Here is a 45678-nt window from a genome sequence, read left to right as displayed (position 1 = left end):
GCCTTGTGTCGCGAAAGGGCTGCAAAGCAGCCCCAGGTTTTCAGCGCAGATGCACAAATTGCTGGGGCTGCTACGCAGCCCTTTCGCGACACAAGGCCGCTCCTACAACGTTTGAGCTGCGTCAGCGGGTTACCCGCGAAGCAGGCCACGCCGTAGCCGAAGCCGGTCGATCCAGATGAGCATGGCACTGGCATACACCGACACCGCCACAAACAGCGCCATGCGCACGGCAAAGGCGCGGTAGACATCCTGCCCACCGGCACTGTCCTGCACCGACTGCCCCAGCAAGATCAGCATGGTCATCAGGCAGCTCAGCCAATAGGCCGGGCCCTGCCGGTTCGGCACGGCCTGGTACATCCGCCGCCCCTGCCAAAGTGTGAACAGCAGCACCCACAGGAAGAACATCCACAGGTGCACGAACAGGCTCAGCGCCCCCCATATCAGGATCGCCAGCAAGCCGGCCAGCAAGGTCGAGCCGATCAGCTCCCGGCTGGCATGTCGGGCGCGAGTCTCGCCAGCCTGTTGCCCCAGGCTTACCGCCTTCATGATCAGTGGCATGTACTGGTCCGGGGCGATCAACGCCAGCAGGAACGCCGGCATCACGATCAGCGTGGCACGCAGCGCCACCCAGCTGACCTGCTCACTGTCCAGCAACGGCGGCGCTGGTTGCGCCGGTGCATCGGCAGGTTCGGGAAACAGCACATGGGCCAAGGCCGTGCCCAGTACTGCCAGCAGCATGCCCTTGGCCAACGCTTCGACCACCGAGAGTGCCAGGGTGAAGTCGCTGGTACCGGCGGCAGCGATCATGGTCAGGCCGACCACCAGCAAGTTCGCCAGCAAGCCATTGCCGCCCTTCAGGGCGTAGCGCAAGGTCAGGAAAACCCCCACGCCCACCAGCAACACCCCGCTCACCGGCGCATGACGCAGCAGCGGAATCAGCAACAGCCCGCTGCCGCAACTGAGCAGCACCAGCAGCGCCAGGGCCGGCGCCGCACGCAGCGGCAGGGGCTGGCTGCGCATGGCCAGCAACAGTACCGCGAACACCGGCGCCAGGATCGGCACCGGCAGGCCGACGCCAAAACTCACCACCAGGCACAGTGCCACGCCCCAGGCCAGGCGCAGGGCGCGAAGGCGGCGCAGTTCAATAGGCATACGACAGCCAGCTCATCAGCCACATGAACAGCCGGCCCAGCAGGTTCAACGGGTTACCTTCGCTGGGCAGGGCCATGACCTCGGCCTGCCCGCCAACCCGCAGCCCGCTCTTGTCCTGCAACTGGTCACGCTCGAGTTCGACAATAACCGGGAAGCGTTGCGCCGAACGCAGCCACTCGCGGCTGTTCTGCACGGTCGGCAGCGTGCCCGGCGGGGTGCTCTGGCCCACGCTCACACCGTAGCCGATGCTGCGAACGTGCTCCTTCAACACCGTGCCGGGCAGTGCGTCGAGCACCACCAGCACCGGGGTACCGGGGCGCAGGCGGCCGAGGTTGTTCTCGGTCATGTCGGCACTTATCCACACGTCATGGATGGCGATCAGGGTCATCATCGGGCTGCCGGCGCCGACATAGTGGCCGACGTCGGTACGCAGGTCGGTGATCAGGCCGTTCGCATCGGCACGCACCACCGTGCGTGCCAGGTCCAGGCGGGCCTTTTCCACATTGGCGGCGGCACTGCGCAACTGGGCGTTGTCGTCCTGCGCCCCACCCTGCTGCTCCCGCGCCCGCTCCACTTCGGCACGGGCTGCCGCCACCTGGCTGACAGCCTGGTCGCGAGTGGCCTGGGCGCCTTCCAGGCGGCGCACCGACACCGTCCCCGGGTCTTCGTCGATCAGGCGCTTGAGCCGTTCGGCGTCCTGCCGCGCCTTGCGCTCGTTGGCCTGCGCCGCGAGCAACGCCGCCTGTGCCGAGTCGATGCCAGCCGTGTGCGCACCGATCTGCCGGCGCACCGCGTCCAGGTCGGCCTCGGCACGCGCCAGGGCAATGCGGTACTGCTCCTGGTCCAGCTCGAACAGCACATCGCCCCGGCGCACTTCCTGGTTGTTGCCCACCGCCACACGCTTCACCTGGCCGGCCACCTCGGCACTGACCGGTATCACATAGGCTTGCAGGCGGGCCTGCTGGGTGTAGGGCGTGAAGCGGTCGGCCAGCAGGTACCAGAGCAGGCTCACGGCAATCAGCAGCAATACCCAGCGCATGCCGCGATCGGGGGCGGCTGGGGGCGGCGGCGGAGCTGGGTCACTCATTTCGTTTCACCTTGTGCATGGGCGCTGGGGGCTGGCTCGTCGAGCAGCTCGCCCCAGTCGGTTCGTTGCTGCATCTGCTGGCGCGTGGCCGCGTCGATCGGCGCGCGGTTGGCATCCCAACCGCCGCCCAGGGCCTTGTACAAGGTCACCAGGCTACTCACCGCGTTGCCGCGGCTGACCAGGTAACCGTCCTGTTGCTGCAACAGCAATTGCTGGGCGTCGAGCACCCGCTGGAAGTCGGCGAAACCTTCGCGGTACTGCGAGCTGGCCAGGCTCAACGAGCGTTGCGCGGCCTGCGAGGCCTGGTCGCGAATACGCGCGCTCTGCAGCGAGCGCACCAGCCCGCTGGCGGCATCGTCCGCCTCGCGCGCGGCTTCGCGTACACCCAAGTGGTACAGCTCGATCAGCTGCTGCAGGCGGGCATCCTCCACGCGCACGGCGTTCTTGCGCCGGCCGTAGTCGAACGGGTTCCAGATCAGGCTGGGGCCGGCGGCAAGTTCAAAGGTGTCGGGCAGGTGGCTGGCCGTGACGAAGCTCCAGCCAATGCTGCCCAGCAGGCTCAGCTGGGGATAGAGATCGGCCTCGGCCACCCCGACCAGCGCCGATTGCGCGGCCACTGCCTGCTCGGCGGCGCGGATGTCCGGGCGGCGCTGCAGCAGGTTGGCGGGTACGTCCTGCAGTACGGCACGGTCCGGCAATGGCAGCTGGCCGTGGCCTGCGTCCAGCTGCGGCAACGGCCCGGGTGGCCGGCCGAGCAGCGCACACAATACGTTGCGCAGGGCATTGAGCTGGTTCTGGAACTCAGGGATGGTGGCTTGGGTGGCCAGGTATTGGGTACGCGCCTGTTGCCAGTCGAGTTCGTCGTTTTCACCATGACGGAACAGCCGTTCGGTAATTTCCAGGCTGCGCGCCTGGCGCCGGGCGTTTTCTTCGGCGATATCCAGCCGCGCCTCGGCAGTGCGCAGGGCAAAGTAGGTGTCAGCCACCTGCGCCCGCAACAGCAGCATGGCATCGGCGTAATTGGCCTGGGAGGCAAAATAGGCAGCATCGGCACTTTCGATGGCGCGGCTGAAGCGCCCCCAGAAGTCGATTTCCCAGCCGATGTCGAAGCCTGCGCTGGACTGCCAGAACACCGAATCGCGGGCGTTGGCGCTGCCGGACTGGTCCTGCTTCAGGTACAAGCTCTGGGCACGCAGTTGCTGCAGCTGTGGATAACGCCCGGTCTGCACGATGGCCAGCTGGGCGCGCGCTTCGGCGATGCGCAAACCGGCCACGCGCAGGTTGGTGTTGTTGGCGTCGGCCTCGGCAATCAGGGCGTCCAGTGCCGGGTCGGCGAACACCGCCCACCACTGGCGCAGGTCGGGCGCGGTAGCCTGCTGGCCGGCCTGCTTCAGCAAAGGCGTATCCCACGTGTGCAGCCAGGGGTCCTGCAGCGGCTGGAAATCCGGGCCGACCTGGGTGCAACCGGCCAACACGGCAATCAGGCTCAGTGCACAACCATAGACGCGTCCGGGCATGGCAATCCTTGGCTCAGGCGCTCGGCTCTGCGGGGTTTTCCGGCACCTGCAGCGCCACCCATTGCCAGAACAGCACATAGGTGACGCCGAGGATCACCGGGCCGATGAACAGGCCGATGATGCCTTTGACCACCATGCCACCGAGCGCGCCGATCAGTACCACCGGCATCGGCACATCCACCCCGCGCCCCAGCAGCAACGGCTTGAGCACGTTGTCGGCCAGCCCGGCGACGAAGGTGTAGACGGCGAACACGATGGTGGCCACGGTGAAGCCTTCGGCATTGAAGACGTAGATGATCACCGGCACGGTGACCAGCGTGGCGGGTGCCTGGGCAATCCCCAGCATGAGGATGACGATGGCCAGCATCCCGGCACCTGGCACGCCCTTGATGACGAAGCCGACCCCAATCAGCAACATCTGGATGAAGGCAATGCCGATAACCCCCTGGGCCACGGCACGAATGGTGGCGGTGCACAGTTTGGCCAGCGGCTTGCCGCGCTCCTCGCCCGATACCCGCATGGCGATGCGTTGCGCCGCGATTTCGCCACGGTCACCGAAGGCCATGATGATGCCCGAGACGATGATCGCCGCGATGAACAGCAGGAACGCGCCCCCGGCGCTGGCAGCAGCCCCCAGCACCGTGCGCCCGGCGCCCTTGAGTTGCGGCATCCACTGGTTCAGCACACCGGCCATGTTTTCCGAAGCCGCCAGCCACAGGGCATGGACTTTCGGCCCGATCAGCGGCCAGGCCGCCACCGACTCAGGGGGTGGCGGCACACTCCAGGCGCCGCTCTTGAGCAAGGTCACCAGGCTGTCCACCGATTCGCCGATGGACATCACCACCAGGTAGATCGGCACCAGCAGCACGACCAGTACCAGCACCACGACCAGGGTCGCCGAGAGCCCGTCCTTGAGCCCGGTGCGGCGCTGGATACGGCAATACAGCGGATACAGGGTCACGGCCAGGATCACCGACCACAGCATCAGTTCCAGGAACGGCTGGAACGTCTGGAAGGCAAACATCACTAGGGCGGCTATCAGGCCAGCCTTGATGAGCACATCAAGCAAGCCCCGCGACAGGCTGCTGTCCAGCTTGATACCTGGTTGCATGCTTCACCTCCCAACTTCAGCTACGCCGTGCGGCGCGATTCAGTGGCTCGTTTCAGCGCTAGCCTGGGCGGAGCTGTCGTCACGCAGTTGCCGCGCCAGGGCCATCATTATCAGAGGCACCACTGCCATCGACAGGGTGATGGCCAGTACCAGCAGGTCGTGCACCTGCTGCGCCAGCACCTGGTGCTCCAGCGCCAGCTTGAACACCACGAAGGCAAACTCGCCGCCAGAGGCCAGCACCACGCCGAGGCACAGCGCCTGCGCCTGGTCGAGGCCACCGGCCGTACGCCCCAGGCCATACAGCAGCGGCAGCTTGATGGCCACCAGCAACAGTGTCAGCCCCAGCACCAGCAGTGGCAGGTCGAACAGCAGGCGCAGGTCGGCACTCATGCCAACGCCGACGAAGAACAGCCCCAGCAGCAGGCCCTTGAGCGGTTCGATCTGGGTCTCCAGTTCATGCCGGAAAGGCGACTCGGCCATCAGCACACCGGCGAGAAAGGCCCCCAGGGCCATCGACACGCCTACATGCTCCATCACCCAGGCCGTGCCCAGCACCACCAGCAAGGCAGTAGCGGTCGACAGCTCCGGCAAGCCGGAACCGACCGTCCACTTGAACACCGGGCTCAACAGATAGCGGCCAAAGACGATCAACGTGCCAAGGCCGAGCGCCACCGCCAGCAGCGGCCAGGCGCCTTCGTCGGCAGTGCTGACGTTGCCGCCCAGCAGGGGCACCACGGCGATCAGTGGAATGGCAGCGATGTCCTGGAACAGCAGGATGGCCACGGCCAGGCGCCCGTGTGGCTTGGCAAGGTCCTTGCGCTCGGCGAGCACCTGCAGGCCGAAGGCCGTCGACGACAACGCCAACCCGAGGCCGAGCACGATGGCGGCCGCCTTCGACTGGCCGAATGCGAAATACGCCAGCAGGCCCAGCACGACGGCGGTCAGCCCTACCTGCAGCGAACCGACGCCAAACAACGCCCGGCGCATGGTCCACAGGCGCTGCGGTGACAGCTCCAGGCCGATGACGAACAACAGCATGACCACGCCCATTTCCGACAACCGCGCTACGTTCTCGGGGTTGTCGAGCAGCCCGAGCACGGAGGGGCCGATGAGGATGCCGGCCAGCAGGTAGCCCGGCACCGCACCCATTTTCAGACGCTGCGCCAGCGGTACCAGAAGCACCACGGCCAGCAGGAACACTACCGTCGCCTGTAGCAGGCTGCCGTCATGTGGCATAGGCTTGCACCCTCGCTGCTCCCCGCAGGGAAGGGATCAGAAACGCTCTTCGACCACTTTGAACGGGTAGGCAACGGCCTTGTACTTGCCGATCTTGCCGCGCTTGGGCAGCTTCACCGCCTGCTCCTGAGTGATGTCCTTGTAGGGGATGCGGCCGAGCATGTGGTTGATGATGTTCAGACGGGCCCGCCGCTTGTCGTTGGAATGGGCCATGAACCAGGGCGCCCAGGCGGTATCCGACGCGGCAAACATCTCATCACGGGCCTTGGTGTAGTCATCCCAGCGGGTGTACGACTTGAGGTCCATGGGCGACAGCTTCCACAGCTTGCGGCCGTCATTGATGCGGTCCTGCAGGCGCCGGGTCTGCTCCTCGGCGCTGACCTCGAGCCAGTACTTGATGAGAATGATGCCCGACTCGACCATGACCTTTTCGAACAGCGGCACGCCAGCGAGGAACCGGTCGGCCTGTTCGTTCGAGCAGAAGCCCATCACCCGTTCGACCCCGGCACGGTTGTACCAGCTGCGATCGAAGATCACTACCTCGCCTGCGGCAGGCAGATGGCCGACATAGCGCTGCAGGTACATCTGGGTCTTTTCCCGCTCGGTCGGTGCCGGCAGCGCCACCACACGGAATACCCGCGGGCTGACGCGCTCGGTGATGGCCTTGATGGTGCCGCCCTTGCCAGCGCCGTCGCGGCCTTCGAAGACAATACATACCTTCAGGCCCTTGGCCACCACCCATTCCTGCAGTTTTACCAGCTCCACATGCAGGCGCTTGAGTTCCTTCTCGTAGGCCTTGCTGCCCAGTTTTTCCGGTTGTTCGAGTGTGGTCTTGTTCCTGGACGGCTTCGACATGGCGCTCTCCTGCTGCAATTGAGGAGTCAGTATGGTCGATCCATGGCGATTTGCCGCTTCGCTTGTTGTGATCTCAGGTTTTGCGTCCAGCCGATTGATTGGATGGGTGTTGGGCTGATTGTGAGAGCGGGTTTAGCCGTTCTCACAGAGTAGGGTTTGGCCTCGAGGCCGGCTTACTTGGCCAGCTTGTTGTAGCTGGTCATCAGGTTGCGGTAGTCCGGAATATGGTTGGAGAACAAGGTGCCCAGGCCTTCGATGTCGTTGCGCCAGTCGCGATGCAGCTCGCAGGCCACGCCGAACCAGGTCATCAACTGCGCCCCGGCTGCCTCCATGCGCCGCCAGGCCGAGTCACGGGTCAGTTCGTTGAAGGTTCCGGAGGCGTCGGTGACGACGAACACCTCGAAGCCCTCCGCCAGCGCCGACAGTGCCGGGAAGGCCACGCACACTTCGGTGACCACGCCGGCGATCAGCAACTGCTTCTTGCCGGTGGCCTTGACCGCCTTGACGAAGTCCTCGTTGTCCCAGGCATTGATGTTGCCGGGCCGGGCAATGTACGGGGCGTCAGGGAACTGTTCTTTCAATTCGGGCGCCAGCGGGCCGTTGGGGCCGGTTTCGAAACTGGTGGTGAGGATGGTCGGCAGCTTGAAGTACTTGGCCAGGTCCGACAGGGCCAGCACATTGTTCTTGAAACGGTCGGGGTCGATATCCCTCACCAGCGAGAGCAGGCCGGTCTGGTGATCGACCAGCAGCACGGCAGCGTTGTTCTTGTCCAGACGCTTGTATTGGAAGGCCATGACGGATCTCCTTGCTTCGGCAGGTTGGGAATATCAGCGTAGGCAAGGTCCAGCCGCAGGGAGTACCGCCAGTCGGTTCGCCCGGGGCCGGTAGCACGAGGCGCGAAACGACCAGCGCCCCCAAGCCAGGCAAACAAAGCTTCAGCCATGGATTCACAAACGGTGTTGCATCAGCAGCCTGATCGGCTGCCGCCAACGCAGCGTAGTAGGCATCCTGCTGCTCACGAATAACGGTTTCTCATCAGGCGTCAACTTAATCCACTGCGCGCGCAAGGGTAAAGGTAACGCAACCATCACTTCACGAATTCCTGAACTGATTATTTGCAGATAGCGATTTTTCTGCCCGCCGACCGCCACCAGAATCGCTTCACCATAATCACAAGAACCGTGAGGCCACTTCCGTGGACCAGACACTCCAGGTACGCCAAGCCGCCGCCGAGCTTGTTGCCGCATTCGCCAGCAACGACACAGCCCGTTATTTCGCCTGCTTCAGCGAAGACGCCACCTTCCTCTTCCACACCTTGCCACAGCCCCTGCTGTCACGCCGTGCCTACGAAGAACTGTGGGCGCAGTGGCAGGCCGACGGCTTTGCCGTGCTCGCCTGCGAATCAGCCAATGCCCAGGTCAGCCTGCAAGGCGATGTGGCGATCTTCATGCATGACGTGGCCACGCACATCCGCAGTGCCGGCGAGAAGCACCAACTGAGCGAACGCGAGACCATCGTCTTCCGCCGCCACGGTGACCAATGGCTGGCCTGCCACGAGCACCTGTCGGTCATGTCCCCGGGCTGACCTGCGTTTTTCCTGCGGCCTTGCCGCCCTGCCATCGCACCCACAAGATGGCCCGCGCACCGCGCCGGCCCACAACAACCGCGCTGGAGCATCACCATGAGCCACTCGACCGCTATCGAGACCAACGGCGTCGAACAGATCCCTGACGATCAACGCGACGCCTCCCCGCTGGACCTGTTCCGCCTGATCTTCGGCGGTGCCAATACCTTTGCCACAGCGGTGCTGGGGAGCTTCCCGGTACTGTTCGGGCTGTCGTTCCAGGCCGGGGTATGGGCGATCCTGCTTGGCGTCGGCGTGGGCGCCCTGATCCTCGCACCGATGGGCCTGTTCGGTGCACTCAACGGCACCAACAACGCGGTGTCGTCGGGCGCGCATTTTGGCGTGCACGGGCGCATCGTCGGCTCGTTCCTGTCGCTGCTCACGGCGGTGGCGTTCTTCTCGCTGTCGGTATGGAGTTCGGGCGACGCCCTGGTGGGCGGCGCCAAGCGCCTGGCCGGCCTGCCGGAAACCGACCTGACCCTGGGCCTGGCCTATGGCCTGTTCGCGGTACTGGTGCTGGTGGTGTGCATCTTCGGCTTCCGCTTCATGCTATGGGTCAACAAGGTGGCCGTGTGGGCTTCGAGCCTGCTGTTCCTGCTCGGCATCGTCGCCTTTGCCGGGCCGTTCGATGCCGCTTACGCCGGCAGCGTCAACCTTGGCCAGGCGGGCTTCTGGGCGGCGTTCGTCGGCGCGGCGATCCTGGCCATGAGCAACCCGGTGTCGTTCGGTGCGTTCCTCGGCGACTGGTCGCGCTACATCCCGCGAGAAACGCCCAAGACACGTATCATGCTGGCGGTGATCGCGGCCCAGGGCGCGACACTGATCCCGTTCCTGTTCGGCCTGTGCACGGCCACGCTGGTAGCGACCCAGGCACCCGACTACATCGCTGCCAACAACTACGTCGGTGGCTTGCTGGCAGTGGCGCCCAGCTGGTTCTTCCTGCCGGTGTGCCTGATTGCCGTGATCGGCGGCATGTCCACCGGCACCACCGCGCTGTATGGCACCGGCCTGGACATGTCCAGCGTATTCCCGCGCCTGCTCAGCCGCGCCGGCGCCACCCTGCTGATCGGGGTGCTGGCGATCGGCTTCATCTTCATCGGCCGCTTCACCTTCAACCTGGTGCAGAGCGTGTCGACCTTTGCCGTGCTGATCATCACCTGCACCAGCCCGTGGATGGTGATCATGATCCTTGGCCTGGTCACCCGCCGCGGCTTCTACCATGCCGATGACCTGCAAGTGTTCACCCGCGGCCAGCGCGGCGGCCACTACTGGTTCCTGCATGGCTGGAACTGGCGCGGCATGGGGGCGTGGATCCCCAGCGCGGCAGTCGGCCTGTGCTTCGTCAACTTGCCGGGGCAGTTCGTCGGCCCGCTGGGTGACCTGGCTGGCGGCATCGACCTGAGCCTGCCGGTCACCCTGGGCCTGGCCGGCGTGCTGTACCTGGTACTGCTCAACCTGTTCCCCGAACCTGCTGGCGTGTATGGCCCCCAGGGCCCGCGTTGGGTGCGTTGCAAAAGCGCCGCGCATACGCCGGTAACCACTGCCGAAATGGCCTGACTGGAAACCGACCATGACCACTTCCCACTATATCGCCGGCCGCTGGGTCGAAGGCCAGGGCAGCGACTGCATCAGCGTCAACGACCCTGCGCTGGGGCAACCGTTCGCCGAACTGATGGCAGCCAGCGCAGCCCAGGTTGACCAGGCCGTGGCGGCCGCCCGCAGTGCCCTGCCCGCCTGGAAAGCCACCAGCGCCAGCGAGCGTGCTGGCTACCTGCGCGGCTTTGCCGAGCAACTGGGCCAGCGCCGCGAAGCGCTGATCAGCATGCAGATGCGCAACAACGGCAAGCCGCGCCACGAGGCGGAAATCGACCTGGATGATGCCATTGCCACGTTCAACTACTATGCCGAGCTGGCCGCGCAACTGCCGTCGAAAAACCGTGAGGTACCCCTGGCCGCCCCCGGCTTCACCGCGCGCACCCGCCTGGAGCCGGTGGGTGTGGTCGGCCTGATCGTGCCGTGGAATTTCCCGCTGGTAACCAGCGCCTGGAAGCTCGCCCCGGCTTTGGCAGCGGGCTGCACGGTGGTGCTAAAGCCCTCGGAAGTCACCCCGCTGGTCGAACAGGCCTACGGCCAGATCGCCGATGCCCTGGACCTGCCCGCCGGGGTGCTGAACATCGTCAACGGCAAGGCCGAGACCGGCGCCGCCCTGAGCAACCACACTGGCCTGGACAAGCTGTCCTTCACCGGCAGCAACAGCGTCGGTAGCCAGGTGATGCGCAGCGCGTCGGCGCAATGCCGGCCAGTGACGCTGGAGCTGGGCGGCAAGTCGGCGATCGTGGTGTTCGAGGATTGCGATGTCGACCAGGCGGTGCAATGGATCGTCGCCGGCATCACCTGGAACGCCGGGCAGATGTGTTCGGCCACGTCGCGGCTGCTGGTGCAGAACGGTATTGCCGATGCGCTGTTGCCACGCTTGCAGGCGGCACTGGAAAACCTGCGGGTAGGCAACCCGCTGATCGAAGAAGTCGACATGGGGCCGCTGACCAGCCAGGCGCAATGGCTGAAGGTGGCCAGCTACTTTGCCACGGCGCGGGAAGAAGGTTTGCAGTGCCTGGCCGGTGGCAAGGCGCTGGACCGGGACGGCTGGTTCGTCAGCCCGACGTTGTATGCCGATGTGCCGAAGGACAGCCGCTTGTGGACCGAGGAGATTTTTGGCCCGGTGCTGTGCGCGCGTCGCTTCGCTACCGAGGAACAGGCGATTGCCGAAGCCAACGACAGCCGTTTCGGGCTGGTGGCGACGGTGTGCTCTGCCGACCTGGCGCGCGCCGAGCGGGTGGCCGATGCGCTGGAGGTTGGTCATGTGTGGATCAACTCGGTGCAGGCGGTGTTCGTCGAGACTTCGTGGGGCGGCACCAAGGGCAGCGGGATCGGCCGCGAACTCGGGCCGTGGGGGTTGTCGGCGTACCAGTCGGTGAAGCATGTAACGCGCTGCCTGGGCTGATAGCGCAAGGGGCCGTCATGCGGCCCATTCGCCGGCAAGCCAGCTTGCGTCTTGGTGCGGCCCCAGGGCATCAGGATCTTACCCGCGAAGAAGACACCGCGGTGGATGGCACGGGCTTCGCCCGCGTTCGCGGGCAAGCCCGCTCCCACAGGGACCGCGCCAGCTTTCAGAAATTGAGCAAGACAGTTGCTCCTACCCCGACCGCACCGGCCTCAAGCCATGCGCTATGTCTGGGAGAGCTGGCTTGCCGGCGATTCGCTCCCACAGGAACGGTGCCGCCAGTGATTGCTGTGCAGTACCTGTGGGAGCGGCCTTGCGCCGCGATGGGCTGCACAGCAGCCCTCGGCACTCACGCCGTTGCGTCAGCCGACCGCGCGCTTTCTTGCAGCAGTACCAGGATCTTACCCGCGAAGAAGACACCGCGGTGGAGGGCAAGGACTTCGCCCGCGTTCGCGGGGCAAGCCCGCTCCCACAGGGACCGCGCCAGCTTTTAGAAATTGAGCAAGACAGTTGCTCCTACCCCGACCGCACCGGCCTCAAGCCATGCGCTATGTCTGGGAGAGCTGGCTTGCCGGCGATTCGCTCCCACAGGAACGGTGCCGCCAGTGAATGCTGTGCAATACCTGTGGGAGCGGCCTTGCGCCGCGATGGGCTGCACAGCAGCCCTCGACATTCACACCGTTGGGTCAGCCGACCGCGCGCTTTCTTGCAGCAGTACCAGGATCTTACCCGCGAAGAAGACACCGCGGTGGATGGCACGGGCTTCGCCCGTGTTCGCGGGCAAGCCCGCTCCCACAGGGACCGCGCCAGCTTTTAGAAATTGTGAGCAAGACCGTTGCTCCTACCCCGACCGCACTGGCCTCAAGCCATGCGCTATGTCTGGGAGAGCTGGCTTGCCGCGATTCGCTCCCACAGGAACGGTGCCGCCAGTGATTGCTGTGCAGTACCTGTGGGAGCGGCCTTACGCCGCGATGGGCTGCACAGCAGCCCTCGGCATTCACGCCGTTGCGTCAGCCGACCGCGCGCTTTCTTGCAGCAGTACCATGCTCTGCGGTGAAGACAGGGCAATGCCCTCGTCACGCAAGCGCCCAAGGATGGTGAACAGCAGGTCGCTGCGGGTACCCGACACCTGCCGCGGCCCCGCCACGTAACCACTCACGCCAATCACCATGCCACTGCTGGTCAGATCCTTGAACGATACGGAAGTGGCCGGTGCGTCGAGAATCGCCTCATGCTCCTGGTACGCCGCCAACAACAGCTCACGCACGCGGTTGGCATCGGTCTCCAGCGGCAAGGTCAGGGTGATGCCGACCACGCCCAGCGCATTGCCCATGGTCACATTGCGCACGTTCTGGGAAATGAACTGCGAGTTGGGCACGATCACCGTCGAACGGTCGGACATCTGGATCTCGGTAGCGCGCACGTTGATCCGGCGAATGTCGCCTTCGACCCCTGCCAGGCTGACCCAGTCGCCCACCTTCACCGGGCGCTCGGTCAGCAGGATCAGGCCGGAGATGAAGTTCTGCACGATCTGCTGCAGGCCGAAACCGATACCCACCGACAGGGCACTGACCACCCAGGTCAGGCTGGTGAGGTTGATGCGCAAGGTCGACATCACCAGCATGGCCAGGAAGATGAAGCCCAGGTAACCCACCAGGGTGACCAACGAGGCACGCATGCCGGCGTCCATGTCGGTTTCCGGCAGCAGGCGCTCACTCAGCCAGCGCTTGACCACGCGGATGGCGAACAGCCCGCCGAAGAAAATCACCAACGCCAGCAGGATATCCTGGGGCACGATGTTCAGGTTGCCGAGCACTTTGCCGCCGGTGCCGTCCCAGTCAGCCAGGCTGAGCAGCAGCTCACTCGGGCTGGTGCCCGACGGCATCAGCGCCAGCAGCAGCGCCAGGAACAGCACCACGGTGCGGCCGATACCGGCAAGGATGGTGCTGGCCTGGGCCTGGTGACGAGGCGCCAGGCCCAGGGTCGAGGCCAGCGCCAGGCCGCCAGGCTGGCGCGGCGACAACAGGGTTTCGCACAGGTCGCCAAGGAAGGTGGTGAGCAGGTAGGCACAGGTGATGACCAGGCTGACCCACAGCAACTTGCCGGTAAGGAAGTAGGCGAGCGTCAGGTAGCCGGCAAGCAGCGCCAGCAGGATCAGCGTCAGCCAGATCACCATCACGAACGGAATCAGCCCGGCCAGGCCTTTGGGGCGCTCCAGGTCATGCTTGCGCAAGGTACGGCGGTAACGCAGCAGCGCTCCGGCGAAAGTGAACGCCACCACCAGCGCGGTCAGGCCGTTGACGGCCACGGTCAATGCCAGGCTGACGCCGATTACGCTATTGATGCGCTCCATGGTCATCATGACCATCAGCGCCAGCGCCAGGACCTTGGGGAACCAGCCCAGCGCGCTGGCCACTTCGTCATGGATCGGCGGCAGGCGCCAGGACGGGCGCTGCAGCATCAGCATGGCGCGGCCCAGGCCAGTGATGAAGGCACTGAACACCACCAGGGCGAGCACATGGTTGGCCAGGCTGGCGATATCGGAGCCCAGTTCGGCGCTGCTCTCCAGCCCCCAGCGCAGCAGCGAGACCGACCCGGCGATGGTACCCAGGGTCGCCAGGCTGACGCCAAGCGCCAACGAGCTACGGCGCAGGCGGCCTTCGGGCAGCCAGTGGACCATGGCGCTGGCCAACAGGCGCTCGAGCACGCGGCGCACCAAGGTCCAGACCAGGATGGCAGCAATCAGGCTGGTGATGAACAGCCAGCGGTGCTCGGCGCTGAAGGCGCTGCCAATGGCATCGGCCGCCTCGGCACGCAGGTCCCGCAGGCGCGCCACGTCGTCCTGGGTAGGACGAATGATGCTCTGCCAGAAAGCCGGGCTGAGCGGCGACGCCGCGCGGCTGGTGATTTGCGAGTTGAACTGGCTGCGGCGCAGGTTGACGATCTGCGTGGACAGGTCGCGGGCCGACTGGGTCAGCTTGATGGCCTGGTCCTGCTGCGCCACCAGTGCCTTTTTCTCAGCTTCCAGCTCTTTGCGCTGCTGGGTCAGGGCTGCCGCCTCGTCCGGCTGGCGCGGGCCGATGACTCTGAGCTGGTCGTCGAGTTTCTCCACCTCCGCAGTGCGCAAGGCACTCAACGCATCGGCCTGGCGTTGCACCTGTACGGCGCCCAGGCGCAGTTGCGACAGCAGGTCATCGTTGGCTTCGCTGGTAACGCCCTGGCGGATCTGGTCCAGGCGCTCGCTCAGTTGCTCGATGCTGGCGTTTTCGTCCAGCACTGGCGCTTCGGCGACTGCCAGGTTGGATAACGGCGTGGCCGGGGCCGACCAGGCGGGGCTGGCAACCACCAGCAAAAAGGCCATCAGGACCATCAGTCCTGGGCAGTAACGGGCAAGGCTGACACGCCTCATCGAATATTCCTCTTGCAATTCGATTTGGCGGGGGATTCTACGCGGCTTCAGGCGATCAGGAGAGTGCCGTTTCTCGCTTGAGCAGTTGCGCTTTGCGCGCCACCCCCCAACGGTAGCCGCTGAGGTCGCCGTCGCGGCGCACCACCCGATGACAAGGGATCGCCACGGCAATGTGGTTGGCCGCGCAGGCCATCGCCACCGCACGTACCGCCTTGGGCGCACCGATGCGCTCGGCGATCTCGGTATAGCTCACCCGACTACCGGCCGGCACCTCGCGCAAGGCCTGCCAAACCCGCTCCTGGAAGGCAGTACCCTGCACATCCAGCGGCAGGGCCAGACCCAATGACGGCGCTTCGACGAAGCCCACCACTTCGGCAACCAGCTGTTCGTAGGCGCTATCGCCGCCGATCAGCCGGGCCTTGGGAAACTGGTCCTGCAGCTCGCGCAACAGGGCTTCGGGGTCGTCGCCCAGCAAAATTGCGCAGATGCCCTTCTCACTCTGGGCCACCAGGATCGCGCCCAGGGAACATTGGCCAAGGGCGAAGTGAATGGTCGCCCCGGCGCCACCGGCGCGGTATTGCCGCGGGCGCATGCCCAGGCGCTGCTCGGCGCTTTCATAAAACCGGCTGTTGGAGTTGTAGCCGGCGTCGTAGATGGCATCGGTGACCGAACGCTGGCCATCCACCAGATGCGCCCGCAGGCGCCGGGCGCGGAAGGCGGTGGCGTAGGCCTTGGGAGTAAGGCCGGTTTCGGCCTTGAACAGCCGGTGCAGGTGGAACGGGCTGATGGCCAGCTCGGCGCTGAGCTGGTCCAGGCTGGGCGCGGGTTCGCAGGCTTCGATCAGGCGGCAGGCGCGGGTGACCAGCTGGCTGTGGCGAGTGGGGCTGGTGGTCGCGCTGCAACGTTTGCAGGCGCGGTAACCGGCCGCTTCGGCAGCGGCCGGGGTATCGTAGAACGCGACATTGCTGCGCTTGGCCAAGCGTGACTTGCAGCCGGGCTGGCAATAGATGCCGGTGGTGCGTACGGCGTAGACGAAGTGGCCGCTGGCGGCGCTGTCACGGGATTCCACGGCTTGCCAGCGTTGCTCCGGGGTGGTGTAGCGGTTCATTGTTCAGTGTCCAGATAGGTTGTTGCCTGTGCAGGCGCTGCGTCAGGCCCGCCACAGGTACCAGGCCGCCACGGTACGGTACGGCCGCCAGCCGCCCCCCAACGAGCGCATCTGCGCCGGTGTCGGCGCCTTGTCCAGCCCCTTCAGCCGCCGGTATCCCTCGCGCACGCCGAAATCGTCCACTGGCAGCACATCCGCACGTGCCAGGCTGTAGATCAGCAACATTTCCACGGTCCACCGCCCCACCCCGCGCAGCGCCACCAGCCGCTCGATCAACGCCTCGTCGGGCATGGCCATGGCTTCTTCCCGGGTCGGCACCAGGCCCTCCAGCCGGCCCCGGGCGATGCCCTGAACCGTGGCCACCTTGGTTGCCGAAAAGCCACAGGCGCGCATGGTTTCCGGGGCAACCGCCAACAACTGCTCGGGCTCGGGGAAGGCGTTGTCCGGAAACAGCGCCAGCAACCTCCCGATAATCGCTTCGGCGGCACGCGCATGCAGCTGCTGGTAGGCAATGGCCCGCACCAGCACTTCATAGGGTTCACGCCCCGGGGTGGCCTGGTGCAGGCAAGGCCCGGTAGCGGCGATGTGCCGCGCCCAGTCCGGGTCGAGCGCCGCCAGGTAGTCGGTGGCGGCATCAGGCGAAAGGTCGGCGAGGATCATGGCACCTCCATCAGGTCGAGTGCAGGTCCAGCTTAGCGCAGCCGAGCCACGGGCAAACGCCGATTCTTGCGCGGTAATTGCTCGCAGAACGTTGCTCAGCAGCACCGTCCCCGCATAGAATTGAGAACCATTCACAATCGCATGCACACGGGACCGGGCCTTCACCACGATGCAGACCAACGACATGCTCCAGCCCGCCGAGGTCGCTCTGCTCTATCAGGCCCACCACTCCTGGCTTCGCCGCTGGCTGCGCAGCCGGGTCGGTTGCAGCGAACAGGCCGCCGACCTGGCCCAGGATACCTTCGTGCGGTTGTTGCGGGCGCGCCAGGTATCGCCGCTGAAGGAGCCGCGCGCCTATCTCAGCAGCATCGCCCGCGGCCTGATGATCGACCAGTTCCGCCGCCGCGCGCTGGAGCGGGCCTTCCAGGAAAGCCTGGCCCAGCTGCCGGAAGCCGACGTGCCCAGCGAAGAAGATCGACTGCTGATACTCGATACCCTGGCACGCCTCGACCAAGCCTTGTATCAGCTCAAGCCGCGTGCTCGGCAGGCATTCCTGCTGGCCCAGCTCGACGGGTTGAGCATCGTGCGCATTGCCCAACGGCTGAACGTGTCGCGGGCCACGGTCGAGCGCGACCTGGCCAAGGCCCTGGGCGCCTGCTACCGGTTGCGCTATGCCGACGCCTGACAGCACGCCCGCGCAGGCGCATATCGACCAGGCAATCGATTGGCTGGTGAAGCTGCGCTTCGACCGCCCCAGCCCGCGTCTGCAGCGGCAGTTCCAGCAATGGCTGGCCAGCCATCCGCATAACCCCCTGGCCTGGCAGCGGGTCAGCCGCCTCGGTGATGAGCTCGCCGGGCTGCCCAACGACCTGAGCCGGCGCACCCTGGATACCTGCCAGCGGCAGCGCAGCAGCCGTCGCGATCACCTCAAGCTATTGGCCGTGCTGGCCGTGGGCGGCAGCCTGGGCTGGGCCGCGCGCGAACCGTTGGGCCTGCCTCAGCTGCTGGCCGACAGCAGTACTGCCACCGGCGAGCGCCGCCAACTGCAAGGCAAAGATGGCAGCCGCATCCAGCTCAACACCGCCAGCGCCATCGACCTGCATTACGACGCCGGGCAACGCCGGCTGCATCTGCTGCGCGGCGAGGCAAGCCTGGACAGCAACCCCAACGACAACCGCCCATTCCGCATCGATACTCGCGTCGGCGCGATGACCACCGTCGATGGCCAACTGCTGCTGCGCGAGAACGACCACGGCTTGTTGCTGGCGGTGCGTCGGGGCGATGTCACGCTGTTCCCCGCCTCGGCTTCGCCACGCCGGGTGCTGCCTGGGGAGACCTTGCAGGTCTGGCCCAGCGGCAGCTTCCAGGCGGTGACGCTGCGCAGCGACCCGTGGGGCTGGACCGACGGCGTACTCAGCGTGCAACAAATGCCGTTGGGCGAGTTCATTGCCGAACTGGCCCGCTACCGCCCGGGCCTGCTGCGCTGCGCCCCAGAGGTAGCCGGGCTGGCTGTGACCGGCACCTACCAGCTGAACGACACCGGGCAGATCCTGCAGTTGCTCACCCGCAGCCTGCCGGTGCGGGTCGATTACCACACACGCTATTGGGTGAGCATCGGCGCGGCCTGAACAGCCTCAGTCCGCCAACGCGCGCAAACGCCCCGCGCGCCGATACGACTGCCGGGCAAAGCACACGAACAAGCCGGCCATCAGTGCCAGCGCCATTGGCAGGCCATGCGGCGCCACGTCCATCGCCGCGCCGCTCAGCAGCGGCCCGACCAGGCTGCCGACACCCCACAGCAAGCCCACGCTGGCGTTGGCGGTAACCAGGTCCTGGCCCTTGAAGCGCTGCCCGATCAGCACCAGCGCCAAGGTATAGATGCCCCCGGCCACGGCACCCAGCAGCACCAGCAGCGGCCAAAGCAGCCAGGTCATGTTCAGCAGCCAGGGCAAGCCGATACCGATCGCCATCGCCACCAGCCCGCAGGCCAGGTGCAGCCCGGTACGCTCGACCCGGTCGGCCAACCAGCCCAGCGGTAGCTGGAACAGCATGTCGCCGGCAAACACCACCGTCACCATCAGCGCCGCCACGCCGACGGCGAAGCCATGGCTGCTGGCATAGACCGGCAGCAGCGACAGCACCACTGCATCGAAGAACGAGAAGAACAGCACCGCTACGCACAACGCCGGCGCCACGCGGAAGAAGCCGGCCAGGCCGAAGCTTTTCTCGCCTTCTTCATGTTCGACATAGTCGTCAGGCACAGTCAGCACGATGCATAGCAATGCCAGGCCATAGCAGGCCGTGACCACGGCGATGATCCAGGGGCTGTCGGCACCCAGCACGGCCAGCATGGCCGGGCCGAGCACCTGGAAGCCGGTGAAGCTGGTGGCGTACAGGGCCATGATCTTGCCGCGGTTATGTTCCGCGCACAGCTCGTTGACCCATGATTCGCCGAGAATGATGGCGATACCCATGCCCAGCCCCAGGCCCAGGCGTAGCAGCGCCAGCAGCCACAGGGAAGCGAACGCCGATTCGAGCAGGGCGATGCTGACCGTGCACAGGCTGAAGCACAGCAGATAAAGGGTGCGCCGGGTGAAATGGCGGCAGCAGATATCGACCAGAAACGCCGAGAGCATCATGCCCGCAGCTGGGATAGCCGAAAGGATGCCGATCTCCAGCGTGCTCGCCCCCGCTTCATGCAGGCGCAACGACACCAGCGGCAGGCTGGCCCCCAGGCTGAAACCCACCACCGAGACGGCGAACAACAGGCCCGCCAGCAAACGCATGTTCATGTACCACTCCTTGCAAACCGAAAAGACGTGCAGACACAGGTGCGCACGCCAGGGCGGCGCGCGACGCGAAAGCGCAGATCAGGTCAGGCGAGGTGTGGCGAGAAGGTGAAGGCAAACAGCACGCTGCGGCGACGCTTGAGCACCGTGTCGCTCGGCCACGCACGGCGCAGGGCCCGGAGGGCAGGCTGGCGGGTGTGTGGCAGGGATTGGGTACGGCGCATTGCGGTGGCTACTACGCAGGTGATTGGGGAAAAGAGGCGGAACTCTAGGCCAAGGGGGTCAGGTCGTCAATCGTCGGGGCCGCTGCGTGCCCCGCCAATATCAGCGCTTACCGGTACTCGGCAAGAACACCGCCAACAGCCCGAACAGTGGCAGGAACGAGCACAGCCCATACACATATTCGATGCCGCGCAAGTCCGCCACATACCCCAGCAGTGCCGCGCCAATGCCGCCGAAACCGAACATCAACCCGAAGAAGATCCCGGCAATCATGCCGACGCTGCCCGGTACCAGCTCCTGCGCATAGACCACGATGGCGGAAAACGCCGAAGCCAGGATGAAACCGATCACCACGCTCAGTACCGTGGTCCAGAACAGGTCGGCATAAGGCAGTGCCAGGGTGAACGGCGCCGCGCCCAGGATCGAGAACCAGATCACCGCCTTGCGCCCGATGCGGTCACCGATCGGCCCACCAAAGAACGTACCCGCCGCCACCGCACCGAGGAACAGGAACAGGTGCAGCTGCGAGCTGGCCACCGACACCTCGAACTTCTCGATCAGGTAGAAGGTGAAGTAGCTGGTGAAGCTGGCCATGTAGAAGTACTTGGAGAACACCAGCAAGCCCAGCACGATCAACGCTGCGATCACCCGCGTGCGGGAAATGCCGTGGGTTGCCTGGACTGCCTTGCGCGCCTTGGCCTGGTTGAGGTGGTCCTTGTACCAGCGGCGCAGCATCAGGGTAACGCAGAGGAAGAACAGCGCGGCCAGGCCGAACCAGGCGACGTGGCTCTGGCCGAACGGAATGACGATGGCTGCCGCCAGCAGCGGGCCCAGTGCCGAACCGGTGTTGCCACCCACCTGGAAAGTCGACTGGGCCAGGCCGAAACGGCCGCCCGAAGCCAGGCGGGCGATGCGTGAAGTCTCGGGGTGGAAGGTCGAGGAGCCGATGCCTACCAGCGCCGAAGCCAGCAAGATCATGGGGAAGCTGCCGACGAAAGCCAGCATCACGATGCCGACCAAGGTGCACAGCGTGCCGAGCGGCAGCAGGTTGGGTGCGGGCCGGCGGTCGGTGAAGAAGCCGACCCAGGGCTGCAGCAACGAGGCGGTGATCTGGAAGGTCAGGGTAATCATGCCGATCTGGGCGAAACTCAGGTCGTAGTTGGCCTTGAGCATCGGGTAGATCGCCGGCAGTACCGACTGGATCAGGTCATTGATCAGGTGCGCCAGCGCGCAGAAACCGATGATGCGCATCACCAGCGGCGTGGCTTGGCTCGCCGCCGCAGTGGTGGATGCTGTGGGGGCGCTACTGATAGCCATGTCCCTGAGTCTCCGTCCGCAGTTTGGGATCCGATTATCAGGAAATAGATAGCTACCTAGCTACCATTTTTACCACCCAGTCGCGCTTTTCCTGCAAACATCCCCGCCAGCGTTGGGCGAAATGCCCGCTGTCGCGGCAGAGTGACCCCGCCAGGCCAGGCAGAAACCCAGCCTGGCCGCTAAGTTTTTGAAAGCGTGCAAATTTTTTTGAAATGAGTGTTGACAGGGGGGCCGTTCAAGAGAATAATGCGCGCCATCGGCTACATAGCTCAGTTGGTTAGAGCATAGCATTCATAATGCTGGGGTCCGGGGTTCAAGTCCCTGTGTAGCCACCAAACAAAGACGAAGGGCTTACCGCAAGGTAAGCCCTTTTTCTTTGCCTGCAGAAAAGCCGTCCGCCCTCACTTCACCCCGGCGAACGCCACGGCCAGGCCCAGGCCGATCAGCGCGACGCCGATCATCCGGTCGACCAGTTGCTGCCTTGCCAGCATCGCCTCGCGCAGTACCGCATTGGAAAAGAACACCGCGACCAGGCTGAACCAGGCCCAATGAGCGAAAGACATGAACCCACCATAGGCGAAGTCCAGTGCCAGCGAGCTACCGGGCTGAACCACCTGGGTATAGGCACTGATCACGAACAGCATGGTCTTTAGGTTGAGGGCGTTGGTCAGGAAACCGGTACGCAGTGCAACCAGCAAGCCCGCCTGGCCCGCCTCCCCGTTCACGCTTAGTTGGCTGCGACGGGTCAGCAGCCGGTAACCCAGGTAGATAAGGTAACCCGCCCCGAGTGCTTTCATGCCCAGGAACAACGTCGGGCTGTGGCTGATGACCAGGGCAATCCCCAGCACGGTGTACAGCACGTGCACCTGTACGCCCAGCGCAATGCCCACGGCGGCAGCCAGCCCGGCCTTGCGGCCCTGTGCGTAACTGCTGCGGGTGACCATGGCGAAATCCGCGCCGGGGCTGATGACAGCCAGCAGGGTGAACAGGGCGATGGCAATGAGTTCGGTCATGACGGGGCTCTCGATAGGCGATGAAAATGCACGGATACGCTGATTATCGAGTGCTTCTGTACGCGACAAAATCGATTTATCGTGGGGTAAATCTGCTAGTTTTTCTCACTGATGCTAAGAACCTGTGCCGGCGTCTTCGCGGGTGCAGGCAAACAGGGACGCCATGAAACTGCCGCTGCTGAACGCCTTCCGCTACTTCGACATCGCCGCACGCACCGAAAGCTTCGTGCGCGCCGCCGCGCACCTGCATGTCACCCATGGTGCGGTCAGCCGCCAGGTGCGCCTGCTCGAAAAAAGCCTTGGCGTGGAACTGTTCGAGCGCCGCAACCGGGCCATTTTCCTGACCCCGGCCGGCCGCACCTTGTACAACACCACCCAGGCGATTTTCGAGCAGCTCGAAGGCGCAGTGCAGCGCCTGCAACAACAGGACCGCGAAAACGTACTGGTGCTGTCCTGCGAGCCCACCATCGCCATGCGCTGGCTGATCCCGCGCCTGCCGCGCTTCCATGCCGCCCACCCCGACCTGCAGCTGCACCTGGTGGCTGCCGGCGGGCCGCTGGACTTCACCCGCAGCGGTGTCGACCTGGCAATCCGCCGCGACGACTTCCATTGGGGCAACCAGCTGCACAGCGTGAAGATCTGTGACGAATGGATCGGCCCGGTGTGCCACCCCACCGCCAGCGCCAGTCTCGACGGCCAGCGCCTGCTGCACAGCAGCACCCGCCCCGCTGCCTGGCCCACCTGGCTGCGCCTGAGCGGGCAGCAGGCCCGGCATGCCGAGCGCAGCGACTACGAGCATTTCTACCTGTCGATCCAGGCCGCCAGCGCTGGCCTGGGCCTGGCCATGGCTTCGGCCCTGATGGTGCTCGACGAACTCGCCAACAGGCAGTTGCAAGCCCCCTTCGGCTTCGTGCGTGATGGCTCGGCCTACCACCTGCTCAGCCCACTACCTTGGCACGACGGTGACAAGCGCCAGCGCTTCGCCGCCTGGGTGACGGACGAATGCCGCAGCGGCCTGGATCAGCTGGGCCTGGTGCAGAACGACGAACCCGAACGGCCGTCACCGCCCCAGGTGCGATAACCAGCGGTATCGATGTGGATGCGCCCGCTCGGGTAACGCCCAAGCCCCATGTTCCAGGCCTGCCCGGATTGCTGCCAGAAACGGCATAGCGGGTTGGGATCGGCCCACGCCGGCAGCAGGATATCCACCGCAAAGGCGCGCGTATGGGCGCTACCCACGGCACCACCCGCGCAGCGGTTGAGGCCAGGGTCACGGTAGGCCGATACCACCTCGAACTGGCGCAGGATGCCTTGTTGGTCGAGCACCTTCAGTAGCGCCAGCGTCGCACGCACCGCCGGCCAGTTGCTCGCAGGCGGCAGCGCAAAAGGCGAAGCCCGGCACAGCCGCCAGTCCGAGGCCGAACGCAGCAACTGGTGGATGGGCACCACGCCATACAGCCGGGCGTCCACCAGCATCTGGCGGAATGGCCGGGTCTGATGGTCCCCGGCCCATTGCGCGAACATCCACAGATCACGCTCATCAGCGTGCGCCGCAGCACCCAGCATGCCCAGCGCCAGCAGAAGCCATCTTGCCCCTTTCATCCCTGCTCCCCCTGCCCCAGTATGTGCACGCTGCCAAACACGGCGGCGCACGACAAGGAGTTAAGCATGCACAAGATTGCCTTACCGGGCCTCGTCGCCCTCGCCTTCAGCGGCCTGGCCGCGGCCGATGCGCGCATCGACCTGGGCGACGCCCAGCGCGTTACCCGCCTGTTCGCCTTCCCCAACAACTGCCACGTCATTTGTTATCGCGACTGGACCCTGGAACAGACCGTCGAACACTACCTGACCCAGAGCGTACGGCGCGATGGCCATGCCGATGCCCAGGTAAAGGTGAGCCGCGACAACGACCGCCTGCAGGCGACCATCAGCGGGGTACCCGCCAGCTATGCCAAGCCCCTGCGCAAGCTGCTCGACACCGGCGAACTGGCCTACCAGGGTGCCACCCAACTGAACAAGGACGGCAAATGGTCCTACGACTGGTACCTGTTCCTGCCACTGGGCATGGCCTTGCAGAACCGCCGCAGCATCGAGCTGCTGCACTTCCCGCCGGACTATTCGCTGACGCAGGCCCAGGACTACCTGCGCTCCAACACCACCGATCGCTGGGCCGAACTGCTGACCTTCAACGGTGTCGACGCCAGCCAGACCCCGGCGTACCAGACCATCATCGACATCGCCCCCATCGCCGCGCCTGCCAGCGCCGGTGAAACGCTGAAGGACACCTACAGCTACTTCAAGGACTACCAGGTGCGCATGGTCAGCGAGATGACCCTGCAGAACCCCGCCAAACCGCTGCCGATGGTTGCCTTCGGCGCGCCGGTGCGCAGCTGGATCCAGCAGCAATATGGCCCGCAGCTGAATGTGCTGGGCCTGGTCACCATCAGCCCGCAGGCCGGGGCCAAGGTGCCGGTACTGGGCGCCAACCACCCCAGTGCCATCTGGTATGCAGCGGACAAGGACAGCCACGGTGGCGATCAGGATGCGGCCGATGCCGCCGGGCTGAAAATGATGGGACAGGACCTGACAGCGGCCTGCTGGCAGGCGGGGATGGGGCGCAATCAACGCGCCGATGCCAAGCTGACGCTGGATGCCTGCGCGACCAAGTGGCAGGTGACACAGAAAAAGCAGACCTGTGAACTGTTCTTCCGCACTGTGCGCAAATACACGCCAGAGCAGGCTGCAGCAAAATGCAATACCGCCAGCGTGACCCGCAGCCTGCGCGAGCTGGACAAGCCGGTCGAGGCCCAGCCGCAGGGCTTGTGACCCGGCATACCGCCTATCCCGAGCACGCTCGCTCCCACGGTGAACCTCAGGCCACAGGCCTGGCCCTCCAACTCTGGGAGCGGGCATGCCCGCGATGAGGCGCTGCAGGCCCGCTCAGTCTTCGAGCAGGGTACAGGCCATCACCAGCGCATCCTCACGGCCGCCAGCGATAGGGTAATAGTCGCGACGGCGGCCGATCTCATTGAAGCCATAGCGCTCGTACAGGCGATAGGCCGACTGGTTGCTGGCACGCACCTCCAGGAAGCACTCACGGCCATTGAGCTGGTAAGCCCGGGCCATCAGGTGCTCAAGTAGCCGCAGGCCCAGGCCGCGGCCCTGGTTTTCCGGCTTGACCGTGATGTTGAGCAGGTGCGCCTCATCGATGATCACGTTGATCACGCCATGCCCTACCTGCTGCTGGCCGTCGAACACCAGCCAGACTTCATAGGATTTGAGCGCATCCTGAAAGATCCCACGGGTCCAGGGATGACTGAACGCGGCATATTCGATTTTAAGTACGGCATCCAGATCCGCCTCGGTCATCCGGCGGAAGCTGATCGAGTCACTCATTCAACGCTCTTCCAGCGCGCCATCAGCTGGCGCATGGCTTTCCAGACGTCCGCCTTGCGCTGCGGCTCGTCCATCAACAGTTCAAGGCCCGGCAAGGCCCAGGCGTCGCCCAGGCCGTCGAGCGTCAGGGTTTGGTAGTAGGCGTCGCTGTCGGCATTGGCGGCAAAGCGCAGCGCCGGCAGGCCGACCAGCCACAGGCAGGCGCACGGGGCGTCTTCCAGGCGTGCCTGGACAAAGCCGCGGACAAAATCGCCCGCGGCTTCCGGGCCCTGGTCCAGGTTGCCGCGCACCAGCAGCGGCCAGCGCACCGGTTCGCCGATGATCTGCGGGGCATCCGGCAGGCCGGCGGCACGCAGCATGTCCTTGAGCAGCAGGTAGGACGGATCGCGGCTCTGGAACGGCTGGCCGGTGGCCAATTCCACCAGCAGCAAACAGCTGCCGGCACGCAGCAGCTGCAGCGAGAAGCGCGGGGGCGGTACGGGTGCCGGGCGCGCAGCTGCGACCGGCTCCTCGGCCTCGGCGGCTTTGGCGGCCGGCTTGGGCACACTGGCCGGGCGCGGTATCTCGATCTTCGGGCGCTCGCCGGCGCGCGCCTGCGGGGCGGCGGGCACTTCGTTGGCGGCGGGGGCGGGCCTGGCTTCGAAATCCAGGTCTTCGACCGGTGCCACCGGCAGCAGCAGCTCGGGCCGTGACGGTGCGGCGAACGGCAGTTCGGCGCGCGGCAGCCAGTGCACCACTTGCATGGCGGAAAGGTAGGCGCGGCGACGGGGTTCGGTGAGCAAGGTGCGGGGTCCCGAGGGGTGAAGACAATGGCGCATTCTAACGCTGTTGGCATTCGAGTGCCGCAACTGGTCGGCGGATTTTTGATGCCTGTGCCGGCGCATTCGCGGGCGCGCCCGCGAAGAGGTCAGTGAATCCCTTATGGAAGCAAAGGTTATCTCGCATTACAGACCAAGGGGTGAAAACCTCCCCTCCGGATGCAGTACAATCGCCCCCTTTTTCTTGGCAACGAGTCGAAGCCAATGATCGAACCCAAGCGCGTCCTGCGCGCCCTAGCCGAACACTGGGCCCTGATCGAGCCGCTGTGCGAGCGTTTCGACCAGGGCACCCTGAGCCTGGTCGAACTGCGCCAGCATGTCGCCCGCCAGCAGGTCGAGAGCACCCCGCAGGACATCACCCAGCTGCTCGACGTGTGGATCCGCCTGGACATCCTGGTCCCGGTGGCGAAGAGCCCGAACCGTTTCGAGCTCAATGCGCAGATCCACGACTTCCTCGCCTACCTGCGCCGCGAACACCGGCTGGGCCTGTGCCTGGAGATCGAAGCCTACCTGCGCCACCTGGAGCGCCTGGCCGGGCATATCCAGGATGCCTTCGACAACCGCGACAGCGACGACCTGGCGCGCCAACTGCGCCTGCTCGACATGCGCGTGCGCGATGTGCTGAAAAAACTCGACAATGACGAGCAGGCACTGGTCGCCGTGGCCGAACGGGCCAAGACCAGTAACCGCCAGATCCCGCTGCGCCAGCGTTATGCCGAAGTCCTCGCCACCTGGGACGAATACGTCGAGCCGATGATCCAGCTGGTCAACGCCGACGGCGCCTTCGAGCAGGGCGTGCGCAAGGTCGAGACGGTGCTGTTGAAACTGCTCGGCGAACAGGCGCGCCTGGGCCACCTGGTCGACGACGACATGCTGCTGCGCACCCACGCGCGCATCCTGGAAATGCAGACCAGCGCCCAGCTGACCCTGCGCCATGCCCGCGAACTGCTGCTGCCGCTGCGTGAAGAAGCCCGCCGCCACAACGCCGTGACCCGCGGCGCGGCGCTGGCCCTGTCGGTGATCCGGCGCAAGGGCATCGACGCCGTGCCGCAGGCCGCCATGCCGCTGTTCACCCGCCCGCAAAGCACCTTCCTCGGCAGTGCCAGCCAGGTTGAAGCCTACGTCTACGCCCTGGCGCGCTTCGAGCCCAAGCCGGCGCGCTTCCCCAAGGCCCACAAGACCCAGTCCGGTGCCCTGCCCCGTGCACCGCGCACGGTCAAGGAAATGGCCGAACGCTGCGAACAGGCCCTGCCGCTGCCCGACCTGATGGTCTGGCTGCTGGAGCAGGAGCCGGAAAGCGCCACCGACGAGCTGCTGTACTGGTTCTCGCGCCTGTCGCGGGAAAAGCGCTTCAAGCGCGAGCGCCTCGACCGCCGCGAGTACACCACCCAGGAACACCTGGTCAGCCTGCGCTCGTTCGCCCTGACCTCCAGCCGCGAAGACGCCACTGCGCCTACCGAAACCAACGCGAGCCCAGCCCATGCATCTTGATCTTTCCGAACTGTCCCAGCTCGCGCCGATCTTCCGCGAGCTGTTCAAAGGCTTCCACGTCAGCCGCCGCGACCCCGAGCTGTACGCCCAGCTGTCCAACTTCCAGGACCAGTACCGCACCTTGTTCAAGGCCCTGGGCTTCGAACTGGTATGCGATACCCGTGGCTTCTACTACTTCGTGCCGGACATGAGCGCCGCGCAGGTCAACAAGACCGCGCAGCGCCTGTCGCTGTTCACCTTCATCCTGGTCGAGCACCTGGCCGACCAGGGCCGCGACCCGATGGCCGTGCTCGATGGCGGCAGCATCGGCCGCGACGAACTGCCGTCGCTGCTGGACAAGTACCGCGACCTGTTCCTGCAGGCCGAAGTGCAGACCGTGGACGAGCTGGAAGAAAAAATCCTGCGGCGCATGACCCAGCTTGGTTTCGCCTTCGAGGAGGGCGGTATCTACCGCTTCCTGCCGCCGATGCACCGGTTCCTCGACGTGTGCCTGGCCGTGCAGCAGGACCGCGACCTGGCGGCCACCCTGCACAGCGACCTGCCGCTGCCGACCCCGGTGCTGGTCGAGGAAGAAAGCCCCGAAGAACTCAACCGCACCGACGACCCGCTCGACCTCAGCCCCTTCGAGGGCGAGGAAAGCGAAGAGGAAGCCCTGGCCCGGGCGATCCGCGAAGAGCAACAGGAGATTGACGCATGAGCCAGGAACGCTACGGTATCCGCCGCTTCGCACTGCTCAACACTGCCGGCTACAGCCTTGGCCTGTTCCCGCTGGAACAGCCGCTGTCGGTCTACGGTGCCAACAACCTGGGGAAATCGGCGTCGATCAACGCCCTGCAGTTCCCGATCCTGGCACGCATGTCGGACATGAGCTTCGGCAAGTACAGCCTGGAGCAGTCGCGCCGCTTCTACTTCGCCAGCGACACCTCGTACATCCTCTGCGAGCTGAGCCTGCCCCACGGCCCGCACGTGATAGGCGTGGTCGGGCGTGGCCCGGGCGGCGGTTTCGGCCACCAGTTCTTCGCCTACAAGGGCGAGCTGGACCTGGCCCACTACCAGAAGAACGACACCTGCCTGCGCCAGAAAGAGCTGTTCACCAACCTCGAGCGCCTGGGCATCAAGGCCTATGAAGTGAAGCCGGACGAGCTGCGCCGGCTGCTGGTCGGCGGCCACACCTCGGTGCCGCTGGACCTGACCATGATCCCGCTGCGCTCGACCAGCGAGCAAAGCCTGAAAACCTTCCGTGCGCTGTTCATCAACCTGCTGCACATGCGCGAGATCACCGCCGCCAAGCTCAAGCAGCTGTTCCTCGACGCCTTCGAGCACAGCCTGCGCTCCGGCAGTGTCGACTACATCGCCGCTTGCGAAGAGGCCTTCCGCGACGTACGCCGCATGGAACAGGACTACAACGCCCTGGTCGCCGCCGGCCCACTGGTCGAGGCCCTGGCCGGTGGTGTGGCGCAGCGCGACATCCTGCGCGGCAAGCTGCACCGCATTTCACCAGTGCTCGATACCCTGCTGGCGACCTGGCAGGAATACGCCATGGCGCGCAAGGAAGAGCTGGTGATCCAGGCTGAGCACTACCGTGGCGAGCAGGACCGCCTGCAGAACGACCAGCGTGGCGGCACCCAGGAACTGATGCGCCTGGAGCGGGAAATCACCGGCATCCAGCGCTGGCTGGGCGAGCTGTCGGTGCTCAAGCACCGCTTTGCCCTGGTCGATGACGTCAAAGTCCTCGAGCAGCAGTTGCTGGCGGCCAAGGACGCCCACGACGAACTGGCCGGCGCCCTGGCCCAATCGCGGCAGTTCAGCGCCGAGGACCTGGACGAACGCGTGCGCGACCTGGAGAAACGCCTGAAGCAGGTGCGCCAGCAGCTCGACCACGCCGACAACAACAGCTACGCGCGCCTGCGCGAAGAGTTTTCGCAGCAGGACGTCGACCGCCTGATGCGCCTGTTCAACGGGGCCCTGTTCAGCCTGCCGCTGGGTGACCGCGGTATCGAACTGGACGACAGCGAGCTGTGGGTAAAATCGCTGGAAGCGGTGCTCGACGGCTTCAAGGGCGAGCGTTTCGAGGCGCCCGGCCTGTCCATCGACCTGTCGCACATCGACCCGCCGGCGCTGCAGGCCCTGGCCGACCGCGCTGCCCTGCGCGACCAGAAGGAGCGCCTGGAAAAAGAGCTCAAGCAGCTCAAGACCCAGCAGGCCGTCGCCGCCGACCGCTCTGCGTCCAAGGCGCAGACTGAAGCCCTGTACCAGCAGGTGCTGGACGCGCAGAAAGCGCTGGAAGACTTCCGCCGCAGCGAAACCCTGGCCGCCGAAGAGCCCGAGAAACTGGAACAGCTGGCGCAGCTGGAAGCCGCCCAGGACGAACTCAAGCGCTCCAGCGATGCCTTCACCGAGCGCGTCCAGCAGCTGTCGGCCAAGCTGCAGCTGGTCGGCCGCCAGATCGGCGACCTCGAGGCCAAGCAGCGCACCCTGGAGGACGCCCTGCGCCGTCGCCAGCTGCTGCCGGCCGACCTGCCCTTCGGCACGCCGTACATGGAGGCCATCGACGACTCGATGGACAACCTGCTGCCGCTGCTCAACGACTACCAGGACAGTTGGCAGAGCCTGCAGCGGGTGGACAACCAGATCGAGGCGCTGTACGCCCAGGTGCGCCTGAAGGGCGTGGCCAAGTTCGACAGCGAAGACGACATGGAGCGCCGCCTGCAGTTGCTGGTGAACGCCTATGCGCACCGCACCGACGAGGCCCTGACCCTGGCCAAGGCCCGCCGCGCCGCGGTCACCGACATTGCCCGGACCTTGCGCAACATCCGCAGCGACTACGACAGCCTCGAGCATCAGCTGGCCCTGTTCAACCGCGAGATCAACCGGCGCCAGGTGTCCAACCTGGAGAGCTTCCGGGTGGTGCTGGCACCGAACAAGGAGGCGCTCAAGCACATCGACCAGATCATCCACAGCGCCGGCCAGTACGAAGAGGGCGAGACCCTTTCGGTGTTCGACCTGACCCAGAGCGCCGAGCAGGACAACAAGAACGAAGAGGCCAAGGAGTACCTGGCACGCCTGGTGGCAGCCAACCACAACCAGCTGGGCCTCAAGGACCTGTTCGAACTGGCGTTCGAGATCACCAAGGTCAACGGCCAGCCGGTGATCCACGCCGACATCGACGGCGCGGCATCCAACGGCACCACCATGACCATCAAGGCGCTGACCAACATGTACCTGTTGCTGCACCTGATGGACCGTGACCTGGCCGGGCGCATCCGCCTGCCGTACTACCTGGACGAAGCGGCGGACATCGACGAACGCAACCAGGCCGCGCTGCTGGAGACCAGCCTGCAGCTGGGCTTCGTGCCGATTCTGGCGAGCGTGAAGCCGCAGGTGTCGGCGCGCGTGGCAATCGACCTGGAAGGTGGCAGCGGGCCGAACGGCATCTACATCGACGAGGCGGACTGGAAATACATCAGCCGTCGGGATGAGGTGAAGGCGGTCGTGCGTGAGGATCAGGCCGAGGAGTTGGCCTGACAGAGAGCATGGGGCCGCTTTGCGGCCCATTCGCGGGAAAACCGCTCCCACAGGTGTTGTGCAAGCCTCAAGGGCAGTACAGTACCTGAGGGAGCGGGTTTACCCGCGAATGGAGGCCAAAGGCCTCCCGGCGATCTGGCAGACTGTCAGTGAGCCCAAGGCAGGATCGGTATCGCCGTCACCGCATTCTGCGGGCTGCCTTCGATCATGCGGTCGCTGTACACCAGGTACACCAGGGTATTGCGCTTCTTGTCGAGGAAGCGCACCACCTGCATGGTCTTGAACACCAACGAGGTGCGTTCCTTGAACACCTCCTCGCCGTCCTTCAGCTCACCCTTGAAGTTGATCGGCCCCACCTGGCGGCAGGCAATCGATGCCTCGGCCCGGTCTTCCGCCAGCCCCAGCCCGCCCTTCACGCCGCCGGTCTTGGCCCGCGACAGGTAGCAGGTCACGCCCTCGACCTTGGGGTCGTCGAACGCCTCGACGACAATCCGATCGTTCGGCCCGAGGAACTTGAACACGGTGGACACCTGGCCGATTTCCTCGGCCCCGGCCAGCATCGGCAAGGCCAGTGCCGCCACGGCAATCATCCTTTTCAGCACGTACGCGTCCTCAGACCAGAACCAGGTTGTCGCGGTGCACCAGCTCGGGCTCTGCGATGTAGCCGAGGATACCTTCGATGGCATCCGATGGCTGGCCGATGATCTTCTGCGCCTCCAGGGCACTGTAGTTGGCCAGGCCGCGCGCCACTTCATGGCCGTCCGGACCAACACAGACCACCATCTCGCCGCGGCGGAAGCTGCCTTGCACGGTCTTCACGCCGACCGGCAACAGGCTCTTGTTGGCCTGGCGCAGGGCCTGCACCGCACCGGCGTCCAGCACCAGGGTGCCACGGGTCTGCAAGTGGCCAGCCAGCCACTGCTTGCGCGCCGCGAGCATGCCGCGCTCTGGCGACAGCAGGGTACCCAGGCGCTCGCCGGCCTTGAGCCGGTCCAGCACGCGCTCGATGCGGCCACCGATGATGATGGTGTGAGCACCGGAACGGGCCGCCAGGCGTGCGGCGCGCAGCTTGGTCTGCATGCCGCCGCGGCCCAGGGCACCACCGGTGCCGCCGGCCACCGCATCCAGCGCCGGGTCGTCGGCGCGGGCTTCGTAGATCAACTGGGCTTCGGGGTTGTTGCGCGGGTCGGCGTCGAACATGCCATCGCGGTCGGTGAGGATCACCAGCAGGTCGGCTTCGACCAGGTTGGCCACCAGCGCCGCCAGGGTATCGTTGTCGCCGAAGCGGATCTCGTCGGTGACCACGGTGTCGTTTTCGTTGATTACCGGCACCACGCCCAGGTCGACCAGTGTGCGCAGGGTGCTGCGGGCGTTCAGGTAGCGCTTGCGGTCGGACAGGTCGTCATGGGTCAGCAGAATCTGCGCAGTGTGCTTGCCGTGCTCGCCGAAGCTCGACTCCCAGGCCTGCACCAGGCGCATCTGGCCAATCGAGGCGGCCGCCTGCAGCTCGTTCATCGCACTCGGTCGCGAAGTCCAGCCCAGCTGGCTCATGCCGGCAGCCACGGCCCCGGAGGAGACCAGAACCAACTCCACGCCTGCCTCACGCAGCGCGACCATCTGCTTGACCCAAACGGCCATGGCACCGCGGTCGAGGCCCTTGCCATCGGCGGTCAGCAGAGCACTGCCAATCTTCACGACCCAGCGCCTGGCGCCCGTCACCTTGCTTCGCATCTTCTTCCAACCTATGTCGAATCTGTAGATACCGTGGATACAAAAACGCCGCTCCCGAGAGCGGCGTTTAGTGTACTGCAACCGGTCAGTCGCGCACGTAAATGATTTCCGGGCCGTCTTCGTCGTCCTCGAAATCATCGTCCCAACCGTCATCGTCGCCGATGTCGTGCACGCTCTTGACGCCAGTACGACGCAAGGTGCGGGCGTCGTCCAGGGCCTGCAGCTGGGCACGCGCCTCGTCTTCGATGCGCTGGTCGAGGTCGGCCAGCTCTTCGGCGTAGGCCGGGTCATTGGCCAGGCGGTCGGCGCGGTCTTCGAGGTAGCGCATCAGGTCGTGGCTGAGCTTCTCGGTGCCCTGCTTGGCGATGGCCGAAATCACGTAGACCGGGCCTTCCCACTGCAGGCGCTCGACCACTTCCTTGACGCGCTCGTCGCGCTCGTCATCCATGACCATGTCGGCCTTGTTCAGCACCAGCCAGCGCTCGCGCTCGGCCAGCGACGGGCTGAACTGGGTCAGCTCGTTGATGATGACTTCGGCAGCATCGGCCGGGCTGCTGCCGTCCAGCGGCGCCATGTCCACCAGGTGCAACAGCACGCGGGTGCGCGCCAGGTGCTTGAGGAAGCGGATACCCAGGCCGGCGCCTTCGGAAGCGCCTTCGATCAGGCCGGGAATGTCAGCGATGACGAAGCTCTTCCAACGGTCGACGCTGACCACGCCCAGGTTTGGTACCAGGGTGGTGAACGGGTAGTCGGCCACTTTCGGCTTGGCCGCCGAAACCGAGCGAATGAAGGTGCTCTTGCCGGCGTTTGGCAGGCCCAGCAGGCCGACGTCGGCCAGCACTTTCATTTCCATCTTCAGGTCGCGCTGTTCACCCGGCTTGCCTGGGGTGGTCTGGCGCGGCGCACGGTTGGTGCTGGACTTGAAACGGGTGTTGCCCAGGCCGTGCCAGCCGCCCTGGGCGACCATCAGCTTCTGCCCCGGGGTAACCAGGTCACCGATCACTTCCTGGGTGGAAGCGTCGATCACGGTGGTGCCGACCGGTACGCGCAGGAACAGGTCGTCACCCTTCTTGCCGGTGCAATCGGTGCTGCCACCGTTGGCGCCACGCTGGGCCTCGTGGTGACGGGTGTAGCGATAGTCGACCAGGGTGTTGAGGTTTTCGTCGGCGACCATGTACACCGAGCCGCCGTCGCCACCGTCACCGCCGTTGGGACCACCGTTCTCGATGAACTTCTCGCGACGGAAGCTCATGCAACCGTTGCCACCGTCACCGGCCTTGACCCGAATGGATACTTCGTCAACAAACTTCATTCAAAACCGCCTCTCGCCTTCCGACGAGCTGAATACTGATAAACCTGAGGCTCTTGCAAAAATGAGCGCGGCGGCCCCGTACGACCGTAGAAACCCACGCCGGCAGCCCATACAAACAGCTTTGCAAGAGGCTCACCACAAACGAAAAAGCCCCGTCGCATGACGGGGCTTCTGGAGCGACGTCGCGATTAAGCTGCGACGATGCTCACGTAACGGCGGTTGAACTCGCCTTTCTTCTCGAACTTGATCACGCCTTCGATCTTGGCGAACAGGGTGTGATCCTTGCCCATACCAACACCGTAGCCGGCGTGGAATTCGGTGCCGCGCTGACGGACGATGATGTTGCCTGGCTTGATAACCTGGCCGCCATACATCTTCACGCCAAGGCGTTTCGATTCTGAGTCGCGACCGTTACGAGTACTACCACCAGCCTTCTTGTGAGCCATGGTTCAATTCTCCAAATAAATTCAGGGGATCTAGGGGATTAAGCCTGGATACCGGTGATTTTGATCTCGGTGAACCACTGGCGGTGGCCCATGCGCTTCATGTGGTGCTTACGACGACGGAACTTGATGATGCGAACCTTGTCGTGGCGGCCTTGCGAAACGACTTCGGCCACTACTTTAGCGCCAGCAACAACTGGAGCACCGATGGTGACTTCTTCACCGTTGGCGACCAGCAGAACGCGATCGAAGGTCACGGATTCGCCGGTGGCGACTTCCAGTTTTTCGATCTTGAGGAATTCACCTTCAGCGACTTTGTATTGCTTGCCGCCGGTAACGATTACTGCGTAAGACATGGTATTTCTCCGATAATCCTGCTCACCCAGCGCTTTATATGATGAGTATTGGCTGGCATGGCTGCACAGGGCTGGAACGGCCCGGCGCAATTGCGTAAGGCAGGTGCTGCCCAGGAAGTTAGGGTGCGCGATTGTACGCAACCGCGGTTTTGCTTGCAAGTCCCGCCCCCGGGCAGGCGGCACCGTGCCTTGACACACCGGGACCCGCGACCTAGCATGCCGCGCAACCTCACTGGAGCAGCCGATGCAACCCCAAGCCTTCTACCGAGCGGTGGCTGATGATTTCAGCGCCGTCGACGAGATCATCAAGAAGCAGCTGACCTCGCGCGTGCCGCTGGTATCGAAGATCGGCGACTATATCACGTCCGCCGGTGGCAAGCGCCTGCGTCCGCTGCTGGTCCTGCTGTGCGGCAAGGCCCTGGGCCGCGAAGGCGATGACCTGCGCCTGCTGGCCGCCACCATCGAGTTCCTGCACACCGCCACCCTGCTGCACGACGACGTGGTCGACATGTCCGGCATGCGCCGTGGCCGCTCCACCGCCAATGCGCTGTGGGGCAACGCGCCGAGCGTGCTGGTGGGCGACTTCCTCTATTCGCGCTCGTTCGAGATGATGGTCGAGCTCGGCTCGATGCCGGTCATGCAGATCCTGTCCAAGGCCACTCGGGTAATTGCCGAGGGTGAAGTGCTGCAACTGTCGCGGGTACGCGACGCCAGCACCACCGAGGAAGTCTACATGGAGGTCATCCGCGGCAAGACCGCGATGCTGTTCGAGGCCTCGACCCACAGCGCCGCCGCGCTGGCCGATGCCAGCGACGAGCAGCGCGAAGCCCTGCGCACCTTCGGCGACCACCTGGGCGTTGCCTTCCAGCTGGTCGACGACCTGCTGGACTACAAGGGCGACTCGCAGACCCTGGGCAAGAACGTCGGCGACGACCTGGCCGAAGGCAAGCCTACCCTGCCGCTGATCTACACCATGCGCGAAGGCACCGCCGAACAGGCTGCGCTGGTGCGCCAGGCGATCCAGAAGGGTGGCCTGGAAGACCTCGAGCAGATTCGCGTGGCGGTCGAGGCATCGGGTGCCCTGAACTACACCGCCGAGCTGGCGCGTGACTACGTCAAGCGTGCCATCCAGTGCCTGGAAGTGCTGCCGGCCAGCGAATACCGCGATGCGCTGGTCGAGCTGAGCGAGTTCGCTGTCGCACGTACTCACTGATAGACCGAGTCGCTTTCATTCGCGGGTAAACCCGCTGCCACAGGTACAACATAGGCCCAGAGGTCTGTGATATCCCTGTGGGAGCGGGTTTACCCGCGAAGCTTTTGTCCGGACATAATCCCTTCTGGGAAAATACCTCTTACAATGTCGGGCTTTTACCGCCTGTCTGTTTGAGGAAACGAAGTGAGCACTCTGCCACCCTGCCCGAAATGCAACTCCGAATACACCTATGAGGATGGCAGTCAGCTGATCTGCCCTGAATGCGCCCACGAATGGTCGGCCAGCGGCGATGCCGAGGCAACCAGCGACGAGGTGGTGAAGAAGGACTCGGTCGGCAACATCCTGCAGGACGGCGATACCGTTACCGTGATCAAGGACCTCAAGGTCAAGGGTTCGTCCCTGGTGGTCAAGGTCGGTACCAAGGTCAAGAACATCCGCCTGTGCGATGGCGACCACGACATCGACTGCAAGATCGACGGCATCGGCGCCATGAAGCTGAAGTCCGAGTTCGTGCGTAAAGTCTGATACCGCAAAAACCGCCAATTGGCGCTTGCTATTTAGATAATAAGAATTATTCTCATTGGAGCCGCTATCCAAGGAGAATAGCCATGACTTATCTGATCGACGCCTGGCTGGACCGCCCACACCCCTACCTGCGCATCCTTCATCGGGAAACCGGCGAAGTGTGCGCGGTGCTTGAACAAGACGCGCTCGACGAGCTGCGCGACCAGGGCGACCTGGACATGAGCGGGCTGAATTCGAGTGAACCGGGAGTGCTCAAGGAGCTGGTGCGCAACCTGTTTCTGTTCTGCTATGCGCGGGCATTGCGCCCTGGGGGAACAGACTGGAATTGAGGCTGGCAGGGCCGGCCTTTTCCCGGGTGAACCCGCTCCCACAGGGCCTCCACAGCATTCGAACCCTGTGTTGTACCTGTGGGAGCGGGCTTGCCCGCGAATGGGCCGCAAAGCGGCCCCGAGGGCATTACAGAACGTCAAGCAGCTCGACGTCGAACACCAGCACGCTGTGCGGCGGGATGCTGCCAACGCCCTGGGCGCCGTAAGCCAGCTCGCTCGGTACGTACAGGCGCCATTTGCTGCCGGCGTTCATCAGTTGCAGGGCCTCGGTCCAGCCAGCGATCACGCCACCCACCGGGAATTCGGCCGGCTGGCCACGATCGTAGGAGCTGTCGAACACAGTGCCGTCGATCAGGGTGCCGTGGTAGTGGGTGCGAACGTTGCTTTCGCGGGTCGGCTTGGCGCCTTCACCTGCGGTCAGCACTTCGAACTGCAGGCCCGAGGCCAGCGTGGTGATGCCTTCGCGCTTGGCGTTTTCAGCCAGGAATTCCTTGCCAGCGGCAGCAGCAGCTTCGGCCTTGGCGGCCGCTTCGGCTTGCATCACTTCGCGGATGACCTTGAAGCTGGCCGACAGGTCGGCTTCGCTGACGCGGCTGTCGGCACCGTTGAAGGCGTCGGTCAGGCCGGCCAGGATGGCTTCCAGGCTCACGCCTGGTGGCGGGTTGTCACGCAGCTGGCCGCCCAGCTGACGGCCAATGCCGTAGCTGACGCGGGTTTCGTCGGTGGACAGGTTGAGTTCGGACATTGTCATGCTCCACTGCAGGGCGCAGTGAAGCCGCGCCCTTGATGAAAAGGGCGAGCAGCCTAGCACACTGGGGCGCTACGAGCAGCTACCAGGCCGAGCGCTGGGAAATCGGCACCTTCAGGTCTTCTTCCGGGTGCGTGCCCATGCCACACATTTCGTCCTGCACCGACCAGTGCACCAGGTTCATCGAGACCATGGGAATGGTTTGCAGCAGCTTGCGCGCATCCTCCACCGAGTGCACGCGCAAGCGCTGGCCATGGGCGTCCGAGAGGGGATGGGCGTGGCCTTTGACCCGGGCCTCGAGCAGGTAGTCACCGCCTTCGATGGCGATCAGGTTCAGTTCGTCGACATGGCCAGACCTGGCCTCGGTGTTGAGCTGATGCAGGTTCATGAGAGCACCTCGGGACGGGAACCACGCATGAAAGCTCATTTTTTGTACAGAACCGGAGAATACACAAGGCACGACTGACGCCGCTCGTCAGTTGCCAGCGCCGAGCAGCGCAATTCCTGCAGGAGCGGCCTTGTGTCGCTCCCGCACGAACCGCGGGCTCAATGCTTGGTGAGCTTGTCCAGGTAGCCCATGCAGAACGCCGAAACCACGAAGGTCATGTGGATGATCACGTACCACATCAGGTAATCAGTGGAGATGTTCTGCGCATCCATGAACACCCGCAGCAGATGGATTGACGAAATGGCCACGATCGACGCCGCGACTTTCATCTTCAGCGACGAGGAATCCATCTTGCCCAGCCAGTTGAGCTTTTCCTTGCTCTCGTCGATATCCAGCTGCGAGACGAAGTTCTCGTAGCCGGAAATCATCACCATCACCAGCAGGCCGCCGACCAGCGACATGTCGATCAACGACAGGATCACCAGGATCAGGTCGGCTTCGCTCAGGGCAAAGACGTTGGGCAGGACGTGGACCACTTCCTGGAAGAATTTCAGCGCCAGGGCCAGCAGGCCGAGGGACAGGCCGAAGTAGATCGGTGCGAGCAGCCAGCGCGAGGCATACATCGCGTTTTCGAGGATACGTTCCATGGAGGATTGGGACTCATCAGGTGACTAAAAAGCGACGGCGAGTATAGCCAGCCACCTGTTACAGCAAAAGCCCGGTGAACCGGGCTGCGCTGCAGCCCCGGCAATACGTTCAGGTTTCAGGATGAAACTGGAAATCCCCGAGGTTGCGGCAGCGGTCGCCATTGATCCGCCGCAGCTGCGCCTGCAGATGCAAACACCAGATCTGCGGGTCCTCGGCTACCTGGTAGCCATGCAAAGTCAGGCTGTCGACTATGGCATTCAATACCGACTCGGCCACCAGCGGCCCATGAAACGGCCCCTGGGCCTTGATCGCGGAGGGCTGTTCACCGGCCATTCCGGCAGCGAACAGCAACGTCCACATACCGTTGTCCCCGGCCAGCGGTCGGATGCAACATTCGATACGGGTCACCAGGCCCAGGCACTGGCGTGTGAGGCTGAGGTTGCGCATGGCCGCGTCCCCTCCAAAGAGCCTTGTTCAGCCTGGACTCAGGCTGTTTCCATCCTGAACGCTGATACCGTCCTTAAGTTCCAGCATAGAAGAACGGCATGCAAAGTTGGAAAACTGGCGCTGAACGGTAGCACTTGGCCGTCAGCGCCGGTTTATTGACTCAGGCCGGCTTGGCCTGGGCGATCACCTCTTCCAGGCGCTCCTTTTCCGCCTTCTCGACTTCTTCCTCACCGATCATCTCGGCAATCTCGCGCAGGCGCTCAACCACCCGGGCGTTCACGCTGCCTTCGGTGAACTGGCCCTTGTCATCCAGCACCCCGGCCTCCTCGCCCACCAGCAGGCTCAACGCCTCGTCGGCCTGGCTCACCGCGTAGACGTGGAACATGCCGTTCTCCACGGCCTGCAGCACACGCTCGTCGAGCATCAGCGTGGCGACGTTGGCGCGCGGGATGATCACCCCCTGCTCGCCGGTCAGGCCACGCGCCTCGCACAGGCGGAAGAAGCCTTCGATCTTCTCGTTGACCCCACCCACCGCCTGCACTTCACCAAACTGGTTGATCGAACCGGTGATGGCGAAGCATTGCTTGAGCGGCGTGCGCGACAAGGCCGAGATCAGCGTGCAGGCCTCGCCCAGCGAGGCGCTGTCACCGTCGACGTAGCCGTAGGATTGTTCCAGGGCAATGCTCGCCGAGATCGCCAGCGGGAATTCCTGGGCATAACGGCTGCCCAGGTAACCCGTGAGGATCATCACGCCCTTGGAGTGGATTGGCTGGCCGAGGTTGACCTCGCGCTCGATGTCGACGATGCCGCTGCCGCCTGGGTACACGGTGGCGGAGATACGCGCCGGCATGCCGAACGCCGAATCGCCCACTTCCAGCACGGTCAGGCCGTTGCACTTGCCGATGGCCGCGCCTTCGGTGTCGATCAGGATGATGCCGGCCAGCATGTCGTCCAGCACCCGTTGCGAAACACGCCCGGTACGCGTGGCCTTGGCCTTGAGTGCACGTTCGATATGGCCGGCGTCGGTCATCTCGTCACTGGCCAGCTGGCGAATGAAATCGGCTTCGCTGACCAACTGGAACAGGTCGCCGATACGCGCCGAAAGGCGCGACTGGTTCTCTGCCAGGCGGGCACTGTAGGTGGCCAGGCGCGCCACGGCATCACTGGTCAGCGGCGCCATGCCCTCTTCATTGGTGCGGGTGCGCAGCAACTGGGCGAACTGTTCGAGGTTCTCGTCAACCATGGGCATGTCTTCGTCGAAGTCCACCAGCACCCGGAACATTTCCTGGAAGTCCGGGTCGTGGTCCTGCAACGCGTAGTACAGCTGGCGCGAACCGATGATGATCAGCTTGACGTTCAGCGGGATCATCTGCGGCGTCAGGCTGACAGTGGCCACGCGGCCCAGCTCGCCCAGCGGCGACTCCATCTTCAGCTTGCGCGATTGCAGGGCACGCTTGAGCGCGTCCCATACGAAGGGCTCGCCGAGCATCTTCTCGGCTTCGAGAATCAGGAAACCACCGTTGGCGCGGTGCAACGCACCCGGACGCAACTGGCGGTACGAGGTATACAGCGCGCCCTGGTCGGTGCTGTATTCGATACGGCCGAAAAGGTTGTCGTAGGTCGGGTGTGGCTCGAACACCACGGGTGCGCCGCCGTCAGCGTGATGGCCAACCACCAGGCTGGGGGCATATTGCTCTTCGAGCAGCTTGCGTGCGACGGCGTCGGTCTTGCTGTCGTCCACCAGTTGCTCGACCACGGTCCGCAGCAGGTTCAACTGCACCGACTGCAGGTAGGCACAGACCGCCGCGTTTTCCGCGTATTTTTCCGACAACGGTGCCAGCAACGGCTGCAGGGCCAGGGTGATGGTTTCCTCGTTGAGCTGGCGCAGCTGGTTGTTCGACTCGCGCTTCCATTGCGGCAGGCTGGCCAGTTCTTCGTTCAGGCGCTCCTCGAGCAGGGCGATGTCTTCGTGGAACTGCTCGCGTACTTCTTCCGGCAACTGGGCGAATTCGGCCTCATCCAAGGCCTTGCCGTCGGCCATCGGGGTGAAGGCGACGTTGCTGGCGTCGCGGTACAGAGCAACGTCCTTTTCCAGCGAGGCGCGCTCGATCACATCCAGGGCGCGGTCGTAACGCTGGTTGAAGGCGCGGTCGATGGCGCCTTTCTTCTGCTGGTAGGACGGGTGTTCGAACACCGCCGGGAAGGTCGCCAACAGGTTGTCGATCAGCCCGTTCATGTCGGCAATGAACGCCCCGGCGCTGCCGGACGGCAACTCCAGCGCGCGCGGCTCGCGGGTGTCGTCGAAGTGGTTGACATAGACCCAGTCGGCCGGGGTCTGCTGGCGCTTGCCCTCGGCCTTGAGGTAGCGCTTGACGAACGAGAAACGGCCGGTGCCGGGCTCGCCCATCACATACACGTTGTAACCGGGGCGCGGCATAGCCACGCCGAACTGCAGGGCCTCGACAGCACGTTCCTGGCCCAGGACTCCGCGAAACGGCTCCAGATCGTCGGTGTTGGTAAAGGCAAACTGCTCGGGGGAGAAACGCCGGGTCAGGGCTTCAGGCGCGAGACGCAGGCGCGCAGCGACAGGATCGGGCATTGGGTTTCCTTACTTCGGCGGGGCAGATACGCAGCATTCTGGCGCTGCCCGCGCGCGCCTTGCAAGGCTCCACAGGACTTTATCTCGCAGCCGCAACGGGTCATCCGACAGCAAATTTTTCGCAATCAGCAACGCAACCTTTAGATCGTGCCTAAACTCCAAGCTGCGCGGGTGGGTGAAAAGCTTTCCCGACCTGGCAACCGAGTTGCCAGAAACCCTGACCCTTGGTTAAGTCAAATAGAGAACAAATGCTATGAAACGGATTCTTCTGGGTACTCTGTTCACCGTGGTTTCGCTAAACGCCATGGCCGAAGCGCCAGGCGGCCCGAACTGCGGCTGGGGCAACATGCTGTTCGAAGGCCAGCGCGGCACTCCGGCACACTTCCTGGCTTCCACCACCAACGGCACCTCCGGTAACGCCACGTTCGGCATGACGTCCGGCACCAACGGTTGCTCGACCAAGGCTTCGCTGACCTACGGCGGCAAGTCCTGGTTCGCCATGAACGGCATGATGAACGAGCTGTCCGAAGACATGGCCATGGGCCAGGGCGAAGCACTGACCACCTATGCCGTGGTACTTGGCGTGGCCCCGGAAGACCGCGGCTACTTCGCAGCCGTCACCCACCAGCACTTCAACCAGATCTTCAGCAGTGCCGACGTCACTGCCGAAACGGTCCACAGCAACACCCTGGCTGTTCTGAAGAACGATCCACGCCTGGCCAAATACGCTACCGAGGCCTAAGCGCAGCTGCCCCCGCCCCGGCTACGGGGCGGGTTTCGCCTTTTTTCGGCATCGTTGAGAAGTAGTTGCCCGACATGCTCAAACGCCTCGTTTCCCTGGCGCTGTGTGCCTGCGCCCCTGTACATGCTGCACCTGTGCTGGACCAAGACCGTCTCCAGCAACTGGCCAACACCCCCTACTGGATTGCGCTGGGCCATTACGAAACCGCCAAGCTCGGTGGCTGGCGCAGCTATGTGGACGATGACGCGTTCTTCCTCGCCAAGGACGGCGCGCAGCATCCCGACCAGGAGCTGCAAGCCACGGTCGAAGCGCTGTATGCCCCGGCCAGCCTCGGCGACCAGCACGCCCAGTGCCGGTTCCCGGCGCGCACCCGCTGGCTGCGCGAACAGCTCGACCTGCAAGGCTTGCCACAGCCGGCCTGTCAGGAGTTCACCACCTGGTACCAGGCGATCGACCCGCACAGCGCCGCGCTGATCTTCCCGGCGGCGTACCTGAACAGCCCGTCCTCGATGTTCGGCCATACCTTGCTGCGCATCGACCAGTCGAAAACCCGTAGCGACGACACCACGCTGCTGAGCTACGCGATCAACTTCGGCGCCTATATCGAAGGCAGCGACAACAGTATCCTGTATGCCTGGAAAGGCCTCATGGGCGGCTATCCGGGGCTGTTCGCGCTGATGCCCTACCAGGAAAAACTTTCCGAGTACCGCAGCCTGGAGAACCGCGACCTGTGGGAGTACCAGCTGGACCTGACGCCAGCAGAGACCGGGCGCATGGTCGAGCATGTGTGGGAGCTGAAGCAGATCCAGTTCGACTACTTCTTCTTCGACGAAAACTGCTCGTATCGCCTGCTGGAGTTGCTGCAGGTCGCCCGGCCGAGCCTGGACCTGACCTCACAGTTCCCGCTGACCGCCATCCCTACCGACACGGTGAAGGCCGTGAAGCAATCCGGCCTGGTCGCCAGCGAGACGTACCGTCCCTCCCGCGAACGTGAACTGCTGGCCCGGGCCGAGCCGCTCGATCACGACGAAAAGCGCCAGGTGCTGGCTGTAAGCGCCGACACCGCGCAACTGCAGAGCCGCGAATTCAAGGCCCTGCCCCGCCAGCGCCAAGCGCTGGTGCAGGATGCCGCGTACCGCCTGGAGCGTTACCGCGCCAATGGCCAGGAGCGCGACCCTGGGCAGGCCAAGCGCAGTTTCGAACTGCTGCGGGCGATCAACAGCAACCCGCCACCGCCGCTACAGATCGAGCGCCCGGGCCTGCCCGAGGACGGCCACGACTCGCGCACCTGGCAGCTGGGCGTGGGCACCCGCGAAGACCGCGCCTACGCCGAATACGGCCTGCGCATGGCCTACCACGACCTGAACGACAACGCCTACGGCTTCCCGTTGGGGGCGCAGATCGAGATCCTGCAGCTGAAAGTGCGCCAGTACGAAGGCAACGACTGGCAGGTACAGCGCCTGGACCTGGCCACCATCCGCTCGCTGACCCCACGCAACGCGTTGCTCCAGCCGTGGTCGTGGCAGGTGGCCGGCGGGCTGGAACGGGTACCGGGCAAGCATGATGACGAAGTGCTGGTGAGCCATGTGAACGGCGGAGCGGGCGGCACCTGGCAGCTGGCGGACGGGCTGCTGGGGTTTGCCCTGGGCACGCTGCGGGTCGAGCACCACAACGACTTTGCCCAGTTCATCGCGCCAGGGGCGGGGTTCAACAGCGGGCTGCTGTGGCGCAACGGGCTGGGCAACATGACGCTCGAAGCCAAGGGAGATTACTTCACCAATGGCGAGGTGCGCCGCAGCGTGAGCCTGAACCAGCAGTGGGAAATCAGCCAGAACCTGGGGCTGCGCCTGAGCGCCTCGCGCGAGTTCAGCCACCTGGCAACGGCGCAGAACGAGGTGATGCTGGAACTGAAGTGGTACCACTACTGAGTGTGAACCAACCGACTCTTTGACACTGTTTTGACAGCTCCCCGACAAATCGCCACCTAGACTTTCCGGTATCTCTCCGAAGGTCCAGGTGGTCATGTCGCGGTATTGGTCGGGCTTGTGCATTGCCTTGTTGCTGGCGGGTTGCGAAACGACCCATGAACAGATGGTCAACCGCGGTTATCCCCCGGCGTTCGCCGACGGCTATGCGGATGGCTGCAGCAGCGGCCGCCAGGCGGCCGGGCTGATGGTCGGTGACTTTCGCAAGGATGTGCAACGCTACCTGCATGAGCGCCAGTACGAAGCGGGTTGGGACGACGGCTTCCGCCAGTGCCAGGCGATGCAGAACAGTGAAGAACAGCGCCAGTACCACGAGCGTTTCTGGGACAAGCGCGACCGCGACTGGGAACAGGAAAAGGATCGCGGCGCAGCCAAGGCTTATCGCCACGACTGAGTCGTAATCGGACATCCACGGAAACCCGTAGCCTGCCATGATGGTCTCCTGCACAAGGAGGTACCCATGAGCCGAGCATTCGTCAACGAAGACCAGGCCGCCGCCCAGGCCGACCAGCCTGTCGAGCGACGGGTCAGCGAACAGCCCAACTACGTGACCGCCAGTGGCCTGCGCCAGTTGCAGGACCGCGTGGCCGAGCTGAATGCCCTGCGCAGCGAGCTGCAGGTACAAGGCGAGCGTGGCGACAAGCAGCGCCTGGCCGATACCGAGCGGGACCTGCGCTATTTCAACGCGCGGCTGCAGAGCGCCCAAGTGGTAGCGGCGGCGACGTCGCGGAGCAAGGTGCAGATCGGTAGCCGGGTGCGGTTTGTCGATGCCCAGGACCGGGAGCATGTGGTGCGGCTGGTGGGTGAGGATGAGGCGGATGCGGGGCGCGGGCTGATCAACTGGGGCTCGCCGCTGGGGCGGGCATTGCTCGGGGCCGGGC

At 64.7% G+C, this 45678-nt stretch carries 44 protein-coding genes and 1 tRNA gene; 18 read left to right on the top strand and 27 right to left on the bottom strand.

The features are described from left to right. Positions 1 to 129 precede the first annotated feature (129 nt). The 7 genes from QSV36_RS19525 to ycaC all read right to left on the bottom strand — a co-directional run bounded on the left by QSV36_RS19525 (position 130) and on the right by ycaC (position 7752). Complete coding sequence (locus QSV36_RS19525; protein WP_289133801.1) at positions 130 to 1152, bottom strand: DUF2955 domain-containing protein; 1023 nt, start codon at positions 1150 to 1152, stop codon at positions 130 to 132. Then, positions 1142 to 2239 (bottom strand): HlyD family secretion protein, encoded by a 1098-nt coding sequence (locus QSV36_RS19520; protein WP_289133800.1) that lies wholly within the window; start codon positions 2237 to 2239, stop codon positions 1142 to 1144. Before QSV36_RS19520 ends, QSV36_RS19525 begins: the two co-directional genes overlap by 11 nt. Beyond that, positions 2236 to 3756, bottom strand: a complete 1521-nt coding sequence (locus QSV36_RS19515; protein WP_289133799.1) for an efflux transporter outer membrane subunit — start codon at positions 3754 to 3756, stop codon at positions 2236 to 2238. The genes QSV36_RS19520 and QSV36_RS19515 overlap by 4 nt, the downstream gene beginning before the upstream one ends. A gap of 13 nt (positions 3757 to 3769) precedes the next feature. Further along, complete coding sequence (locus QSV36_RS19510) at positions 3770 to 4867, bottom strand: AI-2E family transporter (protein ID WP_289133798.1); 1098 nt, start codon at positions 4865 to 4867, stop codon at positions 3770 to 3772. A gap of 39 nt (positions 4868 to 4906) precedes the next feature. Beyond that, the gene (locus tag QSV36_RS19505) at positions 4907 to 6103 is read right to left on the bottom strand and encodes a monovalent cation:proton antiporter-2 (CPA2) family protein (protein ID WP_289133797.1); all 1197 of its coding nucleotides are present in this window, start codon (positions 6101 to 6103) and stop codon (positions 4907 to 4909) included. Between the two features lie 36 nt (positions 6104 to 6139). Further along, complete coding sequence (gene ppk2 / locus QSV36_RS19500) at positions 6140 to 6958, bottom strand: polyphosphate kinase 2 (RefSeq protein ID WP_289133796.1); 819 nt, start codon at positions 6956 to 6958, stop codon at positions 6140 to 6142. A 173-nt stretch (positions 6959 to 7131) separates the two neighbouring features. Further along, entirely contained in the window at positions 7132 to 7752 is a 621-nt protein-coding gene (ycaC, locus tag QSV36_RS19495) for an isochorismate family cysteine hydrolase YcaC (protein WP_289133795.1), read from the bottom strand. Positions 7753 to 8153: 401 nt separating this feature from the next. Between ycaC and QSV36_RS19490 the strand changes: the two genes are divergently transcribed. The 3 genes from QSV36_RS19490 (at position 8154) to QSV36_RS19480 (ending at position 11583) form a co-directional block, all read left to right on the top strand. Next, on the top strand, positions 8154 to 8543 hold the full coding sequence (locus tag QSV36_RS19490) for a YybH family protein (protein WP_289133794.1): 390 nt from the start codon (positions 8154 to 8156) through the stop codon (positions 8541 to 8543). Between the two features lie 96 nt (positions 8544 to 8639). Beyond that, a complete protein-coding gene (locus QSV36_RS19485; protein WP_289133793.1) occupies positions 8640 to 10139 on the top strand; it encodes a purine-cytosine permease family protein in 1500 nt (499 codons plus the stop codon). A 13-nt stretch (positions 10140 to 10152) separates the two neighbouring features. Next, a complete protein-coding gene (locus QSV36_RS19480) occupies positions 10153 to 11583 on the top strand; it encodes an aldehyde dehydrogenase family protein (protein ID WP_289133792.1) in 1431 nt (476 codons plus the stop codon). A 997-nt stretch (positions 11584 to 12580) separates the two neighbouring features. Here the strand turns inward: QSV36_RS19480 and QSV36_RS19475 are convergent. Genes QSV36_RS19475 through QSV36_RS19465 form a run of 3 tightly spaced genes read right to left on the bottom strand, consistent with a single transcriptional unit; the run spans position 12581 to position 16760 of the window. Next, complete coding sequence (locus QSV36_RS19475; protein ID WP_289133791.1) at positions 12581 to 14992, bottom strand: DUF3772 domain-containing protein; 2412 nt, start codon at positions 14990 to 14992, stop codon at positions 12581 to 12583. A 55-nt stretch (positions 14993 to 15047) separates the two neighbouring features. Then, positions 15048 to 16100 carry a bifunctional DNA-binding transcriptional regulator/O6-methylguanine-DNA methyltransferase Ada gene (ada, locus tag QSV36_RS19470; RefSeq protein ID WP_289133790.1) on the bottom strand — a complete coding sequence of 351 codons (1053 nt, stop codon included), beginning with the start codon at positions 16098 to 16100 and terminating at the stop codon, positions 15048 to 15050. A gap of 42 nt (positions 16101 to 16142) precedes the next feature. Then, on the bottom strand, positions 16143 to 16760 hold the full coding sequence (locus QSV36_RS19465) for a DNA-3-methyladenine glycosylase family protein (RefSeq protein ID WP_289133789.1): 618 nt from the start codon (positions 16758 to 16760) through the stop codon (positions 16143 to 16145). A 169-nt stretch (positions 16761 to 16929) separates the two neighbouring features. On the opposite strand from QSV36_RS19465, the gene QSV36_RS19460 reads away from it, so the two are divergent. Beyond that, positions 16930 to 17445 carry a sigma-70 family RNA polymerase sigma factor gene (locus QSV36_RS19460; RefSeq protein ID WP_289133788.1) on the top strand — a complete coding sequence of 172 codons (516 nt, stop codon included), beginning with the start codon at positions 16930 to 16932 and terminating at the stop codon, positions 17443 to 17445. Then, the gene (locus QSV36_RS19455; protein WP_289133787.1) at positions 17432 to 18388 is read left to right on the top strand and encodes a FecR domain-containing protein; all 957 of its coding nucleotides are present in this window, start codon (positions 17432 to 17434) and stop codon (positions 18386 to 18388) included. Before QSV36_RS19460 ends, QSV36_RS19455 begins: the two co-directional genes overlap by 14 nt. Positions 18389 to 18394: 6 nt before the next feature. Here the strand turns inward: QSV36_RS19455 and QSV36_RS19450 are convergent, their stop codons facing one another. The 3 genes from QSV36_RS19450 to QSV36_RS19440 form a co-directional block, all read right to left on the bottom strand. Next, positions 18395 to 19552, bottom strand: a complete 1158-nt coding sequence (locus tag QSV36_RS19450; protein WP_289133786.1) for an MFS transporter — start codon at positions 19550 to 19552, stop codon at positions 18395 to 18397. An 83-nt stretch (positions 19553 to 19635) separates the two neighbouring features. Continuing rightward, the gene (locus tag QSV36_RS19445; RefSeq protein ID WP_289133785.1) at positions 19636 to 19773 is read right to left on the bottom strand and encodes a hypothetical protein; all 138 of its coding nucleotides are present in this window, start codon (positions 19771 to 19773) and stop codon (positions 19636 to 19638) included. A gap of 100 nt (positions 19774 to 19873) precedes the next feature. Beyond that, a complete protein-coding gene (locus QSV36_RS19440; protein WP_289133784.1) occupies positions 19874 to 21088 on the bottom strand; it encodes an MFS transporter in 1215 nt (404 codons plus the stop codon). A gap of 258 nt (positions 21089 to 21346) precedes the next feature. Here QSV36_RS19440 and QSV36_RS19435 point away from each other — a divergent pair. Next, a tRNA-Met gene (locus QSV36_RS19435) sits at positions 21347 to 21423 on the top strand. A 66-nt stretch (positions 21424 to 21489) separates the two neighbouring features. Here QSV36_RS19435 and QSV36_RS19430 read toward each other — a convergent pair. Further along, on the bottom strand, positions 21490 to 22101 hold the full coding sequence (locus tag QSV36_RS19430; RefSeq protein ID WP_289133783.1) for a LysE family translocator: 612 nt from the start codon (positions 22099 to 22101) through the stop codon (positions 21490 to 21492). Positions 22102 to 22264: 163 nt separating this feature from the next. Here QSV36_RS19430 and QSV36_RS19425 point away from each other — a divergent pair, with 163 nt between their 5' ends. Beyond that, positions 22265 to 23182, top strand: a complete 918-nt coding sequence (locus QSV36_RS19425; RefSeq protein ID WP_289133782.1) for a LysR substrate-binding domain-containing protein — start codon at positions 22265 to 22267, stop codon at positions 23180 to 23182. Here the strand turns inward: QSV36_RS19425 and QSV36_RS19420 are convergent. Further along, the gene (locus tag QSV36_RS19420; protein ID WP_289133781.1) at positions 23122 to 23703 is read right to left on the bottom strand and encodes a D-Ala-D-Ala carboxypeptidase family metallohydrolase; all 582 of its coding nucleotides are present in this window, start codon (positions 23701 to 23703) and stop codon (positions 23122 to 23124) included. The genes QSV36_RS19425 and QSV36_RS19420 overlap by 61 nt on opposite strands. 66 nt (positions 23704 to 23769) lie before the next feature. Here QSV36_RS19420 and QSV36_RS19415 point away from each other — a divergent pair, with 66 nt between their 5' ends. Next, a complete protein-coding gene (locus QSV36_RS19415; RefSeq protein WP_225780361.1) occupies positions 23770 to 24927 on the top strand; it encodes a hypothetical protein in 1158 nt (385 codons plus the stop codon). 114 nt (positions 24928 to 25041) lie between these two features. On the opposite strand, the gene rimI is transcribed toward QSV36_RS19415, so the two are convergent. Further along, positions 25042 to 25497 (bottom strand): ribosomal protein S18-alanine N-acetyltransferase, encoded by a 456-nt coding sequence (gene rimI, locus QSV36_RS19410; RefSeq protein ID WP_289133780.1) that lies wholly within the window; start codon positions 25495 to 25497, stop codon positions 25042 to 25044. After that, positions 25494 to 26279, bottom strand: coding sequence for an energy transducer TonB (locus tag QSV36_RS19405; RefSeq protein ID WP_289133779.1), 786 nt, complete (start codon positions 26277 to 26279; stop codon positions 25494 to 25496). The genes rimI and QSV36_RS19405 overlap by 4 nt, the downstream gene beginning before the upstream one ends. 240 nt (positions 26280 to 26519) lie before the next feature. On the opposite strand from QSV36_RS19405, the gene mksB reads away from it, so the two are divergent. The 3 genes from mksB to mksF are packed head-to-tail and all read left to right on the top strand — an operon-like array spanning position 26520 to position 31331. Continuing rightward, positions 26520 to 27806 (top strand): Mks condensin complex protein MksB, encoded by a 1287-nt coding sequence (gene mksB, locus QSV36_RS19400; protein ID WP_289133778.1) that lies wholly within the window; start codon positions 26520 to 26522, stop codon positions 27804 to 27806. After that, on the top strand, positions 27796 to 28503 hold the full coding sequence (gene mksE, locus QSV36_RS19395; RefSeq protein WP_225780358.1) for an Mks condensin complex protein MksE: 708 nt from the start codon (positions 27796 to 27798) through the stop codon (positions 28501 to 28503). Before mksB ends, mksE begins: the two co-directional genes overlap by 11 nt. Further along, a complete protein-coding gene (mksF, locus tag QSV36_RS19390; protein WP_186689225.1) occupies positions 28500 to 31331 on the top strand; it encodes an Mks condensin complex protein MksF in 2832 nt (943 codons plus the stop codon). The genes mksE and mksF overlap by 4 nt, the downstream gene beginning before the upstream one ends. Before the next feature lie 146 nt (positions 31332 to 31477). Here mksF and QSV36_RS19385 read toward each other — a convergent pair whose 3' ends face one another. From QSV36_RS19385 to rplU, 5 genes are all read right to left on the bottom strand, one after another. Next, positions 31478 to 31921: a CreA family protein gene (locus tag QSV36_RS19385; protein ID WP_085617292.1), complete on the bottom strand. Its 444-nt coding sequence runs from the start codon at positions 31919 to 31921 to the stop codon at positions 31478 to 31480. Positions 31922 to 31943: 22 nt separating this feature from the next. Beyond that, positions 31944 to 33062: a glutamate 5-kinase gene (gene proB, locus QSV36_RS19380; RefSeq protein ID WP_225780356.1), complete on the bottom strand. Its 1119-nt coding sequence runs from the start codon at positions 33060 to 33062 to the stop codon at positions 31944 to 31946. An 85-nt stretch (positions 33063 to 33147) separates the two neighbouring features. Continuing rightward, a complete protein-coding gene (cgtA, locus tag QSV36_RS19375; protein WP_289133777.1) occupies positions 33148 to 34374 on the bottom strand; it encodes an Obg family GTPase CgtA in 1227 nt (408 codons plus the stop codon). Positions 34375 to 34562: 188 nt separating this feature from the next. After that, complete coding sequence (rpmA, locus tag QSV36_RS19370) at positions 34563 to 34820, bottom strand: 50S ribosomal protein L27 (protein WP_070092741.1); 258 nt, start codon at positions 34818 to 34820, stop codon at positions 34563 to 34565. Between the two features lie 38 nt (positions 34821 to 34858). Then, on the bottom strand, positions 34859 to 35173 hold the full coding sequence (gene rplU, locus QSV36_RS19365) for a 50S ribosomal protein L21 (RefSeq protein WP_003247466.1): 315 nt from the start codon (positions 35171 to 35173) through the stop codon (positions 34859 to 34861). A gap of 244 nt (positions 35174 to 35417) precedes the next feature. Between rplU and QSV36_RS19360 the strand changes: the two genes are divergently transcribed. The 3 genes from QSV36_RS19360 to QSV36_RS19350 all read left to right on the top strand — a co-directional run bounded on the left by QSV36_RS19360 (position 35418) and on the right by QSV36_RS19350 (position 37240). Then, complete coding sequence (locus tag QSV36_RS19360; protein ID WP_289133776.1) at positions 35418 to 36386, top strand: polyprenyl synthetase family protein; 969 nt, start codon at positions 35418 to 35420, stop codon at positions 36384 to 36386. Between the two features lie 183 nt (positions 36387 to 36569). Continuing rightward, a complete protein-coding gene (locus QSV36_RS19355; protein ID WP_289133775.1) occupies positions 36570 to 36911 on the top strand; it encodes a zinc ribbon domain-containing protein YjdM in 342 nt (113 codons plus the stop codon). Between the two features lie 83 nt (positions 36912 to 36994). Further along, positions 36995 to 37240: a PA4570 family protein gene (locus QSV36_RS19350; RefSeq protein ID WP_289133774.1), complete on the top strand. Its 246-nt coding sequence runs from the start codon at positions 36995 to 36997 to the stop codon at positions 37238 to 37240. Positions 37241 to 37367: 127 nt separating this feature from the next. On the opposite strand, the gene bamJ is transcribed toward QSV36_RS19350, so the two are convergent. The 5 genes from bamJ to QSV36_RS19325 form a co-directional block, all read right to left on the bottom strand. Further along, positions 37368 to 37985 (bottom strand): BamJ family beta-barrel-assembly machinery protein, encoded by a 618-nt coding sequence (bamJ, locus tag QSV36_RS19345; protein WP_170028204.1) that lies wholly within the window; start codon positions 37983 to 37985, stop codon positions 37368 to 37370. 85 nt (positions 37986 to 38070) lie between these two features. Beyond that, complete coding sequence (locus QSV36_RS19340; RefSeq protein ID WP_289133773.1) at positions 38071 to 38376, bottom strand: DUF6482 family protein; 306 nt, start codon at positions 38374 to 38376, stop codon at positions 38071 to 38073. Between the two features lie 158 nt (positions 38377 to 38534). Further along, positions 38535 to 39023 (bottom strand): TIGR00645 family protein, encoded by a 489-nt coding sequence (locus QSV36_RS19335; protein WP_003247486.1) that lies wholly within the window; start codon positions 39021 to 39023, stop codon positions 38535 to 38537. A 109-nt stretch (positions 39024 to 39132) separates the two neighbouring features. Further along, positions 39133 to 39471, bottom strand: coding sequence for a PA4575 family protein (locus QSV36_RS19330; RefSeq protein WP_170028201.1), 339 nt, complete (start codon positions 39469 to 39471; stop codon positions 39133 to 39135). Between the two features lie 160 nt (positions 39472 to 39631). Further along, complete coding sequence (locus QSV36_RS19325; RefSeq protein WP_289133772.1) at positions 39632 to 42070, bottom strand: Lon protease family protein; 2439 nt, start codon at positions 42068 to 42070, stop codon at positions 39632 to 39634. 253 nt (positions 42071 to 42323) lie between these two features. Between QSV36_RS19325 and QSV36_RS19320 the strand changes: the two genes are divergently transcribed. The 4 genes from QSV36_RS19320 to QSV36_RS19305 form a co-directional block, all read left to right on the top strand. Further along, the gene (locus QSV36_RS19320) at positions 42324 to 42812 is read left to right on the top strand and encodes a DUF3015 domain-containing protein (protein ID WP_170028199.1); all 489 of its coding nucleotides are present in this window, start codon (positions 42324 to 42326) and stop codon (positions 42810 to 42812) included. 74 nt (positions 42813 to 42886) lie between these two features. Next, positions 42887 to 44740, top strand: a complete 1854-nt coding sequence (locus tag QSV36_RS19315; protein ID WP_289133771.1) for an Lnb N-terminal periplasmic domain-containing protein — start codon at positions 42887 to 42889, stop codon at positions 44738 to 44740. A gap of 94 nt (positions 44741 to 44834) precedes the next feature. Continuing rightward, positions 44835 to 45191 (top strand): hypothetical protein, encoded by a 357-nt coding sequence (locus QSV36_RS19310; RefSeq protein ID WP_289133770.1) that lies wholly within the window; start codon positions 44835 to 44837, stop codon positions 45189 to 45191. A 66-nt stretch (positions 45192 to 45257) separates the two neighbouring features. Continuing rightward, positions 45258 to 45678: GreA/GreB family elongation factor (locus QSV36_RS19305; protein ID WP_289133769.1), on the top strand; the 421-nt coding region annotated here is incomplete at its 3' end.

The organism is Pseudomonas sp. BCRC 81390, from assembly GCF_030341915.1.
GTDB lineage: Bacteria > Pseudomonadota > Gammaproteobacteria > Pseudomonadales > Pseudomonadaceae > Aquipseudomonas.
This window is presented reverse-complemented; position numbering and strand designations above follow the sequence as displayed.

Bases quoted from the DNA above. Each gene is read 5' to 3' on its own strand.
- QSV36_RS19525 (WP_289133801.1), bottom strand. From the start codon at position 1,152: ATGCCTATTGAACTGCGCCGCCTTCGCGCCCTGCGCCTGGCCTGGGGC.
- QSV36_RS19520 (WP_289133800.1), bottom strand. From the start codon at position 2,239: ATGAGTGACCCAGCTCCGCCGCCGCCCCCAGCCGCCCCCGATCGCGGC.
- QSV36_RS19515 (WP_289133799.1), bottom strand. From the start codon at position 3,756: ATGCCCGGACGCGTCTATGGTTGTGCACTGAGCCTGATTGCCGTGTTG.
- QSV36_RS19510 (WP_289133798.1), bottom strand. From the start codon at position 4,867: ATGCAACCAGGTATCAAGCTGGACAGCAGCCTGTCGCGGGGCTTGCTT.
- QSV36_RS19505 (WP_289133797.1), bottom strand. From the start codon at position 6,103: ATGCCACATGACGGCAGCCTGCTACAGGCGACGGTAGTGTTCCTGCTG.
- ppk2 (WP_289133796.1), bottom strand. From the start codon at position 6,958: ATGTCGAAGCCGTCCAGGAACAAGACCACACTCGAACAACCGGAAAAA.
- ycaC (WP_289133795.1), bottom strand. From the start codon at position 7,752: ATGGCCTTCCAATACAAGCGTCTGGACAAGAACAACGCTGCCGTGCTG.
- QSV36_RS19485 (WP_289133793.1), top strand. From the start codon at position 8,640: ATGAGCCACTCGACCGCTATCGAGACCAACGGCGTCGAACAGATCCCT.
- QSV36_RS19480 (WP_289133792.1), top strand. From the start codon at position 10,153: ATGACCACTTCCCACTATATCGCCGGCCGCTGGGTCGAAGGCCAGGGC.
- QSV36_RS19475 (WP_289133791.1), bottom strand. From the start codon at position 14,992: ATGAGGCGTGTCAGCCTTGCCCGTTACTGCCCAGGACTGATGGTCCTG.
- ada (WP_289133790.1), bottom strand. From the start codon at position 16,100: ATGAACCGCTACACCACCCCGGAGCAACGCTGGCAAGCCGTGGAATCC.
- QSV36_RS19465 (WP_289133789.1), bottom strand. From the start codon at position 16,760: ATGATCCTCGCCGACCTTTCGCCTGATGCCGCCACCGACTACCTGGCG.
- QSV36_RS19460 (WP_289133788.1), top strand. From the start codon at position 16,930: ATGCAGACCAACGACATGCTCCAGCCCGCCGAGGTCGCTCTGCTCTAT.
- QSV36_RS19455 (WP_289133787.1), top strand. From the start codon at position 17,432: ATGCCGACGCCTGACAGCACGCCCGCGCAGGCGCATATCGACCAGGCA.
- QSV36_RS19450 (WP_289133786.1), bottom strand. From the start codon at position 19,552: ATGAACATGCGTTTGCTGGCGGGCCTGTTGTTCGCCGTCTCGGTGGTG.
- QSV36_RS19445 (WP_289133785.1), bottom strand. From the start codon at position 19,773: ATGCGCCGTACCCAATCCCTGCCACACACCCGCCAGCCTGCCCTCCGG.
- QSV36_RS19440 (WP_289133784.1), bottom strand. From the start codon at position 21,088: ATGGCTATCAGTAGCGCCCCCACAGCATCCACCACTGCGGCGGCGAGC.
- QSV36_RS19430 (WP_289133783.1), bottom strand. From the start codon at position 22,101: ATGACCGAACTCATTGCCATCGCCCTGTTCACCCTGCTGGCTGTCATC.
- QSV36_RS19425 (WP_289133782.1), top strand. From the start codon at position 22,265: ATGAAACTGCCGCTGCTGAACGCCTTCCGCTACTTCGACATCGCCGCA.
- QSV36_RS19420 (WP_289133781.1), bottom strand. From the start codon at position 23,703: ATGAAAGGGGCAAGATGGCTTCTGCTGGCGCTGGGCATGCTGGGTGCT.
- QSV36_RS19415 (WP_225780361.1), top strand. From the start codon at position 23,770: ATGCACAAGATTGCCTTACCGGGCCTCGTCGCCCTCGCCTTCAGCGGC.
- rimI (WP_289133780.1), bottom strand. From the start codon at position 25,497: ATGAGTGACTCGATCAGCTTCCGCCGGATGACCGAGGCGGATCTGGAT.
- mksB (WP_289133778.1), top strand. From the start codon at position 26,520: ATGATCGAACCCAAGCGCGTCCTGCGCGCCCTAGCCGAACACTGGGCC.
- mksE (WP_225780358.1), top strand. From the start codon at position 27,796: ATGCATCTTGATCTTTCCGAACTGTCCCAGCTCGCGCCGATCTTCCGC.
- mksF (WP_186689225.1), top strand. From the start codon at position 28,500: ATGAGCCAGGAACGCTACGGTATCCGCCGCTTCGCACTGCTCAACACT.
- QSV36_RS19385 (WP_085617292.1), bottom strand. From the start codon at position 31,921: ATGATTGCCGTGGCGGCACTGGCCTTGCCGATGCTGGCCGGGGCCGAG.
- proB (WP_225780356.1), bottom strand. From the start codon at position 33,062: ATGCGAAGCAAGGTGACGGGCGCCAGGCGCTGGGTCGTGAAGATTGGC.
- cgtA (WP_289133777.1), bottom strand. From the start codon at position 34,374: ATGAAGTTTGTTGACGAAGTATCCATTCGGGTCAAGGCCGGTGACGGT.
- rpmA (WP_070092741.1), bottom strand. From the start codon at position 34,820: ATGGCTCACAAGAAGGCTGGTGGTAGTACTCGTAACGGTCGCGACTCA.
- rplU (WP_003247466.1), bottom strand. From the start codon at position 35,173: ATGTCTTACGCAGTAATCGTTACCGGCGGCAAGCAATACAAAGTCGCT.
- QSV36_RS19360 (WP_289133776.1), top strand. From the start codon at position 35,418: ATGCAACCCCAAGCCTTCTACCGAGCGGTGGCTGATGATTTCAGCGCC.
- QSV36_RS19350 (WP_289133774.1), top strand. From the start codon at position 36,995: ATGACTTATCTGATCGACGCCTGGCTGGACCGCCCACACCCCTACCTG.
- bamJ (WP_170028204.1), bottom strand. From the start codon at position 37,985: ATGTCCGAACTCAACCTGTCCACCGACGAAACCCGCGTCAGCTACGGC.
- QSV36_RS19340 (WP_289133773.1), bottom strand. From the start codon at position 38,376: ATGAACCTGCATCAGCTCAACACCGAGGCCAGGTCTGGCCATGTCGAC.
- QSV36_RS19335 (WP_003247486.1), bottom strand. From the start codon at position 39,023: ATGGAACGTATCCTCGAAAACGCGATGTATGCCTCGCGCTGGCTGCTC.
- QSV36_RS19330 (WP_170028201.1), bottom strand. From the start codon at position 39,471: ATGCGCAACCTCAGCCTCACACGCCAGTGCCTGGGCCTGGTGACCCGT.
- QSV36_RS19325 (WP_289133772.1), bottom strand. From the start codon at position 42,070: ATGCCCGATCCTGTCGCTGCGCGCCTGCGTCTCGCGCCTGAAGCCCTG.
- QSV36_RS19320 (WP_170028199.1), top strand. From the start codon at position 42,324: ATGAAACGGATTCTTCTGGGTACTCTGTTCACCGTGGTTTCGCTAAAC.
- QSV36_RS19315 (WP_289133771.1), top strand. From the start codon at position 42,887: ATGCTCAAACGCCTCGTTTCCCTGGCGCTGTGTGCCTGCGCCCCTGTA.
- QSV36_RS19310 (WP_289133770.1), top strand. From the start codon at position 44,835: ATGTCGCGGTATTGGTCGGGCTTGTGCATTGCCTTGTTGCTGGCGGGT.